At 59.8% G+C, this 57,304-nt stretch carries 50 protein-coding genes (1 of these 50 cut by a window edge); 27 read left to right on the top strand and 23 right to left on the bottom strand.

Annotation, left to right across the window (positions count from 1 at the left end; genetic code table 11):
- On the top strand, positions 1-1,362 hold the 3' portion of the coding sequence (locus AB1Z34_RS01560) for an aromatic acid exporter family protein (protein ID WP_367157794.1). Its footprint begins 42 nt before the window's first position; the window shows 1,362 of its 1,404 coding nt (coding positions 43-1,404); its start codon lies beyond the left edge, outside the window; the stop codon is at positions 1,360-1,362.
- 101 nt (positions 1,363-1,463) lie between these two features.
- On the opposite strand, the gene AB1Z34_RS01555 is transcribed toward AB1Z34_RS01560, so the two are convergent.
- Entirely contained in the window at positions 1,464-2,156 is a 693-nt protein-coding gene (locus tag AB1Z34_RS01555) for a DUF1707 domain-containing protein (RefSeq protein ID WP_224433542.1), read from the bottom strand.
- Between the two features lie 133 nt (positions 2,157-2,289).
- Positions 2,290-3,234 (bottom strand): hypothetical protein, encoded by a 945-nt coding sequence (locus AB1Z34_RS01550; protein WP_255465793.1) that lies wholly within the window; start codon positions 3,232-3,234, stop codon positions 2,290-2,292.
- Positions 3,235-3,285: 51 nt separating this feature from the next.
- On the opposite strand from AB1Z34_RS01550, the gene AB1Z34_RS01545 reads away from it, so the two are divergent.
- The 6 genes from AB1Z34_RS01545 to purT all read left to right on the top strand — a co-directional run bounded on the left by AB1Z34_RS01545 (position 3,286) and on the right by purT (position 10,149).
- Positions 3,286-4,575, top strand: coding sequence for an adenylosuccinate synthase (locus tag AB1Z34_RS01545; protein WP_016421542.1), 1,290 nt, complete (start codon positions 3,286-3,288; stop codon positions 4,573-4,575).
- Between the two features lie 273 nt (positions 4,576-4,848).
- Positions 4,849-5,433, top strand: a complete 585-nt coding sequence (locus AB1Z34_RS01540) for an LppP/LprE family lipoprotein (protein WP_016421541.1) — start codon at positions 4,849-4,851, stop codon at positions 5,431-5,433.
- A gap of 162 nt (positions 5,434-5,595) precedes the next feature.
- Positions 5,596-6,234, top strand: coding sequence for an LppP/LprE family lipoprotein (locus tag AB1Z34_RS01535; protein WP_070595459.1), 639 nt, complete (start codon positions 5,596-5,598; stop codon positions 6,232-6,234).
- 193 nt (positions 6,235-6,427) lie between these two features.
- On the top strand, positions 6,428-7,684 hold the full coding sequence (locus tag AB1Z34_RS01530) for a glycerophosphodiester phosphodiesterase family protein (RefSeq protein ID WP_049169869.1): 1,257 nt from the start codon (positions 6,428-6,430) through the stop codon (positions 7,682-7,684).
- Positions 7,685-7,780: 96 nt separating this feature from the next.
- Positions 7,781-8,812 (top strand): nucleoside hydrolase, encoded by a 1,032-nt coding sequence (locus AB1Z34_RS01525; protein WP_049189472.1) that lies wholly within the window; start codon positions 7,781-7,783, stop codon positions 8,810-8,812.
- Positions 8,813-8,928: 116 nt separating this feature from the next.
- Positions 8,929-10,149: a formate-dependent phosphoribosylglycinamide formyltransferase gene (gene purT, locus AB1Z34_RS01520; protein WP_048734516.1), complete on the top strand. Its 1,221-nt coding sequence runs from the start codon at positions 8,929-8,931 to the stop codon at positions 10,147-10,149.
- A gap of 91 nt (positions 10,150-10,240) precedes the next feature.
- Here purT and AB1Z34_RS01515 read toward each other — a convergent pair whose 3' ends face one another.
- Both AB1Z34_RS01515 and AB1Z34_RS01510 read right to left on the bottom strand, forming a co-directional pair.
- Positions 10,241-10,744, bottom strand: a complete 504-nt coding sequence (locus tag AB1Z34_RS01515) for a phosphoribosyltransferase (RefSeq protein ID WP_016421536.1) — start codon at positions 10,742-10,744, stop codon at positions 10,241-10,243.
- Positions 10,745-10,808: 64 nt separating this feature from the next.
- Positions 10,809-12,314 (bottom strand): FAD-dependent oxidoreductase, encoded by a 1,506-nt coding sequence (locus tag AB1Z34_RS01510; protein WP_367157793.1) that lies wholly within the window; start codon positions 12,312-12,314, stop codon positions 10,809-10,811.
- Between the two features lie 253 nt (positions 12,315-12,567).
- On the opposite strand from AB1Z34_RS01510, the gene AB1Z34_RS01505 reads away from it, so the two are divergent.
- The 6 genes from AB1Z34_RS01505 to AB1Z34_RS01480 all read left to right on the top strand — a co-directional run bounded on the left by AB1Z34_RS01505 (position 12,568) and on the right by AB1Z34_RS01480 (position 19,629).
- On the top strand, positions 12,568-13,593 hold the full coding sequence (locus tag AB1Z34_RS01505) for a sulfite exporter TauE/SafE family protein (protein WP_076772356.1): 1,026 nt from the start codon (positions 12,568-12,570) through the stop codon (positions 13,591-13,593).
- 143 nt (positions 13,594-13,736) lie between these two features.
- Positions 13,737-15,443 carry a nitrite/sulfite reductase gene (locus AB1Z34_RS01500; RefSeq protein ID WP_016421533.1) on the top strand — a complete coding sequence of 569 codons (1,707 nt, stop codon included), beginning with the start codon at positions 13,737-13,739 and terminating at the stop codon, positions 15,441-15,443.
- Positions 15,444-15,693: 250 nt separating this feature from the next.
- Positions 15,694-16,458, top strand: a complete 765-nt coding sequence (locus tag AB1Z34_RS01495; protein ID WP_048734528.1) for a phosphoadenylyl-sulfate reductase — start codon at positions 15,694-15,696, stop codon at positions 16,456-16,458.
- Positions 16,459-16,575: 117 nt separating this feature from the next.
- Positions 16,576-17,502, top strand: coding sequence for a sulfate adenylyltransferase subunit CysD (cysD, locus tag AB1Z34_RS01490; protein ID WP_076772354.1), 927 nt, complete (start codon positions 16,576-16,578; stop codon positions 17,500-17,502).
- The gene (locus AB1Z34_RS01485) at positions 17,502-18,803 is read left to right on the top strand and encodes a GTP-binding protein (protein WP_076772353.1); all 1,302 of its coding nucleotides are present in this window, start codon (positions 17,502-17,504) and stop codon (positions 18,801-18,803) included. The genes cysD and AB1Z34_RS01485 overlap by 1 nt, the downstream gene beginning before the upstream one ends.
- Positions 18,804-18,858: 55 nt before the next feature.
- A complete protein-coding gene (locus AB1Z34_RS01480; RefSeq protein WP_076772351.1) occupies positions 18,859-19,629 on the top strand; it encodes a sirohydrochlorin chelatase in 771 nt (256 codons plus the stop codon).
- A 33-nt stretch (positions 19,630-19,662) separates the two neighbouring features.
- On the opposite strand, the gene AB1Z34_RS01475 is transcribed toward AB1Z34_RS01480, so the two are convergent.
- Positions 19,663-21,051 (bottom strand): FAD-dependent oxidoreductase, encoded by a 1,389-nt coding sequence (locus AB1Z34_RS01475; RefSeq protein ID WP_076772350.1) that lies wholly within the window; start codon positions 21,049-21,051, stop codon positions 19,663-19,665.
- A gap of 742 nt (positions 21,052-21,793) precedes the next feature.
- On the opposite strand from AB1Z34_RS01475, the gene pta reads away from it, so the two are divergent.
- Together pta and AB1Z34_RS01465 are read left to right on the top strand one after the other, a co-directional pair.
- Positions 21,794-23,119 (top strand): phosphate acetyltransferase, encoded by a 1,326-nt coding sequence (gene pta, locus AB1Z34_RS01470; protein ID WP_272715183.1) that lies wholly within the window; start codon positions 21,794-21,796, stop codon positions 23,117-23,119.
- A 5-nt stretch (positions 23,120-23,124) separates the two neighbouring features.
- Positions 23,125-24,321, top strand: coding sequence for an acetate kinase (locus AB1Z34_RS01465; RefSeq protein WP_069358955.1), 1,197 nt, complete (start codon positions 23,125-23,127; stop codon positions 24,319-24,321).
- A gap of 241 nt (positions 24,322-24,562) precedes the next feature.
- On the opposite strand, the gene AB1Z34_RS01460 is transcribed toward AB1Z34_RS01465, so the two are convergent.
- The 4 genes from AB1Z34_RS01460 to AB1Z34_RS01445 form a co-directional block, all read right to left on the bottom strand.
- On the bottom strand, positions 24,563-25,414 hold the full coding sequence (locus AB1Z34_RS01460; RefSeq protein WP_256881478.1) for a L,D-transpeptidase: 852 nt from the start codon (positions 25,412-25,414) through the stop codon (positions 24,563-24,565).
- Positions 25,415-25,527: 113 nt separating this feature from the next.
- Positions 25,528-27,984, bottom strand: coding sequence for a tetratricopeptide repeat protein (locus AB1Z34_RS01455; protein ID WP_367157792.1), 2,457 nt, complete (start codon positions 27,982-27,984; stop codon positions 25,528-25,530).
- Entirely contained in the window at positions 27,981-29,060 is a 1,080-nt protein-coding gene (locus AB1Z34_RS01450) for a glutamate ABC transporter substrate-binding protein (RefSeq protein ID WP_070595450.1), read from the bottom strand. Before AB1Z34_RS01450 ends, AB1Z34_RS01455 begins: the two co-directional genes overlap by 4 nt.
- The gene (locus AB1Z34_RS01445; protein WP_284839871.1) at positions 29,057-30,715 is read right to left on the bottom strand and encodes a hypothetical protein; all 1,659 of its coding nucleotides are present in this window, start codon (positions 30,713-30,715) and stop codon (positions 29,057-29,059) included. The genes AB1Z34_RS01450 and AB1Z34_RS01445 overlap by 4 nt, the downstream gene beginning before the upstream one ends.
- Positions 30,716-30,850: 135 nt before the next feature.
- On the opposite strand from AB1Z34_RS01445, the gene AB1Z34_RS01440 reads away from it, so the two are divergent.
- Positions 30,851-31,354 (top strand): NUDIX domain-containing protein, encoded by a 504-nt coding sequence (locus AB1Z34_RS01440; RefSeq protein ID WP_367157791.1) that lies wholly within the window; start codon positions 30,851-30,853, stop codon positions 31,352-31,354.
- A 37-nt stretch (positions 31,355-31,391) separates the two neighbouring features.
- Here AB1Z34_RS01440 and AB1Z34_RS01435 read toward each other — a convergent pair whose 3' ends face one another.
- From AB1Z34_RS01435 to AB1Z34_RS01425, 3 genes are all read right to left on the bottom strand, one after another.
- Positions 31,392-31,709, bottom strand: a complete 318-nt coding sequence (locus tag AB1Z34_RS01435) for a hypothetical protein (protein ID WP_172620224.1) — start codon at positions 31,707-31,709, stop codon at positions 31,392-31,394.
- Positions 31,710-31,751: 42 nt separating this feature from the next.
- The gene (locus AB1Z34_RS01430; protein WP_016421518.1) at positions 31,752-32,315 is read right to left on the bottom strand and encodes a MarR family winged helix-turn-helix transcriptional regulator; all 564 of its coding nucleotides are present in this window, start codon (positions 32,313-32,315) and stop codon (positions 31,752-31,754) included.
- Between the two features lie 243 nt (positions 32,316-32,558).
- Positions 32,559-33,356: an exodeoxyribonuclease III gene (locus AB1Z34_RS01425; protein WP_049189484.1), complete on the bottom strand. Its 798-nt coding sequence runs from the start codon at positions 33,354-33,356 to the stop codon at positions 32,559-32,561.
- Between the two features lie 134 nt (positions 33,357-33,490).
- Between AB1Z34_RS01425 and AB1Z34_RS01420 the strand changes: the two genes are divergently transcribed.
- Complete coding sequence (locus AB1Z34_RS01420) at positions 33,491-34,318, top strand: RDD family protein (protein WP_262712998.1); 828 nt, start codon at positions 33,491-33,493, stop codon at positions 34,316-34,318.
- 47 nt (positions 34,319-34,365) lie between these two features.
- Here AB1Z34_RS01420 and AB1Z34_RS01415 read toward each other — a convergent pair whose 3' ends face one another.
- Positions 34,366-35,484, bottom strand: coding sequence for a GNAT family N-acetyltransferase (locus tag AB1Z34_RS01415; protein WP_016421515.1), 1,119 nt, complete (start codon positions 35,482-35,484; stop codon positions 34,366-34,368).
- Positions 35,485-35,487: 3 nt separating this feature from the next.
- Positions 35,488-36,069, bottom strand: a complete 582-nt coding sequence (locus AB1Z34_RS01410) for a peptide deformylase (RefSeq protein ID WP_070429378.1) — start codon at positions 36,067-36,069, stop codon at positions 35,488-35,490.
- Between the two features lie 195 nt (positions 36,070-36,264).
- Here AB1Z34_RS01410 and AB1Z34_RS01405 point away from each other — a divergent pair, with 195 nt between their 5' ends.
- The 4 genes from AB1Z34_RS01405 (at position 36,265) to AB1Z34_RS01390 (ending at position 39,601) form a co-directional block, all read left to right on the top strand.
- Complete coding sequence (locus AB1Z34_RS01405) at positions 36,265-36,612, top strand: DUF3263 domain-containing protein (protein ID WP_224783754.1); 348 nt, start codon at positions 36,265-36,267, stop codon at positions 36,610-36,612.
- Positions 36,613-36,663: 51 nt separating this feature from the next.
- Positions 36,664-37,581, top strand: coding sequence for a LytR C-terminal domain-containing protein (locus AB1Z34_RS01400; RefSeq protein ID WP_367157790.1), 918 nt, complete (start codon positions 36,664-36,666; stop codon positions 37,579-37,581).
- Positions 37,582-37,802: 221 nt separating this feature from the next.
- The gene (locus tag AB1Z34_RS01395) at positions 37,803-38,360 is read left to right on the top strand and encodes a hypothetical protein (protein WP_070603899.1); all 558 of its coding nucleotides are present in this window, start codon (positions 37,803-37,805) and stop codon (positions 38,358-38,360) included.
- 17 nt (positions 38,361-38,377) lie between these two features.
- Complete coding sequence (locus tag AB1Z34_RS01390) at positions 38,378-39,601, top strand: glutamate--cysteine ligase (RefSeq protein ID WP_367157789.1); 1,224 nt, start codon at positions 38,378-38,380, stop codon at positions 39,599-39,601.
- Positions 39,602-39,622: 21 nt separating this feature from the next.
- On the opposite strand, the gene AB1Z34_RS01385 is transcribed toward AB1Z34_RS01390, so the two are convergent.
- Genes AB1Z34_RS01385 through AB1Z34_RS01360 form a run of 6 tightly spaced genes read right to left on the bottom strand, consistent with a single transcriptional unit; the run spans position 39,623 to position 46,327 of the window.
- Positions 39,623-39,982: a monovalent cation/H(+) antiporter subunit G gene (locus AB1Z34_RS01385; protein ID WP_367157788.1), complete on the bottom strand. Its 360-nt coding sequence runs from the start codon at positions 39,980-39,982 to the stop codon at positions 39,623-39,625.
- Positions 39,979-40,389 carry a monovalent cation/H+ antiporter complex subunit F gene (locus AB1Z34_RS01380; RefSeq protein ID WP_049189490.1) on the bottom strand — a complete coding sequence of 137 codons (411 nt, stop codon included), beginning with the start codon at positions 40,387-40,389 and terminating at the stop codon, positions 39,979-39,981. Before AB1Z34_RS01380 ends, AB1Z34_RS01385 begins: the two co-directional genes overlap by 4 nt.
- A complete protein-coding gene (locus AB1Z34_RS01375) occupies positions 40,386-41,003 on the bottom strand; it encodes a Na+/H+ antiporter subunit E (RefSeq protein WP_070603901.1) in 618 nt (205 codons plus the stop codon). The genes AB1Z34_RS01380 and AB1Z34_RS01375 overlap by 4 nt, the downstream gene beginning before the upstream one ends.
- A complete protein-coding gene (locus tag AB1Z34_RS01370) occupies positions 41,000-42,706 on the bottom strand; it encodes a Na+/H+ antiporter subunit D (protein WP_367157787.1) in 1,707 nt (568 codons plus the stop codon). Before AB1Z34_RS01370 ends, AB1Z34_RS01375 begins: the two co-directional genes overlap by 4 nt.
- Positions 42,696-43,211: a Na(+)/H(+) antiporter subunit C gene (locus tag AB1Z34_RS01365; RefSeq protein ID WP_367157786.1), complete on the bottom strand. Its 516-nt coding sequence runs from the start codon at positions 43,209-43,211 to the stop codon at positions 42,696-42,698. The genes AB1Z34_RS01370 and AB1Z34_RS01365 overlap by 11 nt, the downstream gene beginning before the upstream one ends.
- Positions 43,208-46,327 (bottom strand): Na+/H+ antiporter subunit A, encoded by a 3,120-nt coding sequence (locus AB1Z34_RS01360; protein ID WP_367157785.1) that lies wholly within the window; start codon positions 46,325-46,327, stop codon positions 43,208-43,210. The genes AB1Z34_RS01365 and AB1Z34_RS01360 overlap by 4 nt, the downstream gene beginning before the upstream one ends.
- A 290-nt stretch (positions 46,328-46,617) precedes the next feature.
- Between AB1Z34_RS01360 and AB1Z34_RS01355 the strand changes: the two genes are divergently transcribed.
- The 3 genes from AB1Z34_RS01355 to AB1Z34_RS01345 all read left to right on the top strand — a co-directional run bounded on the left by AB1Z34_RS01355 (position 46,618) and on the right by AB1Z34_RS01345 (position 50,695).
- The gene (locus AB1Z34_RS01355) at positions 46,618-47,427 is read left to right on the top strand and encodes a metal ABC transporter ATP-binding protein (RefSeq protein WP_035006260.1); all 810 of its coding nucleotides are present in this window, start codon (positions 46,618-46,620) and stop codon (positions 47,425-47,427) included.
- Positions 47,424-49,190, top strand: coding sequence for an iron chelate uptake ABC transporter family permease subunit (locus tag AB1Z34_RS01350; protein ID WP_222865187.1), 1,767 nt, complete (start codon positions 47,424-47,426; stop codon positions 49,188-49,190). Before AB1Z34_RS01355 ends, AB1Z34_RS01350 begins: the two co-directional genes overlap by 4 nt.
- Before the next feature lie 293 nt (positions 49,191-49,483).
- Positions 49,484-50,695 carry an IS110 family transposase gene (locus tag AB1Z34_RS01345; protein WP_011273191.1) on the top strand — a complete coding sequence of 404 codons (1,212 nt, stop codon included), beginning with the start codon at positions 49,484-49,486 and terminating at the stop codon, positions 50,693-50,695.
- A gap of 151 nt (positions 50,696-50,846) precedes the next feature.
- Here the strand turns inward: AB1Z34_RS01345 and AB1Z34_RS01340 are convergent, their stop codons facing one another.
- Positions 50,847-51,401, bottom strand: coding sequence for a hypothetical protein (locus tag AB1Z34_RS01340; RefSeq protein WP_048731724.1), 555 nt, complete (start codon positions 51,399-51,401; stop codon positions 50,847-50,849).
- A gap of 239 nt (positions 51,402-51,640) precedes the next feature.
- The gene (locus AB1Z34_RS01335; RefSeq protein WP_367157784.1) at positions 51,641-53,026 is read right to left on the bottom strand and encodes a dipeptidase; all 1,386 of its coding nucleotides are present in this window, start codon (positions 53,024-53,026) and stop codon (positions 51,641-51,643) included.
- 372 nt (positions 53,027-53,398) lie between these two features.
- Here AB1Z34_RS01335 and groL point away from each other — a divergent pair, with 372 nt between their 5' ends.
- Complete coding sequence (gene groL / locus AB1Z34_RS01330; protein WP_038626677.1) at positions 53,399-55,024, top strand: chaperonin GroEL; 1,626 nt, start codon at positions 53,399-53,401, stop codon at positions 55,022-55,024.
- Positions 55,025-55,368: 344 nt separating this feature from the next.
- On the opposite strand, the gene AB1Z34_RS01325 is transcribed toward groL, so the two are convergent.
- Complete coding sequence (locus AB1Z34_RS01325; RefSeq protein ID WP_049190643.1) at positions 55,369-55,845, bottom strand: DIP1984 family protein; 477 nt, start codon at positions 55,843-55,845, stop codon at positions 55,369-55,371.
- Positions 55,846-55,999: 154 nt separating this feature from the next.
- On the opposite strand from AB1Z34_RS01325, the gene ppk2 reads away from it, so the two are divergent.
- Positions 56,000-56,899, top strand: coding sequence for a polyphosphate kinase 2 (gene ppk2 / locus AB1Z34_RS01320; protein WP_005510168.1), 900 nt, complete (start codon positions 56,000-56,002; stop codon positions 56,897-56,899).
- Between the two features lie 198 nt (positions 56,900-57,097).
- A partial coding sequence (locus AB1Z34_RS01315) for a helix-turn-helix domain-containing protein (protein ID WP_367157783.1) occupies positions 57,098-57,304 on the top strand: 207 nt, incomplete at its 3' end.

The following is a 57,304-nucleotide window of genomic DNA, read 5'->3' as shown; positions in this document are numbered from 1 at the left end:
GCCAGGAATCTAGAGGACCTTGCTCCCGCGCATGTCGACGACCTCGTCGAAGCTAAGGAAACGCAATTCGTCGAGGATAATCCGCGCCCGGATTTCCAAGATTTTCGCAATACGTACCTACATCCGGCCTCCCGCGCAGCAAACAAGCTGCGTCAGAAAGTGAGGCCCCGCACGCGTTTCCTCCATGCGATTGACCGTGTGCGCTCCCGTTGGATGCTCATTGTCCAAGCCACGTTAGCCGCTGGGTTGGCCTACTGGTTCGCACTTGAGGTACTGGGGCACCCCAACCCGTTCTTCGCGCCGATGGCCGCTTTCATCAGCCTCAACGTGATGACCGCAGGTCCTCGCTTAAAGCACTCTGTGGAGTTGGTGCTCGGTGCCTCGTTGGGAGTCGGCATTGGTGATGTGATTATCTCCATCCTCGGCTCGGGTATCTGGCAGCTGACCGTCGGTGTGTTTGTCGCCATGGTCATCGGTGTGTTTGTCGGTCGAGGACCGCTTGTGGTCAACCAAGCGGCATCTTCAGCCGTGCTCATCGCCACCATTATTCCGCCGGGCACCGCTGGTTCTTATTACCGAATGATCGATGCTCTCGTCGGTGGTGTGGTGGGCATTATTGTGCTCATGATATTGCCGCGAAGCCCGCTGGCGGGTGCTCGCCGCAAGGTGGCCAAGGTCCTCGACATGGGTGCAGATGTACTTTATGACATCGGCATCGGCATGAAAGAGGGCGACACCGATCGCATCCGCACCGCACTGAGCGTGGTGCGCTCCATGCAGGCGCAAGTCTCGCTGATGGACCGCACTGTCGCCGACGCGGGCGAGCAGGTCCGTATCTCGCCGTTGCTCTGGCGCTCCCGGGATCGAATCCACTCGCTGTCACGTATGGTTCATCCCGTCGACAACGCCATGCGCAACATCCGTGTGCTCGCGCGTCGCGCTATCACAGCACGTGAGGACCACATCGACTTCTCGTCCGAACTGTGCGCACTTGTTCTCGGCGTGTCTGAAGGTACGCGTCTGGTCAGTCATGTGCTTGACGACGAAGCCGCCGTGCGCCGAATCCCAGAGTGGGGCGAGTTGCCTTTCGAGTCCGGCGACATCGCTATCGCTCAGCTTTCCGAGGGATCCGGAGAGGTCAAGCTTGAAGACGTGGTTCGGTACTTGCGTCGTCTAGCGGCGAAAATGCACCCACGCGTGATCGAGGACGCAACGCTGTCGGAACAGGTTGTGTTTGCGCAGTCCCGCTCATTGGTGGTGGACCTGTTGCAGGTGTGTGGCCTGTCCAGGCGTTCAGCTGTGGCAACGCTGCCGCCGACGACCCCGTTCCCAGCAATGCCGCCGGAGGTATGGGACGAGTAGCCGGTGAGGAGTGGGTGAGTAGCGGCTCGCTAGGCGCCCGTCGGTTACTGCCCACGTGCTCCGGCGCACATGCTACTGCCCACGTGCTACTGCAGCATGCTCTAGTGCGGTACGCGCTTGACCTCGACGCCGCCGAAAGCGACGAAGCCGCGCACAATAATCTTCGGAGCCTGTCCTGCGCCAGGAGCAGGAAGGTTGCGTCCCGGCTTTCCAGTAACATCCGTGCCTCCGAAGATGGGCAGCACGTCGACATCAACTTGGTAGTGGTCGGGGACAATGACGTCGACTCCACCGAAGGCGCAGCCAATGTTGACGACAGTGGTTTCCGCGGTAAGGATGGCCTCGCGGAAATCCAAGCCAGTCCCGCCGAAGGCCGCCACCGTGGTGTGCGTGGGAGCGCACGTCCAAGGGCCTCTCTTGTCGGTGCCGCCGAAGATGCCGATGGAGAGCTTCGAACCAGTTGCCGCGGCGGAGCTATCAATCCGAGCTGGTTGATGATTGTTGGCTGCATTCGGTGCCACCGAATGGTGCTCGTCCGGGACGCTGTGTAGGTTCGGGCGCAGGTTAGGGTTTGGGTGCGCATGTGGAGTCGGCTCGGCCAGGTTCGCGGGCAGCGACAAGTCCTGTGTCAATGCGGGCAACTCATCGATGTACGTCGCCTTTTGGGCTTTCTCGGTGCGCTCCTGCAGTTCCGCAAAGTCAATCTGGCCATCGCGGAATGCCCATTCCAAGCGTTCCAGCGCAGTGTGGCGGGCTTGGTCGCCAGCGCGTAGCCGTGGGGTGTTGTCGGTCATGATGCTGTCCTATCGAGGCAGTGGCGGGCAGTGGCTTTAACACCCAAATGTTATCTGTACTCGAACTTTCGCGCAGGCCGCTTTCGAGCAAGCCACTTTCTCATGGGCAGACCGTGGCTATTGCCCGCCGCAGTTAGTGCACAATCTGCAAGTCGCGAAGGTGTCGGTACAGAGTTGTCTTCTCTCTCGGCTTTCGAGACTCGACTCCATCGCGCACATATCGGAAGCCCAGGCCACCAACTTGAACTGCCCGACCCGTCATCGGACGGTGTAGCTCGCGGGCCGGGGCTTCTTTCGCTTTACGACGGCCACCGCGCCCCAATCCGAGTCGGCTCAGCAGGCCTTTGTCGCCCTCACCCTCGTTACCGATTTCCGCTTCCGGAGCCGGAACTTCGGCCGCAACGATGCCCGGGGCATCGGGGGTAGGTCGAATCTGTAGGCCGGTGGATGTGCCGGAGAACATCTGATGCTCGTCGACATAGACCTCGCCAGTAAACCCGTTTGCTGAGGACACTCCGGTAATTCCCGGCTCTGTCAGTAGGGCGTAACCAACAATTGCGTGGCCGGTGTCATCGCGAATCAGCGGCACTGGCGTCGTCGGGCGTGTGAGCGCGGTCGCCGCATCGAGCCCTTCTCCTCCTTCGATGCCCCAGTTTTTGGCCGCGGTCGAGGGCGCGGTGGGGACATGTGCCACTTCAATCCACAGGAGGTTCTTGCGCATCAGGTAGGTTGCCACGGCAGCCAGTGCCGCGTCGGTGCCAACGACCACAATTCGTAACGGCTCGCTCGGCTTTTGCGGAGCGGGTTGCGGAGCGCCTAAGTGGTCGACCTTTTTCTGCTTGGAGATTTCCTCCGGTGTCGGTGCTGTATCGACAGGCAGTACGTCCTTGGCCAGGTCGTCGATGAAAGCTAGCTCCTTGCGGGTGGGGATCATCGCGACGTCGTGAAGCGCATAGGCGGGCGGTGCCGGAGTAGCTGGTGCTGATGGTGCGGACGGTGCTGATGTAGACCATGATTGGCGGAGCAATTGGGAAAACGCGGGTACATCGGGGCCACACTGCAGCACAACAATACGCATAGGACTACACTCTAATGCGTCGTCTGCAATCCCAGGAGTTGAAGTAGGACTATGGCCGCAATCATTATCGTCGGTGCCCAGTGGGGCGACGAGGGCAAGGGCAAAGCAACCGATATTCTCGGTGGCCGCGTCGACTACGTCGTCAAGCCCAACGGTGGCAATAACGCCGGCCACACCGTTGTCGTTGGCGGTGAGAAGTACGAGCTGAAGCTGCTTCCGGCGGGTGTGCTGTCGGAAAACGCTGTGCCGATTATCGGTAACGGCTGTGTGGTCAACCTCGAGGCGCTTTTCGACGAGATTGATGGCCTCGAAGCTCGCGGTGCAAAGGCCTCCCGCCTGCGCGTTTCCGGCAATGCCCACATGGTTGCTCCGTACCACCAGACGCTGGATCGCGTGACCGAGCGCTTCCTGGGTAAGCGCGCTATCGGCACCACTGGCCGCGGTATCGGCCCGACGTATGCCGACAAGGTCGGCCGTACGGGCTTGCGTGTCCAGGACATTCTGGATGAGTCGATTCTGCGCCAGAAGATTGAGTCTTCGCTGGCTCAGAAGAACCAGATTCTGGTCAAGCTGTACAACCGCCGCGCCATCGATCCGGATGAGGTCTTTGATTACTTCATGGGCTTCGCCGATCGTCTGCGCCCGATGATTATCGACTCGGAGTTTGAGCTCAATCAGGCTTTGGACGCCGGCAAGCACGTCCTCATGGAGGGCGGCCAGGCCACCATGCTCGATGTCGACCACGGCACCTACCCGTTCGTGACCTCCTCGAACCCAACCGCTGGTGGTGCCTGCGTAGGCACCGGCATCGGCCCGACGAAGATCACTTCGGTGCTGGGCATCATGAAGGCCTACACCACCCGCGTCGGTGCTGGCCCGTTCCCGACGGAGCTGTTCGACAAGTGGGGCGAGTACCTGCAGACCACCGGCGGTGAGGTCGGAGTCAACACCGGCCGTAAGCGCCGCTGTGGTTGGTACGACTCGGTGCTGGCTCGCTACGCCGCGCGCGTCAACGGTTTCACGGATCTGTTCATCACCAAGCTGGATGTCCTGACTGGTATCGGCGAGATTCCGATTTGTGTCGCTTACGACGTTGATGGCGTGCGTCACGACGAAATGCCACTCACCCAGTCGGAGTTCCACCACGCTGTCCCGATTTACGAGACCATGCCTGCATGGGACGAAGACATCACTGGCTGCCGCACCTTCGATGAGCTGCCGGACAAGGCCAAGGATTACCTGAACCGCCTGGAGGAGCTCTCCGGCGCTCGCATTTCCTACATCGGTGTTGGCCCGGGTCGTGACCAGACCATCGTTGTCCACGATGTGCTGGACAACTAGCGCTGGGCAACTAGCGCTGGGTACTTAGCCTGGGGGGGCAGTGGCGAACTAGCCGGAAAATAGTCCGGCTTTCGACCCGGCTTTATCGAACTGTTAGATAAAAAATCTTCGGTGTCGAAACTGCTGGCTGCTGTAAAAAAGAACATTTGCTAACCACGAGAAGGCTCTGGGAATTGTCAGTTGACACTGGCATCCCAGAGTCATTTTTGTATCGTAGGCCTCACCGCGTGGTCCAACGACAGAAGTCCAAACGACAGAAGGCGTGTGGTTTTCATGCAAAACACAGGACACCGAGTACAACGACTGGCAAGTTCCGCCGTACTTTCCGGCGCGATGGTTTTCTCCGCAGTAGGTGGAGCCGTTGCAGCTCCCGCGGCCCAGGCGGAACCGGCCCCAGTGCCGGCACCGGCTCCGGCGAAGGCAGATAGCTGTACCCCGAACCCGGCAGCACCTGAAATCCAGGAGGCCCTGGATAAGGTCAACAGGGAGCGTCCGAACAACCATGATGGGTGGAAGTACACTGGCACCTCCAACTTCAGCCCGTGTAGCGATTTGAGCTTTGCTCTCGCAGATCAGGCCAAGCAGGGCAACGCTCAGTCCTCCACTGTGCTGTTGATGTTCCACAAGGGTGAGTTCATTGGTACGGACTCTGACCGGCCTCAGCACATCAACAAGGTGACGCCGACCCCTGATGGTAAGAACATCTCGGTCATCTACCACGACTGGGAGGCCCAGGAGGCCGCAGGTGCGCCGAACGCTGATGCGGCCAAGTTCACCTCTAATGTTCACTTCTTCTGGAACGGCGATCACGTCGTCCACGAGGGCAAGATTCCCGGCGGGGCGAAGCCCGCTTCCTAAGGACTCCCGAGAATTTTCGAGAGCTTTCGAGAATTCTTGGACACTCCCGGGGTCTCTTGAATTTTCCCAAGTAAACTCAATTCAGAGTCGGACATGAGAAAGTAATGCTCCGTCGTAGCTCAGTGCTTGAGAAAACTTGAGAGAACAGAAGAGGTTCCAGCCATGAGTGGTCATTCAGTTCGTCGCGGGTCGATGCTGGTTAGCGCGGCGGTCGCAGGTGTAGTGGCTTTGTCCGGTTGCTCCACTGATGAGACCGCAGCACCGACCTCTGCTTCTCAGGTAGATCAAGAAACGACGACCATCACTACGACCACCACTGTCGAGGATGACAGTGAAAGTGCAGATACCCCCAATCCGGATGTCGATGACAACGACCCCGATGGGGGTTCTTCTGCGCCAACCCAGGAAGAGGCTTTCGAAGAAGCGGTTGCCGACCTGAACTCAATGGAAGGTGGCAATGGCAGCGGTTGGACAGTCACGGACGATACGAACTGGGATACCACCAGCGAGTTGACCTTTGCCTCAGCAGTACAGAATGAAATTACGCATTCAACTACCGCTGGTGCAGTGCTGCTGTTTCATAAGGGCGAGTACGTGGGTACCGCCGGTGGTCCGCAGACAATCAACTCGGTCGAGGGCGATGGCAAAACTGTGACCGTCAATTTCTTCGATGTCAATAAAATGATCGAAGACGGCGGTGCCTTCGCCTTTAAAGACCAGTACAACGCTCCCGTTACGTACTCCTGGGATGGGTCAGAGGTCGCTCAAGAAGGCGAGATTCCAAAAGCAGAGGGAAATTAAACGCTCACCCCGCACTCTCTCCAGATGCGAGTGCTGTCAGGCCGTTTTAAAGTAGTGGCGCGCCACACAGTTTTCATCTAGATTTCTGTGTTCCGTAAACCTCCGACGGTAGTTTGTCGACACTGTGTTGTCGGTACTGCGCCGTCGCTATGAAGTCGCTAATACTACGCCCAAAGAGGAAAAATCACCGGCCATGTCTTCTCGCAACTCATCTGACTCCATGTTTGACGAACGGACCAAGCAGAGCGAGCAGCCTCAGAATTCACGCGTCCACGGCACGCGTCGCGCAATCGCAGCCATCGCTATGGGCGCGTTTGCTATTTCTCCTATTGCAGCATGCAGCAATGATGCGGACAACGACGCGGCATCGTCGTCAAGCAGTGCAAGCGCGGTTAGCACTACGTCGAGCGAAGAGAAGACCTTTGAAAAGCAGCAGGTCGCTGAGCTGAATGCGGCCGCGAATGTGCGGCCGGCTGCGATGGCTAAGCTGCCGGAGGGTTTTGATCTGCAGTCACACCGTGGTGGTCGCGGTGAGTGGACGGAGGAGTCCAAGCAGGCGATGATCAACTCGTTGGAGCTGGGCGTTACGACGTTGGAGCTGGACATCGTCCTGACGAAGGATGGCGTGCCTATGGTCTGGCACGATCCGGAAATCCAAGACGACAAGTGCTCGGACACCGAGCCAGTGACGGAGGGGGACCCGCAGTACCCGTACGTCGGCAAGCTCGTACATGATCTCACCTATGAGCAGGTACAAACCCTGGTCTGTGACAAGAAGCTCGAGGACTTCCCGGATGCGGAGCCAATCAAGGGCAATAGGATGATGACCCTGCCGGAGCTGTTCGAGCTGACTAAGGATAACCAGGACATCCACTTCAACATTGAGACCAAGATCGAGGGCGAAAAGCGCGCTGACTCGGCAGAACCGCAGGAGTTCGTCGATGTGATTCTCGACGAGATTGACCGCGCGGGTGTGGCTGATCGTGTGATGATTCAATCCTTCGATTGGCGCTCGTTGCCGCTGGTCGCGGAACGGAACCCGGAGATTCCGCTGGTCATGCTGTGGGACGAAACCACCTGGAAGAAGGATTCTCCTTGGATTGGCGATGTCAATTACGACGAGGTCAATGGCGACATCATCGAGGCCGCCAAGCAGCTCGGCGTGCAGGTGCTCTCGCCGACGCACAGCATTCCTTACGGCAAGACACCGTCGGATGCTGACTACCACCCGGTCGCCACGCCGGAGCTAATCTCCCGTGCGCATGAGGCCGGCATGAAGGTGGTGCCATGGACGGTGAACGAAAAGGAGACCATGCGCGAGCAGATTGCCGCTGGTGTCGACGGCATCATCACCGACTACCCGACGCGACTGCGCGAGGTCTTGGCCGAGCTGAATATGCCGCTGCCGGAGCCTGCTCCGGTGGGTGATGCAGCGATGTCGACGAACTAGTAAACCCGGCCAGCACCAGCGGAAACTCGTCTGTATCCCTGTTTTGCCCATGTTTAGCTCTGCGGGCCGAGCGTGTTTCGTGTCACACTTGACCTTATGACGCGTTTGAAAGTGCTTGCCGACGTTGACACGGGTATCGATGACAGTCTTGCTCTCGTCTACCTCGCGGGGTTGCATACCGCAGGCGAGATCGAGCTGGTGGGTGTGACCTGCGCAGGTGGTAACACCACTGCGGCATGGTCTGCCCGTAATACCAAGTACATGCTGAATCTTTGTGGTTGTCCGGAGGTTCCGGTCGTCAGCGGTTTCGAGGGGCCCGCTGACCGTGAGCTGACCACCACGCCTGAGACTCATGGCCCGTACGGGCTGGGCTACAACCTGGCGCCACCGGCCGTCATCTACGAACCGGGGCGCGCAGGAGCGGCGGATCCGCTGGCGCTGTGGCGCCAGGTCATCGAGCAGGCACGGTCGACGGGGGAGAAGGTGCACCTGCTGGTCACTGGCCCTATGACCACCTACGTGGCCGCTTTGAAGAAGTACCCGGAACTCATGCGGGAGCTCGACGGCGTGACCATTATGGGTGGTGCTGTGGAGTACCACGGTAACGTTACCGAGTTTGCGGAATGGAACTTCTGGGTTGACCCCACCGCGGTCATCGAGGTCTTCGGCACCGCGGGCGCTGTGGCCGTCGAGCGCCCGGAGGATGCCGTGCGCAGCATCGCCACCGCCGCAGGCGCGCCGGTGCCGACGCTGGTTCCGCTCAATGTCACCGAGACCATCACCATTAGTGATACTGAGATTGAATCCTGGCGAGATGCCGGTATGAACCCGGAGCTACTGCGTGTTCTGCGTCGCTCACTGAAGTTCTACTTTGAGTTCCACCAGGGAGTTGGAGTCGGTTACAAGGCGCAGGTTCATGACCTCTTTGCCGCGATGGTGGCCGTCGGTGCGGTGACCGGGGAAGTGGAGAAGATGCGTCTCGTGGGCGTCGATAAGCGAACCTTTGCAGATGAGCCAGCACGCCGCGGCCAGGTGGTGGAGGATTCAGCCGGAGCGGTGGCGAATGTTGTCCTGGCCGCTGACCGTGAGGTGGCGCTGGCTGAGTTCCAGCGGGTGTTCCCGCGCTAGGTTCCCGCCCGTGCCCGCCGCGGTGAATCAGCTCGCTGTCGTATGCTGGAGGCAATCAATTTAACAGCTGCTGGTTGCGCAGCGTATGTGCCGTAGACGAAAGCGAATTTATCTCGATGTTCACCCCTGAAGTCACCGGAACCCCGTACCAGCCGGGAGCAACGCGAGTTCTGCTGCTCGGCTCTGGCGAGCTCGGCAAGGAGGTGACCATTGCTTTCCAGCGTCTTGGCGTTGAGGTGCACGCTGCCGATCGCTACGAGCATGCACCGGCACACCAGGTAGCTCACCACGCCTACGTGTTGAATATGTCGGACCCTAGCGCACTGCGGGACCTGATTCTCCAGGTCAAGCCACACTTCATCGTCCCTGAGATTGAGGCTCTGGCAACCGAGGTGCTGGCAGAGGTTGAGGAAGACGAGACGCTGGACGTCACCGTTATTCCAACCGCACGGGCGACTCAGCTGACCATGAACCGAGAGGGTATTCGCCGTCTGGCTGCGGAAGAGGTTGGGCTGCCGACTTCCCGCTATCACTTCGCCTCCAGCTTTGATGAATTCACCGCAGCTGTCGATGAGATTGGCTTCCCGTGTGTGGTCAAGCCGGTCATGAGTTCCTCGGGCAAGGGGCAGTCCACGCTGCGTTCGCCGGAGGATGTCCAGGCCGCGTGGGATTATGCCATGAGTGGCGGCCGCGTCGAGTCCGGCCGCGTCATTGTGGAGGGCTTCGTCGATTTCGACTACGAGATCACGCTGCTGACCGTGCGCTCCGTTGATCCGGAGACCGGCGAGGGGGCAACGTGGTTCTGTGAGCCCATTGGGCACCGTCAGCAGGACGGCGACTACGTTGAGTCATGGCAGCCGGCTGCCATGAGTGAAAACGCCCTGGACAATGCGCGCTCTGTCGCCGCGCGCATCACCAACGCGCTGGGCGGTCGCGGTATCTTCGGCGTCGAGCTGTTTGTCCGCGGCGATGAGGTGTGGTTCTCCGAGGTCAGCCCGCGTCCGCACGACACCGGCATGGTCACCATGGGCACCCAGCGTTTCTCTGAGTTCGAGCTGCACGCGCGTGCAGTGTTGGGTCTGCCTATCGACGTCACGCTGGTGTCCCCGGGAGCCTCCGCTGTGGTCTACGGCGGTGCTGACATCGAGCAGCCGGGTTACACCGGGCTGACGGAGGCCATGGCTATTCCGGAGACTGATATTCGTATCTTTGGTAAGCCGGTCGCTGGCCCGCGTCGCCGCATGGGCGTTGCTGTTTCAACCGCGGATTCTGTCGATGCTGCTCGTGAGCGTGCATCGGAGGCGGCATCAAAGATTAAGGTCGTCGAACTGGGCTAGTTCGACGACCTAGTGTGCGCTGCGGTACGGCCATAACCGGCCCCGCAGCGCACTTTTTTGTTTGCCCGCTATGGTGCGTAAGCTACTTGATCTACTTGGACTTCTGTACCGGTGGCTCGGCCGACCAGGGGAAGACGATCCAGTCATCGGTGTGCTTCCAGACATAGTCCGGTGCAATCTCCGAGCGGGACTTGCCGTAGAGCACAGCGGAGCGTACTTCCGCACCGTGGGTCTTAAGCAGATCGAGCACCAGGTGCAGCGTGCGACCGGAGTCTGCGACATCGTCAACGACCAGCAGACGGCGGTCGGAAATCGACTCGATGTCCAGCAGCGGTTCCAACAAAACCGGATCCGGTAGGGTCTCCGCCACGTCGGTGTAGAACTCGACGTTAATGGCGTCAGAGAGCTTGACGCCCATGGTGTAGCTGAGTGCACCTGCAGGTAGAAGACCACCGCGGGCCACGGCGATAATGATCTCCGGCTCGTAGCCCGAATCGACAATCTGCTGTGCCAGTTCACGGGAGGCGACGCCGAAGCCTTCCCAGGTCAGAACTTCCTTGACGTCCAGGTTGGATGAGTCTGCATGATAAGCCATGTATTAACTCTAATCCGAAGACCGACTGACGTGCACAATCAACTGCCCGGTTAGACCCGACGCGCTAGCTGGCGACAGTCTCCACAACCGCTTCGTGTACAGCTTCGGCCACGTCATCGGCATCTGGCTGCTTTGCGACGACCGTGGAGGCCGCAACCATGTCGGCCCACTCGACCAGCTTCTTGCGCTCGCGGCCTTCGGCTTCGCCCGCTGCACGTTCGGCGGCGTCGAGTGCGTGCCAGCCCTCCCAGGTGGTGACCTGGAGGCCCTTGTTGGCCAGGAACTCGTCGACGTCGTTATGCGTGGGCTTTGCAGGTGCGACCAGGCGGCCTGCCTCCCAGTCGGCGATGAGGTTGCCGACAGTTTCGTTGGCGTCGCCCTTGGTGTTACCGATTAGCCCGACCGGGCCACGGCGAATCCAGCCGGTGGTGTACAGACCCTGGATGTGGTTGCCGTCGACGTCGTCAAGCACGCGTCCGCCGGCATCTGGGATGGTGTGCGTGCCGGTGTCGAACGGTACGCCGGTGACTGCGTCGGAGCGGTAGCCGACTGCGCGGTAGACCGCACCGACCGGCCATTCGGTGAACTTGCCGGTGCCGCGGACGCCACCCTCGCCGTCGAGTTCGGTGCGTTCGGTGCGGATAGCGCTGACGTGCTGTACTCCATCTTCACCGGTCTCGCCGATGATTTCGACCGGGGACTCGAAGAAGTGGATGAAGAGCTTGTGCGGGGCGCCCTTTGGCTCGCGGATGGCGTAGTTTTCCAGAATCGTACAGACCTGATCGGTGATCTTGGACTCGCGACGGGACGTTTCGGAGGCGGCATCGTACTGGATGTCCTCCGGATTCACGACAACCTCAATGGTGTCAGAGTGGTCCAGTTCCTTCAGCTCCAGTGGAGTGAACTTTGCCTGAGCCGGACCGCGACGGCCAAAGACATGGACTTCGCGGGCGGCATTCTTTGCCAGGCCGTCGTAGACGTTGTCGGCGATTTCGGTGACGTGCAGCTCATCGGCAGTCTTGGCGAGAATACGGGCGACGTCGAGGCCCACGTTACCGACGCCGATCACAGCGACCGACCCAGCAGAGAGGTCCCATTCGCGAGCAAACTCCGGGTGGGAGTCGTAGAAACCTACGAACTCACCGGCGCCGTAGTGCTCCGGCAGGTCCGAGCCCGGGATGTTCAGATCACGGTCGCCGGTCGCGCCAGTGGCGAAGATGATGGCGTCGTAGAACTGGCGCAGTTCATCAACGCTGACCTGCTTGCCGACGTCCACGTTGCCCAGTAGTCGAACCTGCGGCTTGTCCAGCACTCGGTGGAGGGACTTAATGATGCCCTTGATGCGCGGGTGGTCTGGCGCAACACCGTAGCGGATGAGGCCGAACGGCACTGGAAGGCGCTCGTAGAGGTCGATGGCGACATCGCGGCCGGACTTCATCAGCGCGTCGGAGGCGTAGATACCGGCCGGACCCGAGCCAACCACGGCTACACGCAGCGGCGTGGTGGAGTTGGCGAGATCGGGCAGTGAGGAAGCGGCCGTGTTCTGGGCTGCAGTCTGGTCGTTGGTCATTGGGTGGAATCCTTTTTCTACGTTTTCTTTGTCGCGATTGCTTATCGTAGACCAATCGGTCTATGCTTGCTGAAACAGAATATAGACAAACTGGTCTACAAAAAGCAAACACAAAACACCGCAAGAATCACTGCTTTGGCTTGAGAGGGTTTTGCTGCGCATCGCTTCTGCTGAATGAGCCCTGAAAGGGGCTCGGCGTGCGGGCATCGTGGCAACGGCAGGCTCTGGTTGGGTAAGCGGGGAAGGGCTTGTCATGGAAAAACTCATAGTCTTCGTGCTAATCGGCCTTGGCGCGCAATTAGTCGACGGCACTCTGGGGATGGCTTTCGGTGTCACCGCTACTTCGCTGTTTATTGTCGCTGGTAGTAGTGCTGCCACTGCGTCGGCGGTGGTTCACGTAGCAGAGGTGGGTACGACACTGGCCTCCGGTATTTCACACTGGCGATTCGGCAATGTCGACTGGCGACGCGCGCTGAGTCTTGGCGTGCCGGGTGCTATCGGTGCCTTTATTGGTGCGACCTTTTTGGCGAATCTCGACGGTGATGCTGCGACGCCTGTGACCTCGACAATCTTGCTTTTCCTCGGTCTGTGGGTGATTATCCGCTTCGCCTTTTTGGCCAGTGTTAAGCGCAAGAAGAAGGCCTGGGGGGCGAAGAAGCTCGCTCCGCTGGGGCTCTTTGGTGGCCTGCTTGATTCCACGGGAGGTGGTGGTTGGGGGCCTGTTACCACCTCAACTTTGCTCGGCGCTGAGGCTGACCAGCCGCGCAAGATTATCGGTACTGTCTCTGCGGCGGAATTTCTCGTTGCCTCGGCGGCTGTACTGGGCTTTTTGCCCAAGCTGCGGGAGGAATTCACCCAGCATGCCGCACCGGTAATTGGTTTGTTGTGCGGTGGTGTGATTGCGGCACCCTTGGCTGCGTACCTGGTGGGGCGCATTAATCCGCGGCTGCTTGGAATTGCGATCGGCGGCGTGTTGGTGGGGCTGAATATTCGCACTCTGTTTTCGTCGCTGGTTTCTGGTGGCGTGCTGGCAACGGTGCTGCTCGTGTGGGCTTTTGTTGTCGTCGCGCTGGTGTTGTGGGCGCGTTCGCACGACACTCTTCCGGGTTTGCGTCAGCGGATCCAGCTTGAGCCGACTTCTCAGTCTTCCTCGGCTGATGTGCCTAGTTCTGGATCTCCATCACCCGCTTCGGTTGATGCCGGGGCCGAGGATGCTTCTGAAGGTGTCAAAGTGGGTGCGAAAAACGGTGTCCGCGTGGGCGAAGCGGGGGTCCGCTAGGTATCCGAGCGTGTCCCGGCTTGCACTAGCCAGACTGGTCGGTCTAATGTTGCCTGCAATGCAACGTAGACCAAACGGTCTATAAAGATTAGAAACTAATTCGGTCAACGAGAACAAAACGAAAGTGATTCGGTAGATTCCCCATGAGCTCTCCTACGAAAACCGCCGAGCGTCCAGCTTCCGCAGCGGCTACCCGACGTAAGAAGCGCGCACCGAAGCCACAGGGGCAGTGGCTTATCGACGGCCGCGAGCCACTTAACGACGACGAGCGCATTAAGAAAGAAGATGCTGGCATCGCCGTTAAGCAGCGTGTTATCGACATCTACTCCAAGCAGGGGTTTGACTCCATCCCCGCGGAGGACCTAGCGCCTCGCTTTAAGTGGATTGGCCTCTACACCCAGCGCAAGCAGGGGCTTAGCGGTGAGCACACCGGCGTGAAGACCAACGCCGAGCTGCAGGACAAGTACTTTATGCTCCGCGTCCGCCTCGACGGTGGCCAGACCACCACCGAGGGCATTCGCACCATCGGCGAGATTTCCCGCGACTTCGCCCGCGACACTGCGGACTTCTCCGACCGCCAGAACGTCCAGCTGCACTGGATTCGCGTCGAAGATATGCCGGAGATCTGGGACCGCCTTGAGCGAGTTGGTCTCGACACCAACTTTGGCTGCGGCGACGTTCCCCGCGTTATTCTAGGCAGCCCGGTTGCCGGTGTTGCGGCCGATGAAATTGTCGACGGCACCAACGCCATCCGCCGCATCAAGGAGGAGTACCTCTCCGGCGACGAGTTCTCCAACCTACCGCGTAAGTTTAAGTCGGCAGTTTCCGGTTCCCCGCGTCTCGATGTCACCCACGAGGTCCAGGACGTTGCCTTCGTCGGTGTCAATCATCCAGAGCACGGCCCCGGTTTCGACGTTTGGGTCGGTGGTGGTCTCTCCACCAACCCGATGCTCGCCCAGCGTCTCGGCGCCTGGATCCCAGAGGACGAGGTTCCCGAGGTATGGGCGGGCGTGTGCCGCATCTTCCGGGACTACGGCTACCGTCGCCTGCGCAATCGTGCGCGTCTGAAGTTCCTCGTTGCCGAATGGGGCGCGGAGAAGTTCCGCCAGGTACTCGAAGACGACTACCTCAACCGCAAGCTTATCGACGGCCCCGCACCCGAACCTTTCGAGGGCGACCGGGACCACATCGGCGTGCACAAGCAGGCCGACGGTCTCAACTACGTCGGTGTTAAGCCCGCTGTTGGCCGTGTTCCGGGCTCTGACCTGGTCAAGCTCGCCGACATCGCCGAGCGCCACGGTGTTTCCCGCGTCCGCACCACCGTGATGAAGGAGCTCATTCTCCTCGACGTCGCCGACGACCAGGTCGACTCCCTGCTCGCAGAACTCGACGAAATTGGCCTGTCTGCCAAGCCCTCAGCTTTCCGACGGGGCATCCTGGCCTGCACCGGCCTAGAGTTCTGCAAGCTCGCACTTGTCACCACGCGCCAGCGCGCAATTGATTTGGTGGGCGACTTGGAGGAACGCCTCGGTGACCTCGACGTCCCAATCACCATTGCGCTCAATGGCTGCCCGAATGCCTGCGCCCGCACGCAGATTGCCGACATCGGACTCAAGGGGCAGATTGTCACCGACGACGAGGGCAACCGTGTCGAGGGTTTCCAGGTTCACCTCGGTGGTTCGCTGGGGCTCGATGCCAACTTCGGCCGCAAGGTTCGCGGACACAAGGTCACCTCGGCAGAACTGGGTGACTACATCGAGCGCGTCGTCAATCACTTCAAGGAGCAGCGCCACGAGGGTGAACAGTTCCGCGAGTGGATTGTCCGCGCTGATGAGGAGGACCTGAAGTGAGTGAATCTCCCAATGGGGTTCGGTCGCAGGGGCCGTCGTCAAGCGAAAAAGACGAGACGCCAGCGCGACTGGGGATCGGTGGCCGAAGCGCACACCCCAATCCGAACCGGGGTGCGGTGATGCATTGCCCTTACTGCGGCGGTGATGATCTGTGGCCCGACCTGGAAACCGATTACGCCTGGCAATGCCGCGAATGCTGCCGGGTATTCACAGTGAAACTGCACGGACATATCGATAGAAAGGTGGCGTCATGAGCACGGGACTGAAAACCGCTGAGGTCATTAAGACTCAGGAGGCGCTCGCGCGTGAAGACGCGCTGGACAACCCGGAAACTGCTCGCCGTCTGATTGAGCTCGCACTGGAGTGGGGCTCCAAGCTGGAGACTGCCACTGCTGGGGAAGTACTGGAATGGGGTGCGGAGCACCTGCACACGCCACTGGCCGTGACCCTGTCGATGCAGGACACAGTGTTGGCGGAACTGGCTGCTCGGCACGCGCCGGAGGCAGATCTGATTTTCCTGGATACCGGTTACCACTTCCCGGAGACCCTCGACGTGGCAGAGCAGGTCGCACAGCGTTACGACAACCGACTGCTGTCGATTGAGCCGAAGCGCACCCGCGCCGAGCAGGACGCCGAAGAGGGCGTCGATCTGTACAAGACCGACCCGACGCGATGCTGCGCATTGCGGAAGGTCGAGCCGCTGTCTGCCGTGAAGCGCCCCTACGAGGGCTGGGTCACAGGTCTGAAGCGCGTCGACGCGCCGACCCGCGCACACACGCCGGTACTGGAGATCGACAAGACTGGTCGCATCAAGCTCAACCCGTTGGCCACCTGGACAGATGAGGATGTTGCCCAGTACATCGAGGACAACGACCTCATTGTGCATCCGCTGACGCAACAGGGGTTCCCGTCGATTGGCTGCGCGACATGCACCGCGCGAGTGGCAGAGGGTGCGGATCCGCGCTCGGGTCGCTGGGCGGGCTCCGAGAAGACTGAGTGCGGATTGCACCTCTAGTTCGAGCGGCTAGCAGACAGCTACTTGCCGCCAGCCACTAGCCGCCCGCCGATAACCGATATCAGCTAAAACAGCGCAGTTACAACAGCCAACACAGCCCCAACAGAAAGAACCCCCATGACTAGCTCAACCACCGTTTCCGTACAAAACCGCCTCGATCCGCGGCTTGCCGAACTGGAAGCCGAGGCCATCGACATTATTCGCCAGACCGCCGGGCAGTTTGACCGTCCGGCACTACTTTTCTCCGGTGGAAAGGACTCCGTCGTCGTGCTCGAGCTGGCCAAGCGCGCCTTCGCACCGGCGGGTATCCCGCTGGAGCTGCTCCACGTCGACACCGGCCACAACTTCCCCGAAGTTATTGAATTCCGCGACAAGATTGCCGCTCAGCCGGGCATCAAGCTGCACGTAGCCAAGGTCCAAGACTGGATTGACAGCGGTGTGCTCACCGAGCGTGCAGACGGCACCCGCAACCCTTTGCAGACCGTGCCGCTGGTGGAGACCATTGCCAACCGTGGTTACGATGCCGTTCTCGGTGGAGCCCGCCGCGATGAGGAGAAGGCCCGCGCAAAGGAGCGCGTGTTCTCCGTCCGCGACTCCTTCGGCGGTTGGGATCCACGCCGTCAGCGCCCCGAGCTGTGGGGTCTCTACAACGGTCGGCACGCCGCCGGAGAGAACGTTCGCGTTTTCCCAATTTCGAACTGGACTGAGGCTGATGTTTGGGCCTACATCGAGGCCCGTGACATCGAACTGCCTCCCATCTACTTCGCCCACGAGCGTGAGGTGTTCAACCGCGGCGGCATGTGGTTGGCACCGGGCGAGTGGGGTGGCCCCCGCGACGGCGAGACCCTGGAGGTTCGCACTGTCCGCTACCGCACTGTCGGTGACATGAGCTGCACCGGCGCTGTCGAATCGAATGCCACCACTATTGCGGAGGTCATGGAGGAACTTCGCACATCCAAGCTCACCGAGCGCGGCGCTACCCGCGCAGATGACAAGTTGTCCGAATCCTCCATGGAAGACCGCAAGAAGGAAGGTTACTTCTGATGAGCCAGCCAAATTCCCCAGCTACTCTGATTACCGCTGACCGCGCCACTCGCGCTCGTCGCACTCTTCGCCTGTGCACCGCTGGCTCCGTCGACGACGGTAAGTCCACCTTCGTCGGTCGCCTGCTGCACGATACGAAGAACATCCTCGCTGACCAGTACGAGGCTGTCGTCGCCTCCTCACAGGCGCGCGGTCAGGAAAACCCTGACCTGTCGCTGCTGGTCGACGGTCTGCGTGCCGAGCGTGAGCAGGGCATCACCATCGACGTTGCCTACCGCTACTTCGCCACCGATGTTCGCTCGTTCATCCTCGCTGACTGCCCTGGTCACGAGCAGTACACCCGAAACACGATTACCGGTATGTCCACTGCCGAGGCCGTCGTTTTGCTTATCGACGCGCGCAACGGCGTCGTGACGCAGACCAAGCGTCACGCAACGGTGGCTGGTCTGCTGGGCGTTCGCCACGTAATCTTTGCCGTCAACAAGATCGACCTGCTGGACTACAACGAAGAGGCCTTCCGCAAGATTGAGTCGGATGTAGCAGCGCTAGCAGAGCGCCTGGGTCTGCAGAACACCTTCGTTGTTCCAGTGTCGGCTTTGGTCGGCGACAATATTGTCGATTCTTCTGAGCACACCCCGTGGTACGAGGGGCCGACCGTGCTGCAGCTGCTGGAAAACCTCAACATCGGTGCCGACCTGGAAACCGATGCCGAGGCTGACCTGCGCCTGCCCATCGACTACGTCATTCGCGATCACGCCACTGAATACCGTGGTTATGCCGGCCGTATCGCCGCAGGTAGCGTGCGTGTGGGCGACACTGTTTCCGTAGACGCCAACCGTCAGGCTACGGTCACGAAAATCACCGTGGCAGCTGAGGACGTCACTGAAGCCGTGGCCGGTCAGTCGGTTGCCGTCAGCCTGGATGCCGAGTTCGACCTCGCCCGGGGTGACCTCATCAGTGGCACCCGACCGGAAGACGTTCGCCGTTTCTCCGCTGTGGCTGTCCACCTTGCGGACAAGCCGTTGGCAGTCGGCCGCGTTGTAGAGGTGCGCTACGGTGCCGCGCTGGTGCGTGGTCGTATCGCTTCCGTCGATGCACTCATTGACATTGAAACCGGTGAGCCCACCGGTGTGGCTGATCAGCTTGCAGTCAACGACGTCGCTGAGATCACCGTCGAGGTCGCACAGCCGCTGCCGGTCGATGCCTACCGCGTCGGTGGTCGTGTCGGTGCGTTCCTGCTCATCGAACCGGGCACCGGTGACACCCTCACCGCAGGCCTCGTGCGTGGCGCTGCCCAGTAGAGCTGCTAGGTAGAGAAACCAGAAAGCACAGCTAGCGAGCCTGAGGAGACCATCGATGACCGCACTGATTCTGCTTGCGCACGGTTCGCGGCACCCCGGGACCAAACCGGTGCTCGAAGACGTGGTCGCGCTCGTGCGCGAGAAGATGCCGCTCACCCGCCTGGACGCGCCCTCTCAGATTCGCCTCGCCTGGCTGGACCTCGACGAGCCCTCGCTGGATGCCGTATGTGCTGAGCTCGCCGCTGCCGGCGAGACTCGGGCGCTGGCCGTACCGCTGCTGTTCACCGATGCGTTCCACTCGCGAGTCGATGTTCCCGAGCAGGTTCGACTCTGTGATCGTCATGGTGTTGACATCACAGTGGCTGAAGGACTCGGGCTTGGCGACGGCACGAAGCGCGCCGTCGTGAAGCGAATCATCGAAGCGGCAGAGAATGCATCTTTTTCCTGGCCGGTCGATGCGCTGGTGATGGGGGTCGGCTCCTCTGATGAGGATGCCAATGCAGCGGTGCACCAGTTTGCGGCATATCTCGACGGGATGCTGCCGGGACATGTGAGTGCGGCATTCGTGGTCGGTCCTGAGAAAATCAAGGGAGCCGATGCTGTGGCCGCGGCACAGGAGCGCGCGGCCAAGCGCGGTCGCGGACTCGTAGTGGTGCCGCTGTTTACCGCGCCGGGCCTACTGTGGGATCGAGTCATCGATGCTGGCGCTGCCGCCGGTGCCGGCCAGGTGGCTTTTGGTGAGCCATTGGCCGAGCTGTTGGCGCCGATTGTGTGCTGCCGCTGGGACTCGCGCGCCGCGTACATGGACGTGCAGGTAGTGGCGTAGTCGGCGCTTTTTATCCGCCCTAGTTACTGGCCGTTACTGGCCCTTGGAGTGGGTGACCATCTCATCCCACTCGACGTACTTCTTGCGTTCGCGGCCCTCGGCCTCGCCGGCGGCGCGTTCGGCAGCATCGAGCTTGTGCCAGCCGTCCCAGTCCAGGTAGTCGATACCCTTGGACTCCAGCAGTTCGTTGACAGCGGACAACTCCGGCTTCGACGGGGTGAATTTCTTTCCCTCTGCGGTATCGGCCAGCAGATTGGCTACGGCCTCGTTGGCATCGCCCTTGGTATTACCAATCAGGCCGACCGGTCCGCGGCGAACCCAACCGGTGGTGTAGAGGCCAGCGATGGCCTCGGCTGCTTCATCCTCGGTGTTGTCGGATTCGATGACTCGACCACCGACGTTGGAAATGACATTCTTCACGTTGTCGAACGGGATACCCGGCAGCGCATCAGAGCGGTAGCCCACGGCGGAGTAGACAGCGCCGACCTTCCAGTCGGTGGTCTCGCCGGTCGGACGCAGCCCGCCAGCGCCGTCGTATTCCATGCGTTGAGTGCGCAAGCCGGTCACATGCTGCTCGCCGTCGGCCCCCTTCTCGCTGAGGATTTCCACTGGCGACTCGAAGAAGTGAATGTAGAGCTTGTGCGGTGCGTTCTTCGGCTCACGGATGGCGTAGTTCTCCAGGATGGTGCAGACCTGGTCAGTGATCTTGGACTCGCGACGCATAATTTCAGATGAGGAGTCGTAGTCAATATCGCGCGGATCGACAACGACTTCGACGTTCGGTGAGTAGTCGAGTTCCTTGAGCTCCAGCGGGGTGAACTTGGCCTGTGCCGGGCCGCGGCGGCCGAAGACGTGGACTTCCTTGGCCTTATTTGTCTTCAGAACCTCGTAGACATTGTCCGGGATTTCTGTGACGTGCAGTTCCTCACCGGTCTTCGCCAGGATTCGGGAGACATCCAGCGCGACGTTGCCGACTCCGACGACGGCCACGGACTCCGCCGAGAGATCCCAGGTGCGCTCAAAGAGTGGATTGCCGTCGTAGAAGCCCACGAATTCGCCTGCGCCGAAGTGCTCCGGCAGGTCCGCTCCCGGCGTTGGCAGTGCGCGGTCGCCGACGGCACCGGTGGCGAAGATGACGGCGTCGTAATGCTCCTTTAATTCGTCGAGTGTGATGTCCTTGCCGAACTCAACGTTGGAAAATAGGCGCAGCTCCGGCTTTTCCATCACGCGGTGCAAGGCCATGATGATGCCCTTGATGCGTGGGTGGTCAGGGGCGACACCGTAGCGGATTAGACCGAATGGAGCCGGCATCTTTTCAAACAGATCGACTTCCACGTCAGTACTGGATTTCATCAGTGCATCGGAAGCATAAACACCGGCCGGGCCAGAGCCAATTACGGCAACGCGGAGCGGGCGATTCATGAAGTGTGTCCTTCTTTCTCTAATGCTTTACGACGGCCACGAGTCCGCGGCGTAAGCAGCTGCCGGCGGTGACCTCGTGGGGAAAAGGTGTTATTGGTGAGCTATCGGTTTATTCGACATTCCCAATGGTAGCGCCCCCAATCGTAGCGATAACTTACGAAAAATCGAGAGGTGAGCATCACATCATCGACGAGATGCTTTCGAAGGAATACAAAACTAAATGTGACCTTAGTCACGTCCAATGTGGGAATTTGGGCTAGTTCACTAGAAAAACCGCATAAAACCCGAGATGATGCAGAAAAACTGTTGGAATCTGTGGGGAAAAGTGTGGCTACCAGGGGTAACCAAAGAGGTTTGAGTCCGCCGTGAGATGTAAGGTGACTCACAATAAGATGAAAATAATGATTTGGGACTCAGCGGGATTAGATTCAGCAGGATTAGAAGCTCAGCATGATCTTGAGCCTCCGGCAGTCCAACGGCTCGAGCCAAGTCAACGTTTAAATAAGTCAACGATTAAGCGCAGTGCGAGAAAGGAACGTCGGTGAGCGATAAGAACGCCCAAGCGTCCACCAACAACTCCGCAGTCCTGATTACTTCAGTGGACCGCGCAGACAATCTGCAAGATGTCATTACGGCATTGTCTGAGGCACTGGGTGGGGCACGTTGCCTCCACACTGTCGGTGGGGCGCACGGCGCCACCGTGGATCAGGTTGTTGTGGATCCGGAATCCGCGCTTGACACCATCGTCAGTGCTGTTGAAGCTGATCGCGCTGCCAACGAGGGGGCGGCTGTTCTGACCGGCTCCGGCAACCTCGATTTTGACTTCCGCATTGCCACCGTCGCCGGCGCCGGTGTCATCGTTGTCGCTGGTGGCGAGGGCTGCCACACAGAGGCCGCAAAGGCTCGCGTTCGTTTGGCTCTCAGCAGTGCAGCTCAGCGTCACAGCGAGGTACTCGCAGTTGTCCTTACAGGGGAGGAGGCAGCTAAGGCTGCTAAGACTCTCGAGCTCGACGTTCCCGTTGTTGCCGTTGACGATGCTGAGGGGCTGCGCAAGGTCGTAAGCCGCGAGGTCACCGCAGTGATGACTCCACAGCGTTTCCAGTGGTGGCTATTGCAGCGCGCCAAGGCTGATAAGCGTCACATTGTGCTGCCAGAGGGGGACGATGACCGCATTCTTGAGGCCGCTGATTACCTCCTGCGCGAGGACATCTGTGAGCTCACTATCCTCGGCGACCCGGATGCGATGAAGGCGCGCGCCGCCGAACTGGGTTTTGACATCGACGCCGCTCATCTTTGGAACCCGCAGACCTCCGAATATGTTGAGCAGTTCGCGGAGCAGTTCGCAGAGATGCGCAAGGCCAAGGGGGTCACGCTGGAGCAGGCCCGTGAGACGATGCAGGACATCTCCTACTTCGCGACGATGATGATTCACAACGGGCTTGTCGACGGCATGGTGTCCGGTGCAGCCCACACAACTGCGCACACCATTCGTCCGTCCTTGCAAATCATTAAGACCAAGCCGTCGGCTTCCACGGTGTCGTCACTGTTCCTCATGGTTATGGACAACTCGCTGTGGGGTTTTGCGGACTGTGCGGTGCTGCCGAAGCCTGCTCCGGAACAGCTGGGTGAAATCGCGGTAGTATCCGCCGAGACTGCAGCTTCCTTCGGCATCGATGCCCGCGTCGCCATGCTGAGCTACTCCACTGGAGCATCCGGCACAGGTGAGGATGTGGACCGTGTGAAGGCGGGTCTGGCCAAGGCCAAGGAGCTGGCTCCGGAGCTCGCTGTCGATGGTCCGCTGCAGTTCGATGCTGCTATTGACCCGTCTGTGGCTGCGAAGAAGATGCCGGATTCCTCCGTTGCGGGTAAGGCAACTGTTTTCGTGTTCCCGGATCTGGACGCCGGTAACATCGGTTACAAGATTGCCCAGCGCTGTGGTGGTGCATTGGCAATCGGCCCGATTCTGCAGGGCTTGAACAAGCCGGTCAACGACCTTTCCCGTGGCGCCACGGTGCCGGACATCATCAACACGGTTGCAATTACCGCTATTCAGGCTGGAGGAAACTAATTATTATGTCCCGTCACGTACTTGTTTTGAACTCCGGTTCCTCCTCTATCAAGTTTCAGCTGGTAGATCCGGAGAAGGACTCAACGCAGCCGCCGTATGTCTCCGGTCTGGTGGAGCGCATTGGTGAAGAAGACGGCATTATTAATCTGAAGTTCTCCGGACAGAAGATTGAAATCACTGAGCCGATCGCTGACCACGCCAGTGGTCTTGACCGCGCGTTCGAGCTGATGGATGAGCACGGTGTTGGTCCGGAGTCGGTGGATATTGCGGCCGTCGGTCACCGCGTCGTTCACGGTGGTCGCCTGTTCTCTGGACCGGAGCTGATTACCGACGAAATCGTCGGCATGATCCGCGACCTTATTCCGCTGGCGCCGCTGCACAACCCGGCCAATATCGTAGGCATCGAAGAGTCTCGCAAGCTGCTTCCGGACGTGCCTCACGTCGCCGTCTTCGACACTGGTTTCTTCCACACCATGCCGCCAGCTGCTGCTCTGTACCCGCTCAACGCAGAGGTCGCATCGAAGTTTGATATCCGTCGTTACGGCTTCCACGGCACCTCGCATGAGTTTGTTTCCAAGCAGGTGCCGGACCTTCTGAATAAGCCGGCAGAGGAAATCAACCAGATTACGCTGCACCTGGGTAATGGTGCGTCGTGTGCGGCTATCCGAGGTGGCCAGGCGGTGGATACCTCGATGGGGCTGACCCCGCTGGCTGGTCTGATGATGGGCACCCGTACCGGTGACATTGACCCGGGCGTCATCTTCCACCTCTACCGCAACGGCATGAGCATCGACGAGATCGACAATCTGTGCAACCGCCAGTCCGGTCTGAAGGGTGTCTCTGGTGTCAATGACTTCCGAGTCCTGCAAGAGCGCATGGATGACCACGACCCGGATGCTTGGGCTGCGTACCAGATGTATGTCCACCAGCTGCGCCGCTACATCGGCTCTTACATGCTGATTCTCGGCCGCCTCGATGCCATCACCTTCACCGCAGGTGTCGGTGAGAACCATGTCGGTATCCGCCGTGATTCTATGGCTGAGCTTGAGAACTTCGGTATCAAGATTGATGATGAGCTCAACTCCCAGCCGAATGACGGCCCGCGTCTGATTTCGGCGGAGGACTCGAAGGTCAAGGTCTTCGTGGTACCGACCAACGAGGAACTGGCCATTGCCCGTTACGCAATGAGCTTCGTGGAGTAGTTTTTGGACAGGGGCACTGACGAGTAGGCAGGACCCCTGTAACCCTCCGTAATCGACGGCTTCTAGATGCCCCATCTGTTGAATCCGCAGCTGTGACCCAACAAAAACGAGCTCGCTCCCACTGCCTTCCAAACTGGAAGAATCTAGTGGGGCGAGCTCATTTTCGCCGCTGGGGAAACTGCGCCTATGCCTCAACAGGCTCAGTCACCCGGTCATCGTTTCAACGCATCAGCGCAGCTAACTACCAGATGTAGACGCCGTCGCCGACCTGCAGGGTATCGAAGTACTTCACAGCATCATCGTGGTTCAGGTGGATGCAGCCGTGGGACATCTGATTAACAGAGCCCTCGTGGAAAGCCTCACCGTCGTTGGTGAAGTACACCGAGAACGGCATCGGACCGTTGTAAGGACGGGACCACTCATCGCGGACCTTGCGGGTAACGCTCAGGTGGCCGCGGGTGGTTTCGTAACCCGGCATACCGGAGGACATTGGCACCGGACCGTAGGTGATGTTGCCATTTTCCTGCAGCCAGGTCTTCTGGTTAGCCAGGTCAACGCATGCGCGGGCGCTCGGCGGGCACGGGTTGCTCGGCTCTGGGCGTGGTTCAGGGCGTGGCTTCTGCTCTGGCTGTGGAGCAGGGGCAGGCGCCGGCTCAGGCTGCGACGGCTCGTCCTGGCCCCCCAGCAAACCGAAAATCTCGTTGACGACGCGGGTGGCTTCGGCCTTCTGTGCGGCTGGCAACGGCAGGCTGTCGATTGCGTTCAGCAGCTGAGTTTTGACCTTGTCCGCCACCTGCTTGTTGTTTTCAGCGAACTTGAAGTTTTCATTAATCAGAGCGACGACCGAATCCGGCAGCTTCACCGAAGAGGAATCCAGTACCTCAGAGAGCTCAGGGGCAAGGTCGCCCGAATTCAGAGTCGAGATCTCCGGCAGCTTGAGGTCCCGAACGCTCTGGCTAAGCGACTGCAGGTCTGGAGAAACCGGCAGGGCAACGGCAGTGCCGGCCCCAATACCAAAGGCAGTGGTGAGGGCTGCAGCGCTGATAATGACACGCTTAGCGCTGCGGAGAGAGGATTTCGAAGAGGCAAACATAGAGGATATCTTAAACCACGAAAGGCAATTCTCTCTTTATTCACCAATTCTGGGGTGGCGCTCACGCCCACAACAGCATGTTTGACCAGGTTCGGTAAGGAGCTGTTAGAGAGCTAACGCCAAGTCCGTGGCCGGATGAGATTTGCGATATCCACCAAGTTGTAGCGGTGTCGCGGAAACTGCGAAGAGCGTGCCAGCATCCGTAAGTCTTTTTCCAATCCTTCACGCAGGCCGGCCACGGTGAAGGGCGCATCGAAAAGACCATTGGAGCTAGCTGCATGGTCGAGGTTCGAGCTGCGCAACCAGTTCAGCGCGGACGCCATCACGGCGATGCGCAGCTGTGGCATGCGCGGTTCATTCGTCGGCAGCTCCACCAGACGACGCGCAGCACGGCGAATTCTCGATTCAGTTAACTCGGAGGGCATCCCGGAGGTGAGCATCAGAATCGTCGTCAAACGTGCCATGCGATGGTGACGGGAGTTACCGGGTACGCGGTCAAGCTGGGAGATAGCCATTTCGTGTTGGCGCTCAGAGGCCAGCTGACGAGCTAGCCCGAAGGCGGAGGATACCGTCGTCGGGTTGGCCGCCCACACGACGGCGTAGAGACGCAGGGTGTTGAAACGAATCGTCTGAGGAGACAGGGACTCGCTGGCCCAGGCGGGGGAGAAGATCTCGGGCGTATCGGCAGCGACATTATCCAGCGCGCTGCTCAAATTCGCGGCGGCGCGGGCGACAGCGGGCTCGAGGAGAGATGCGTTGGCGATGCCCAAGCGCTGTTGAATCAACTCGAGAGTCGCTGCCAGCGCCAACTTCGGGGCGGGCTCGCCGGGCAGCATCGTCAGCACGTGGTGGAACGAGGCGAGGGCATCGTTGAATTGGTCGAGAAGCAAATAAGTCACGCCCTCGTACCAGTGATAACGCCAATCGCGCTGCAAACGTTCAGAGACATCGCAGAGGCTGTCGCGGGCCTCATCAATTAATCCGAGGTCCAGTTTCGCACGCACGATGCCCAGTGGAATTTCCACCGAAGAGCCATACTCGGGTTCGGACAGCGCATTGGTCAGTGCCTCGATAAGTTCGTTGGGCTCCGTAAATGACGAGGCACTCAAGATGCGCGCACCCGGATCTGTCGGGTTAATCAGTGGTACAGGCAGCGCGAAGGTCACTTCTTGCGGAGTGATTTCCACGCCGCGGGTGATGCCGTCGACAAGCTGATCGGTGCGGAACACCAGGTGCTTGGTGCCGTACGTGGAACGCTGCGGCGAGAAATTCGACACCGCCTGCGGGAATTGCACGCCGTCGCGCACCGCCAGAATCTCGCGCAATACGCCGATGAGCTGCACACTCATCTCTTCGGCAGAACCGAAGCGAGCCTCCGGGTTCTCGTGGCAAGCGCGTAGTAGGAAGCGGTAGAGCGAGTAAAAACGGCGGAATAGAGGCTCTTCGACAGGTGAGGGTAGCCCCGGGTCGTAGACGCCGTTGGTCGCCGGCAACTTCAGAATCAGCGAGGCCAGCGTGCGGCCGACTGTGTAGATATCGCTGGCAATCGTCGGTCCCGTCGTGGCAATCTCCGGCGCCTGGAAACCGGGCGTGCCGTAGATATGGCCGTAGGCGCCGATGCCGGTGACCGCGCCAACGTCGATAAGCGTGACGTGGTCTTCGCTGAGCAGCACGTTGTCCGGCTTCAAATCGTTGTAGACAACGCCGCGCGAGTGCAGGTAATCCAGCGCGGGGAGCAGCTCCAGGATGTAGCCAATCGCTAGGTCACAGGGCATGACGCCGTCTGGGTAGCTCCGTCGCTGCTTGCGTAACGACGGGCCGCCGACGTACTCCATCACAATGAAGCCGGTGGCGCTGTTGGCGTCCGTCTCATCGATGAAGTTGATGATCTTCACAATTCCCGGATGCGAGATTTCCGCGAGGAACTCGCGTTCCGCCTGGACTACGGCGAAATCCTTCTCGTTTTTCGCTGCCATCATGCCCTTGAGCACGACCCAACGATCCGAGACATTGTGGTCAATCGCCAGATAAATCCAGCCGAGACCGCCGTGGGCAATCGGGCCCACGATCTCGTACTGATCCGCCACGATATCGCCGGCTTTCAGGCTCGGCGCCGGCTTATTCGTCGCTCGAATCTTCTCATCACTCATTACTGCATCGCGCGGATCCTGCGTTGTGATGTACGGCAGGTGCACCATGCCGTCGGCGACAGTGCGTCCGCGGTGTGCATTCGATCGCCTGCGGCGGAAGTCCTCCAACGCTTTCCGGTGCGAGGCCATCGACGGATCTGGAGTCTGGGCGCCGGGTTGGGGCGTCGCGCTTGACGACGAGCTCCCGCGCCCCAACAATTCGGCGATATCGAACTCTTCGTCATCGTCATCATCGTCCGCAAAAGGGTCGAAGGCGACAGCGGCAGTGCCGGGCTCTTGTTCGTCGTCTTCATCGGCGAATGGGTCGAAGGCGACGGCCTGAGTGGCAGCTGCCTCTGCCTCTGCGTGAGCATCCTCCTGGGGCTCCGGCGTGTACTGGGGATGCTGGGCTTGCTCGGAGTACTGGTTTTCGTCGCTCATCGGTTTTCCACCTCGCCTTCTGGAGCAGCTTCCGGTGTGGGGGAGATTCCAAGTATGTCTTCGTCGTCGCCGTACTGTGGCGATGGCTGTGTACCGCTTGGCAGGAAGGGGCCGAACCAAGTGTCGTAGAGGGACTGCCAGGTGCCGTCGCTCGCCATACGCTCCAGGGTCGCGTTGATTTGGCGAACTAGGCCTGGGTTCCCCTTGGATACACCGGCCGCGTAGCTTTCCTCGTTCAAGCCCCGCTGGACAATGGCGGTGGCCGGATCTTGGTCGTTGATACCAGCGAGAATGGTGTCATCGGCAACGACAATCTCTGCCTGGCTGTTTTGAAGTGAAATGAGGCAATCCGACCAGTTACCGACCAACAGCAGCGTATTGTTCGGCGAGAGCCGTCGAATCAAATCCTCGGTAGTGGATCCCCGGGAAACGCAGATGCGACCGTCCTCGACGTCCTCGGGGGAAGCATCGCCACCCGGCGAAGAGACTAGAACTCCAGCTCGTGCTGTCAAATACGGTGCGGAGAACAGCACCCTTTCGCGCCGGGCATCGGTGACCGTCATAGTGCGCAAAACGACATCGACAGTGCCGTCTTCGAGTGCGGCAGTGCGTTCGTTGCTGTCGACGAACCGAAACTCGACAGCATCGGGATTGTCAAAGATGTCCCGGGCAATCTCTTGTGCCAGGGATACTTCAAACCCCGAGAGCTCTCCAGTGCTGAAGTCGCGGAAGCTGAGCAGGTTCAATGATTGGTCAACACCAACGATGATGCGGCCGCGCTGGTAAATCTCCGGGATTCGCTCTTCCGGTGTTTGGTCATCGGGGGCGAGTGTGGACAGATCTGGGGCGTTGGCTTCTGCCGCAGGCTTCCTCGAGGAGGCTTTGTCGTAGAACGCGCCCGGTGGCAGGGGGAAGTCACCGGTGGCCTCCAGGATTGTGCGCGAGTAGGGATCGTCGGCAAGCGAATCGGTCGCGCAGGCACTGACGGTGAGCCCGGCGATGGCGAGTGCACCAAGGACGGCCCTGCGCCGCCAACCGGCGAGACTGTGGAGCGACGGGGAGAACGAAACGATCATAGGTACTCCAGAAGCCGGTGTCGGAAGCCGAAAACAACCAGAACTGCCGCGATGACGGTCAGCGTAACCGTGGCGAGGGACAGTGCCGCGATAGCGCGACGGGATTGGTCGAGGTTCTCACGGGCGGTCAGGCGGGACTCGGCGATGGAATTCTGTAGCGACTCATCGACCTGGTTGAACGCAGTCGCCGACGAGCTGGCATTATCCACATCGGTCGCGATGCGAACCGCACCGGCGTAGTCTCCTGAACTCAAGTGCCCCATCATCAGGTTGTGGCCGGACTCCCAGCTGTAGATACCGTGGATGGCGGCTCTGACATCGTCGTCCGGCGCGTTGGCGTCCACTCTTTCCAGCTCGCCGACCAGGGTGCGCACCGACTGCGAGAAGGACTCCGCATCCGCGGGCTGACGGCGCACTAAGCCGAGGGTTTCGCTGGCGCGTAGCTGCTGGGCATCAATGCGTACTTGGGTTAGGGCATGAACGTCCGGGCGCTGCTCTCCGAAGAGGGAGTTAGACTGCCACGGCTGAGTGGTGGCGATTCCCACACCGACAAGTGCGATGGCCATCAGCATGGTTGCACCAAACAGGCCGACGTTGAATAGTCGACCGGTGCGGCGAGTCAGCCACCACTGTGTGATTAGCAGCATCAAAATTGCCGCTGCCAGGCCTGACATCGGGAAAAGAGGTGGTTTCGATAGTTCGCGCTGCTCCTCATTAGTGGTGGTACTGGTGCGTTCGTAGAGCGATTTTGCAGCTGGCAGAATCTGGACCTGCATCAAGTTTGAGGCAGAGGCGAGGTACGCGACACTGACGGGGTTGCCCTGGCGCGCATTCGCGCGAGCTGTCTCGACCATGCCGGTGTAGACCGGCAACAGTCGCTGTACAGTCGCGACATCCTTCATCTCTGGATCATCGACGTTTTCAATGCCCGTAGCTGCGCGGGTAGCGGACATGGATGCTTGTGCGATGACATCGTCGAAGTTGCTGACCAAGTCCTGGCTGCTGTTGAGCGTGCCGCGGGAAAAAGCGGTGTTGGCCGACGCATCGGCAATCGTCAGCGAGGCATAGAGATTCTGCGAGGCATTGGCCATCGGCTCGCTCAGTTGTGAAATTCGGGTGAGCTGCTGCTGGCGTTGCGAGGTTGTTTGCCACATGGATAGGCCGGCTGCCAGGATAGCGACGATGAGGATGAGGGCGACTATGGTCAATCGGCCCGGTGACGTTATCAAAAATGACGCTGACCGGCGCACATACGTGGCCGACGGGCCGAGTTTGTCGTAGAGGCGCTCACCGAGAAAACGTGTCAATCTCCGGTTGCGCGGGCCAATCTCCAGGGCATCCACGCGCAAGTCTGTATCGCGCGGAGAGTCTGCCAGGGCTGTTGGGGTTGCGGCCGTTGCTGGGGCATTAGCCGAGGACTCTGTAGTGTCCAGAGCAGTTGATGGTGCTGCACTCTCGGGAGTCGGGGTGGAGACGGGAGTATCTTTCGATTCCTTTGCCGCCTGAGCCGCAGTGTGTGTGTCTAAGCTTTCGCCACCGGGAGTGGTGCGACCGCTGAAACGAGTTCGGCGTGGAGCGCGATTCTTGCGGTGGAATGGGTTTCGGCTTTTGTCGTGGGCGCGGGAATGAGGCGCACTTGAAGTGGTTTCACCCATGTGCACGTGTCCTTCCGACGTGACCGAAGTCGCCTGCGACAATCTCTCCGCCCAGAGCAACGTTAGTTCCTTGCAAATCTTAGTCGCTCGGGCTTGTGACGGAAAACACAAGGGTATCTGGCGTAGGGTGGAGACATGCTTCAGGATGGAAATGGTTGGGCGGCCGGCCCCAACGGTACGCGCTGCTGGGGACGCTTCGGAGCTGCAGGGCTGCTGATTGTGAGCCCTCAGCGCACTGTGCTTATGCAGTATCGAGCTGACTGGACATCGTTCCCCCTAACGTGGGGTGTTCCTGGAGGGGCTTGTGATTCTCATGAGACTCCTGAGGCGACCGCGCTGCGTGAAACGGCTGAGGAAACTGGGCTGCTGGAGCATCAGCTTCGCATCCTCGACACGCAGGTCACCACTGGCCCCTTCCCGGCCGATCCGGACCGCCCCGAGCTCGCCGGCGGCTGGAAGTACCACACGGTTTACGCACTAGCTGCCGAAGAGCTGGAGACGCATCCGAACGAAGAGTCCCTGGAGCTGCGCTGGATTCCGCTTGACGACGTCGACAGCCTCAATCTGCTGCCGCCTTTCGTGGAATCGTGGCCCCGGGTGCGCGCGCACCTCGAGAAATTGCTGGAGGCCCTTGACTAGGTGTCGGCTTCGCACCTACCGGCGCCCCCTGCGTCGACTACTTGGAGTCGGCAACTGCTGCTGCGCCAGCAGCCAGCGCGGTGACGGTCAGGACGGACGGCCATGCGCCAATCTTCTTAGCTAGCGGGTGTGAGAGGCCGAAAGCGCCGAGGTAGGCGGCCACCAGACCAGTGGCTCCCAGGGCGCCGGTCTTTGCGTTCCAGGTGCGTGCTGCGTATGCGCCGGCGGCGCCCAAGATGACGCCACCGAGCGGGCGAATGCCTGTTTCGCGAGCGGTGAGCCAGCCGCCGATGAGGCCGGTGGCCACCAATGGAGCGGTCTTTACGTCTTTTGCCTTCTTCAAAGTAATAGCCATGAGCATCATCGTACCTAGTAAGAAGGGTTGAGCGGCGCGCTTTTAGAACGGCTCCTGGCGGCGCTGGTGCTCCTCAACATAGCTTTCCGAGTGCTCCGCCAGCTTCAGCAGCGAAGGCAGTGCCTTAATTAGCGCACGCACGTCCTTTTGCGACATCGTCCGCACAATTTCGTACACCAGCGCACCCCAGTGGTCGATAAGCTGCTCCAGCAGGGTCTCGCCATCGCTGGAGACATAGAGGTTCTGCGCACGGCGATCCTTTGCATTGTTCTCGCGTTCAATCAGCCCGTTGTCGAGTAGACGGCGGACTGTTGCCGAAACGTTGGACGGGCGCAGGAAACGCAGGCGTGCAATGTCGGATACGCCGCAGCCCGGGTGGGTCGAAATAAAGTGCAGTACTTCCATTTCCGACTGGGAAATGTCCATCCTGGCATTCGGGCGCTCACCGAGGCGGCGAGTCGACGCAAGGAAGTCATACAGGCCGATGGAGATCTTCTGCACGCTTTCGCGCAGGGATTCATCGGACTCAGTTGAGTCATCCGCGGTGGGGAAGCCGCTCGCTGGCTCCGGGGTGGTGGTGCGCTGAGGGGAGCGTGCAGAAGTCATGATCTTCCTTCCCGACGTAATGAATTGATGTTCTGAATAAACACCTTATATCGTCGAAATAACTTTCTGTGGTGAAAATTTGTAGATTGAACAAAAAGTTAGGCTCATAAGTCTTGTGCGGGTGCTTTATCGCACATTTCTGCCCCTGATTTTAGGGGCTGACAGCAAGGACTCCGCTTTACGACGACCCCAGCGACACCCCCTAGTAGGAACTAGGCCTACGCGCTTTTCCGCCGCGTTTATCTACACTTCGTAATCCACAATCACCGGAGCATGGTCGGATGCGCCTTTGCCCTGACGCTCTTCGATGTCGATGAATCCGGCGGACGCCTTTGCCGCGAGGGCGGGGGAGGCGAGCTGGAAGTCGATGCGCATGCCCTCATCCTTGAAAAAGCGGCCAGCCTTGTAATCCCAGTAGGTCCACTGGTTTGGAGTGAATTGGCGAGTTACTTCCTTCATACCCGCCTGCTCCAGCGCATAGAAAGCTGCGCGTTCAGGTGGTGTGACATGTGTTTTCCCCGCGAAGGCTGCCATTGACCAGACATCGCCGTCGGTCGGGGCGATGTTGAAGTCGCCGCCCATCATGAAGGTGGCCTCCGGGTCGTCGTCAAGCGTGGCGATGATGTGCTGACGGAGCCGCTCCAAAAATTCGAGCTTGTACTCGAAGTGCGGGTCGGTGATGTCGCGGCCGTTCGGGATGTAGAGGCTGTTGATGCGCACGCCACCGCAGGTAGCAGCGATATGGCGGGCCTCCAATGCGGGAGTTGCGTCGGGGTCCTTGTTGAAACCGGGCTGACCGGGGAACCCTGCCTGGATGTCCTCAAGGCCGACGCGGGAGATGATGGCAACGCCATTCCACTGATTCAGGCCGTGGTGGGCGACTTGGTATCCCAGCTCTTCAAAAGCAGCGGTGGGAAATTGGTCGTCCCTGCACTTGGTTTCCTGGACGGCCAGGACATCAATGTCATTCCGGCGCAGCATTTCCACCATTCGGTCGAGGCGGGTTCGAGCCGAATTGACGTTCCAGACACAGATTCGCATATCAACGATTGTAAAAGGGGATTGTAAAAGGGGAACGAAACGGCGGCCTCATGCGTTGAATAAAGCAGTGACAAAATAGGCGGACAAAAGCGGACTAGGTGGGCGGAAGCCCGGTAGGAAAGGGAGTTTCGAGGTTGGCTAACTGGGACGATCGCCGTTACGGCGGCGAGTACAGTCCGGCGGATTACCTGAGTAGTAGCGGCAGGAATGCTTATCGGGAGCACGACGCATATGCGGCGTACGGTGCGGCAATGCCGTATCAGGAAGTGCCATATCCGGTAGCAAACATTCCGGTCGGCTATGAAAGCGGGTACCCCGCTAGCTACGGGGTGTCTTCCTTCGGTGAGCTCAGCACTAACCCCAAAGTTGCACCGCTGACCGCTCAAATGGCAGTACACCTGGGCTTCGACCCCAATCTGGCCAATGCCCCTGTGGTGCGTCGTGGTGGTGCGCTGCTGGTGGATTCTGTCATCTACACTGCGTTGATTGCCTCTATTGCAGTTCTCGCTAGCATCGCGGGGACATCCGACAGCGGCGTAATGGTGATGCTGATCAGCCTCTTCCTCGGTCCCGGTGGTTTTTACCTCTACCGCGTGGCGGGAGACTCCATCTTCGACGGTTCTCCGGGTAAGCACGCCATGGGCATGAAAATTGAAGGTGCACACGGGATGCCAGTTTCAGCCCGCGATGGTTTTGTGCGCAATGCCTGGATTCTGCCGTCGATGATTCCGGTCGCCGGTTGGTTTGTCTCTGCGGGCCTGGCTGGCTGGATTGCGATGGCTGCCTCACGCGATCCGCTGGGGAGAGGTCGTCATGAACTCTCGGTTCGCACTCGAGTGGTGGAAAAGCCGGAGACGCGCGAGCGGCAGCGCGGACAGCGCCGCATGGACAATCGCATGGGCAGCAAAGAGCAGCAGGGCAACCAGCTGAAGTGGACTAAACGGGTTAAGCGCGGGAAGTAGGGCGATTAGGGCGAGCAGGGCAGGGCCGAAACGTAAGCCCCCGGCCCCTAAGCCCCTGTCAACTCCGCATATCGGTGCCGGTGGTGCTCGGTAAAACCGAGCGTCCGGTACAGCGCAATGCCAGCCTCATTCGAGCCCAATACCTGCAGATATGCAGAATCTGCCCCGTGCTGCGCACCCCAGTGCATCATCTGAATTCCCAGTAGGGTGCCTAGCCCTCGGCGGCGCATATCGGCTGCGACTTCCACGGCAGAGAATCCGAGCCACACGCGGCCGTCCTCCGATTCGGTCAGCGTGCCGCGTGTAATAGCTACTGTGCGCATACCCTCAGACGCACTGTCATCAGGGACTTGGAGCCGGCCGAAACACATGCGGCCATCAATTTCATTGCGCAGGAACTGCAGCGCATGCTCGGGCAGCGTAGTGCCGCGGAAGTGGTAGAGCTCCAGCCAATCGTCGTCAGGCTGATCAGCGATGTCCACCTGCACGTCTGCCAGCTCGGCGCTGTTCGTTTCAGTTGCCAATTCAACGGGCGGCAAGTCCCCATCGAGGGAGCGCGTCATAACCACAATGTCCGGCCCGACCGTCCACTCTGACCCAGCGACCAGTGCCTGTGCAGGCTTGGCGATCCGATCCGGAACCGCAATCCGCACCGGCAAATCGTGGGAATCGTAAAACGACTTAATCTTCTCCAGCGGCACCGGCTGAGTGCTGGCTCCGGGCTCGAGCGGCAGCGCGGAGTTGGAACGCTCTGTAATACCATCGCCCGCACGCAGCAGCCAGCCCGACTCCACCACGTGCGCGATACCCGGGAAGGCCTTCGCTGTCGCAGTTTCCACGGCGCGAATGTCCGAATTGCGCACCGGATGATCCGGCAGGGCCTTCACAATCAAAATGTGCTTATCGCTAAAGTCCACCGCTGCCACGGACTCGTCGGCACGCACGCCAGCACGAACCTGTGGACGCACGACGAACGGATCCATGCTGAGCACATGCCCAATGACGTCCGTAGTCTTCTTGCCGCTGGCCAGCGCCTCTTCATCGGTTAGCGCGCGCCGCACAATGACACGACGTCCCACCGCTACCTCACCGACACCCCAACGGGAAATCGGTAGCTTCTGGGCTGCATTTTCGCTTGCCGACGACTCCAATTGCCTATCCGTCACGATTTAATCCTCGTGGCCGAACGGATCCGGATCCACGCCCGGCATCCAGGTCAGGCCGCCCTCGGTCCAACCGGCGCGCTTGATTTCCTTCTTGGCCATGCGCTTCCAACGGCCCGTGAGGCAGTCGGTGTAGAGGAACCCATCCAGGTGGCCGACTTCGTGCTGCATGCAGCGGGCGAAGAAACCGGTGGCCTCGATGCGGACCTCTTCGCCGTTTTCATCCAGGCCGGTGACAACAGCCTTCTCCGCACGGTTGGTGGGGAAGGACAGGCCGGGCACAGAGAGGCAACCTTCGTCATCGGAGCCGTCGTCGTTAGGCATAGTCTTCGGGATTTCACTGGTGGTCAGCACCGGATTGATGACGCAGCCGCGGTGCCAGACATCGTCGTCATCGGGGCAGTTGTAGACGAACAGACGCTTGCCGACACCCACCTGGTTGGCAGCCAGCCCCACACCGTGGGCGCGGTCCATGGTTTCGTACATGTCCTCGATGAGCTCACGCAGCTCGGAGGCATCCTCGGTCACCGGCTGGGTAGGAGTGTGGAGAACGGGGTCTCCGGCAATCACAATGGGACGGATAGTCATGCCGCTGATTCTACTCGGCGTCCATGTTTTCTAAATCGCCTGGTGATGCCTGAGTTGTGTCAGGGAGTTGTAGGTGGGGCGTAGGTGAGGCTGGGTGGCTAGATCTGACGATGTATCTTCACTAAGTATCTGCATAGACAGTGTCGTGCAGAATAGAGGATCAGGGCGAGCGAGAAGGAAAGCGGGGTGCGGAAAGTGGTGAACAAGAAGCCCATAGGTGGCAGCCACGAACCTGAGGCCGAGCGGCGGCTTGACTCATCCGAGCATCTCGGACTCGTGGGTGATACCAGCGGCATTGAACCCGTTTTGGCTCAGAAAATGCTGGATTTTGAGAAAGAATGGCTGAAAGTTGCCCGCCGTGGACCGCGTATGGCCGGTGCGCGGCAGGAGGCAATTCGGCGTCGCTTTGCCGAGGACTTTGGAAACAACACAATCCGCTACCACCAGGTACTTTCGCGACTTCTCGACTCTCCAGCAGCCGAAGCAGCCGAACCCGTGTTGGTTCATCGGCTGCGCGCCGTGCGGGACAACCACGACGCATAAGGTTCAAGTTTCACTTCACGGTTCGGCGGCAGAACATATAGGATGTGGGATGTGTCTGACCAACTAAACCCTCAGAATTCGCCGCGTCCGGGCCGTCATCGACTCGATGACGACTACGACGACTTCGATGAGTACAGCGATTACGCGGAGGCTCCCGCCGCTGGCGGCGCTCACGCGTACTCCGAGCCGTCGGATGCTCAACACGCAGCTCCCAGATCTGCGGCCCCGGCCGCTGGCGCAGCCGCTGCTGGTGCTACCGCTGCCGCCACTAGCGGTGCTGGCTCTCGGGCTGCTGCTAGCAATTCCGCAGCTGCTGATGGTGCTGATGACGGCGACATCGGCGACGGTGCCGGTGATGGCCGCTACATGCGCGTTCTCGCTATCGTGCTGCTCGCTATCGGCGTGTGCCTGGTCGCCTACGGTGCCTACGCACTCAGCACGCGTGGCGACGATGCTGAGAACACCGGCCAGAATGACACCTCGGCATCCGCTCCGGCTGACTCTGGTGCGCCTGCTGACTCGGCCAACGGCAGTGATCCGGCAAAGGATGGTGCTGCTGGAGATGGTGACGGCGAGGTCCTGCCACCGCCGGCAAACGAGCCAGGCAAACCGGTTCCTCCCGCGGAGAATCCGCCGGCACAGGATGAGGCCAACGAAGCGCCACAGATTGACCGCAAGACTGTCAAGGTCAGTGTCCTGAACAACTCTGAGGTCGTGGGCCTTGCCGATGACCTGTCCAAGCAGATGGGCGAGCAGGGCTGGGGTGTCGGCGAGACCGGCAACGCTCCTGAAGAGAAGATGGGTGTGTGGGAGAAGACCACCGTCTACTTCGACCCGAGGAACGAAGAGGAAAAGGCCGCCGCTGAGCAGATCGCGCACGACAACGGTTGGGAAGCCGCACCTCGCGATGACCGCCTCCGGGACGCTCCGGCGGGAATCGTCGTGGTCGCCACTGACCCGGCTCACTAGACTCCCGGCCCACCAGGCTTTGGTCTCTCACTAAGGTCTGCGGCCTAAGCGTCAAAACCTGCCGCCGTGGTGCGAAGCCCCATAGCTTTCCAAGTCCCGCGTAAGCCACACATTTGATGGCCTACGCGGGGCTTTTGCATATTTTGCAGTCTCAAACAGATCACGGCTGAAAAAAGGGTACTAGTATTCTGCTAGTAGCCAGTGAGGTCTGTGAGGTTTTTATGTTCGCCGTAATGCGTCGTCGCGTTGCTGTCGCCACCGCGTTGGGTTGTGCTGCAACACTGTTGGTTTCCTGCTCAGGGGTTGAATCCAGCAGTGACAAAGACGGGAACGCGGACGCGTCGTCAAGCACTGCGCCAGTGAGCGTAGATCCGGCTGCACCGAAGCTGACCGAGCGAGTCAGCGCCTATAACTTCATCCGCACAAACGACGACGGATCAATGAAAATGCTGGCAACTGTACAGGTCATGAGCGCCAAGGGATGGATGGGCCTTTCCGACGAAAAAGGTCAGTTCACTACCTTGGATAAGGGCAAGTACACAGTGCAGGCGCGCGGTGCATCTGGCTGCAGTGGCATCGGCAGCCCCGCAACCGAAGGGTTGGGTGTCATCGGCGAAGTGCACGTCGATGACAAACGGAATGCAGATGTCTGGAACGTTCCGTCCAAGGTGGATGAAGACAGTTTCACCACAGTTGCGCTTGTCGATTCCAACGGTGACCTTGCCTCCTGCGCAAAAACCGTCACCTGGACGGAGCCAACTGAGGAAAACGACTCCTAGTGTGAAAAAATAGCGGTATGACTGAGCAATTTTCCGGATCGGCGCAGCCATCTCTGGGAGTGGAATGGGAAGTGGCGTTCGTTGACCGACGAACGCGCGACACCGCCCCCGCTGCCGCCGAGGTGCTCGACATCATCGATGCGGAGCATCCCGGACATGGGCTCCAGCGAGAGTTCCTCGCCAACACCGTAGAGCTCGTCACCGGTGTGCACACGAACGTGCCCGGTGCCGTAGCGGAGCTCCAAAGCCAGCTGGACATGGTTCTCGAGGCCGCTGATCGCGTTGGGGTGGATGTGTGGTCATCGGGCTCGCATCCGTTCGCCCGCGGTACTGCTCAGCAGGTCAGCGCTAAGGGGCACTACTCCGAAATTATCAACCGCACTCAGTGGTGGGGGAACCAGATGATTATCTGGGGAGTCCACGTCCACGTAGGCATTAAAGACTCCGAACGCGTTTGGCCGATCATTCAGGCTCTGGCAACGAAGCTGCCGCACATGTTGGCGCTGTCTGCCTCCTCACCGGCCTGGAACGGTGAGGACATGGGTTACGCTTCCAACCGAAGCCTGCTCTACCAGCAGCTTCCCACCGCTGGTCAGCCGCCGGCGATTTACACGTGGCCCGAGTGGGAGTCCTACATGCACGACCAGTCCCGCTCCGGCGTCATCAACCACACCGGCTCGATGCACTTGGACATCCGCCCGGCATCAAAGTACGGCACCATTGAGATTCGTGTCGCTGACGCTACCTCTAACCTGCAGGAACTCGCCGCTATCGTGGCATTGACGCACTGCCTGGCGGTTTACTACGACCGCATGTGGGAGGCTGGCGAGGAACTACCGTCACTGCAGTCCTGGCACATCGCCGAAAACAAGTGGCGCGCCGCTCGCTACGGGATGGACGCGTTGGTCATCGTCAATCGCGATACCGACGAGCGGTGGGTTCGCGATGAACTCCGTGAGCTTGTGGTTCAGCTCGCCCCGCTTGCCGACGAACTGGGCTGCCGAGCCGAACTGGAATTCGTCAACAACATCGTGGAAATGGGCGCGGCATACGAGCGTCAGCGCACTGTGGCGGATGCGGCCGGGGCGCTGCCTTCCATGGCTACCGAGGACGACGTACGAGCGAACGAAGAGCGCATTGGCCACACCCCGTGGCGGGCCGCTGTGGATCTTGCAGTGCAGGAACTGCGCGCCGGGCATCCGATAGCGCCTGCAGATTTCCACGAGCAGGTGAGCGACTAGCCGTCGTTAAGCGGTGTGTGCCTAGACCCGCGGTTCCCGGCTGTCATCGCGGGCCACGCTGTCCTCGTCGACGAGCCTCTCCTTGAACGCCTCGTGGCCAACGCGGTTACTAACAATCGGCGATGTACCCAGAGCAAACAGGATAATCAGGGTCAATAGAGCCAAGTCACTGCTAGTAGTTGTGTGAGCTGACGCGTGCGTGGCGACGTGTACAAGCGAGCCCGACAGCGTCAAAATTAGCCCCAGTGTTTGTGGCTTGGAGGATGCGTGCATCCGACTGATGGTGTCGCGGAAGCGTATCAATCCCACGGACGCTGCAACGCACAGTAGCATTCCGGTGAGAATGAGTGTGATGGCGATAATGTCTGCCACGAGAATCATTTGGACTCTCCCTTCGCTGTTTTCGGAGCCGTTGTCGGTGTTGCCTTAGGCGCCGCTTTCTGTGCGGTTTTCTTTGTGGCGACCTTTCCGGCTGCTTTCGTCGCACCCTTCCGGGAGCTCTTTGCGGGCTGCTTTCCGTCATCCGGAACACGGAACTTGGCGACCGCCAGCGAAGACAGGAAACCGAGCAGCGCAATGATGAGCATTGGGTAGACCACCGAAGTGTCCAAGCTCCAGGCCATGAACGCAGCGAGCATGCCCTGCAGCATTGCAGTCGTCGACTCCAGCGCCACCAGGCGGTCCAGCGAGTTTGGACCGGCAATCATGTGCCCGAGGGTAATCATCACCGCAATGAAATAGCCTGCGGCAGCCACTCCGAGCAGAGTGTTAAAAACTTCCGGGTTCATCGGCTACTCCTTTCGCTGCTCTTCTCGCTGCTCTTGTCGCTGCTCACCTGGTTGTCACTTGGCACCGACTTGGTCGGTTGCTCGTTGACATCGCGGTTTTCAAACGCCCGAATAACCCGACGCTCGATTCGAGTCAGCTGGTTGATTTGCTCGGCTACCTTGCTCGTCGACGACGCGTCGAGAATGTGCATGGTCAGCGTCTTTTCCCGCTTGTCGATGTCCACGATGATTCCGCCCGGCTGCAAGTTAATCAGTGCCATTGCAGTCGTGAGCGAAATATCGTCATTGGTGCGCATAGGGACCTTGATGATGGCCGTCGGTGGTGGATCAGCTCGTCGGATGGCCAGCCAGGAGACACTGATTGAGGCCTTCACAAAGTCGATTGTCCAGGAACCGAACAGTCGCACCATGCCACCGAAGTTGATGTCCAGCGCGCTGTTTGGCGGGATAGGCATGGCGAGGTTGAGCAACGTGGCTACCAGGATTCCCGAAAGCACATTGGCAAATGTCACTTCGCCCCACAGCATGACCCAAATAATCAGCGTGAACAGGAACAACAGGATTGAAATACGCGGTGGTCGTTTTGCGGCCACCCTGGCGCGAGCTTTACTCATGAGCTTTCACCTGCTCCTTCCAACGTGCTGGTGGCATGTTCGGTCACCGGGTCCGACTCCCACGGGCTCTTGGTGCGGCCTGGGTTCTTCAGCTGCTCCAGTCCCTTGTCATCAGCCGATTCGATACCGAGAACTGCCGCGCGGTAGTCATCAACATTCGCGACGTTGCTCGCCGCTTCGGTAGCCACATTAGACAGCGGTCCGGCCAGAAGAGTCACGCCCACAGAGGCAATCACCAGTAGGGCCGTCGGCATCACCATGCCGAGTGGCATCCGGCCGACGTCATCACGATCTGCGATAGCGACCATCTGCGTCCTTTCCCGGAGTGCGGCTGGCTGCGCCAGCACGGTGTCGCCCTCAGGGGCATCGGAACGATCGCGCCAAAAGGACTTCGACCAGACGAGAATCATGGTGTAGAGGGTCAGCAGGCTGGTGATAATCGAACCCGCAACCAGAATCCACGCGGTGGCGGAGCCGTCTTGGGCACCCGCCTCAATCAGCATGACCTTGCCCAGGAAGCCCGAGAACGGTGGGATACCACCGAGGTTGAGCGCGGGCACGAGGTATAGCAGCGCCAGCAGCGGCGAGGATTTGGCCAGGCCACCGAGACTGCGCAGGGAGGAGGAGCCCGCCTGGCGTTCGATAAGTCCGACCACCAGGAACAACGCCGTCTGCACCAGAATGTGGTGGACGATGTAGAAGATTGCGCCGCCGAGCCCCAGCGTATTGCCGACGGCAATACCGAAAATCATGTATCCGATGTGGGACACCAGCGTAAATGACAAGAGACGTTTGATGTCATTTTGGGCCATGGCGCCGAGAATGCCCATGAGCATTGTCGCTAGGCCGGCCCACATCAGGACGTCGTCAAGCCTGCCGTCGGGGAAGACGACACTGCGCGTGCGGATGATCGCGTAGACACCCACCTTCGTCAGCAGACCCGCGAAGACCGCGGTGACCATCGACGGTGCGGTGGGGTAGGAGTCTGGCAACCACGCCGACAGCGGGAACACCGCTGCCTTCACCGCGAAGGCAACGAGCAACACTGCGAAGATCGCGGTGCGGGTGCCATCGGGAATGTCCTCCATACGCAGGGAAATATGCGCGAAGTTCACCGTGCCGACCGCTTGATAAACCAGGCCAATCGCCAGCAGGAACACCATCGAGGACAGCATGTTGACCATCACATACGACACGCCTGCGCGAGTGCGTGACGACGAGGCCCCCAGCGTGAGCAGCACGTAGGAGGCTACGAGCAGAACCTCGAAACCGACATACATGTTGAACAGGTCGCCAGCCAGGAAGGCCATCGAGACACCCATGTTGAGCAACATGTACGTCGGAACGAAGACGGAGCTCGGCTCATCTTCGTCACCATCGCTAATACCCTGGCCGATGCCGAACCACATCACGGCAAAGAGGACCAGCTGAGAGACGGTAATCATCAGCACGGCGAGGTTGTCGGCCACGAGCGTGATGCCGATTGGTGCGTCCCAGCCGCCCACCTGGACCGTGTGGATGCCGTGCGCGTAGATGAGATACACCAGTGCGCTGGCGACTCCCAGCAGGCTGCCGAGTGAAAACAGCGCGATCGCCTGCTGTGCTTTGGGAAAACGTGCCAGCAGCAGAGCAATTGCGGCCGTGGCGGCGGGGACGATGATAGGCAGCGGAATTAGTGCCAGAATTATTTGCTCAGTCGTCATCGTCGTCACCTCCTGGGGAGTTTGATGGCGGGGTCACGGGCTTTTCGAAACTGGCCGGACCGAAGCTATCGCCGGCCTCTGTGGGACGACCGGTGGTGGGATCGTCGGACTTGTCGTGGTCCGGAGCAGCTGATGGGTCGCTGGCCCGACGCATTGCCAGGCTGCGGTCCTCGTGGTCATCTTGCACGTGATCGCCGATGCGGTAGCGGTGCTGGCGATAGAGCAGAGCCAACAGGAATGCGGTCATGCCCATGGAAATAACAATTGCGGTGAGGATAAAGGCCTGGGGCAGTGAGTCTGCCTGAGCATCGCTGACCAGCGATTCCCTATCCCAAATTGGTGGCCGTCCCGGTGCACCAGAGCCAAGCAGGATGAGCAGGTTGATACCGTTGCCCATCAGCAACAGCCCCATGAGCATCCTGGTCAACGAACGATCGAGGAACAGGTACACCCCTGTGGCGATCAGCGTGCCGACAGTAGCTAGCAGAACAAAATTGAGAATCACTGGTGAGTGTCCTTTCCTTCGGTCCTAGCTGGGGCTGTTGGTTCTGAGGCCTCCGAGGTGGCTGTGTTGGCAGTGCCTGCGGGTTTAGTGCCGGCAGGTTTAACGCCTGCGGACTTAACACCTGCGGGCTTAGCCGCCGCCAACTTGCTACGCAGCTGGCGGGACTGGCCGAGTGCGGCTCGATTCACACGACGTGAACGATCACGCTCAGCGCGAAGGTTTATCTGAGCATCGATGCCGCCGCCCAAACTGCGCAGGATGTAGACAATCGTGCCAACGACAATCATGTACACACCCAGGTCAAAGAGCATAGGGGAGACAACGGTGACGTCGCCGAGCAGCGGAATTTCCCGCGAGCCGTACCAGGAAGTCAGCGGAGCCCAACCCACGAACAGTGGCCATACGGCGCTAAGAGCCGACACCAGCAGACCGCCGCCGAGAAGTACCTCGGTAGGAATTGGCAGAGTTGCTGCCAGTTCACGATGCCCACCGATGAGATAACGCATGGTCAGTGCCAGCGCAGCCACGAGGCCACCTGCGAAGCCACCACCGACATCGTTGTGGCCGGCGAAGAAGAGGTAGATGGAAACCACCATCATGGCGGGGAAGAGCGCGCGCGATGCCACCAGAACCATGATTGGGTAGCGCAACCGCTCGGCTTCACCGGACTCATCGATGGTGTTCAACCAGCGGGTGTTGCGGCGAGCACGATTCCGCTGTGGCTTAATCTTTGAGCGCATGTGCATCGTGTGCGTGCGGAATACCAGCGAGGTAATCCCCAGCGCCACCATCACCAGCACGGTGATTTCACCGAAGGTATCCCAGGCGCGGATATCGACAAGAAGTACGTTGACCGCATTCTGGCCGTGCCCAATGTCGTGAGCCAGCGGCGGAATGTCGCCGGAGATTGGCTCAGTACGACGGGAGCCCATAGCGTAGGCGGCCAACACTGGGACAGTGACACCGACTGCGATGGCCAGCCATGCACGGTGTCGTATCCACCTCGGATTTGATGCCGGTGCCCGCGGCGAGAGCGTGCGCAGCACCAACACGAAAACAATCATTGAGACCGTCTCAACCAGCAGCTGCGTCAGAGCCAAATCAGGTGCACCGTACATGGCGAAGATAATGGCCAAGCCGTAGCCGGTCACACCTACCAGGATGACACCGGAGAGCCTGTTTTTCTGTTGGGTGGCGGCCAAAGCCGCGATGATCATAATCAACGCGACCGCGCCCTGCGGTGCAGAGTCCCACAGTTCCATCCGGAGCTCATCGCGCTCGCCGAGCAACAACGCACCGATGGACAGCACGATGAGGGTCAGCAAAATGACCGCTTCATTCAACGGGAGGGAACCACGCTGGGTCGCAGCAGTGACACGGAGAGAAAGACGGCGGGCCAAGTCCAGGATTCCGTCGTAAAGCGCATCGGCACTACCGAGAGCCGGCTGATCAAACTGCAGCTGACGCACCAGATTACGCTGCCAATGCATGATGGCACCCACGAGTAGAATTGTGGCCGTCAGTGCCAGCGGAAGGGTGAATCCGTGCCAGAGCGCCAGGTGCGTTTCTGCTTCCGTATTCGGGAATGCGCTGGTGAGGTAGGGCGAGATAATCGAGTCGAGGACGCGGGGAACCAGGCCGAAAACCAAACCTGCCAGCGCCAACAGCCAAGCCGGGCCAATCTGATCCCACGTCGGGGAATCCATCTCTGCCACGGCAGGGGAAGTGCCACCGCCGCTGGCGTGGGTGCTGGACTTGGTCGCAAACGCGGCGCGCAGCAGGTACAGCGAGTACGCTACGGTCAGAATCGAACCCACGACGAGGCCAATGGTGGTAAACACCGACGGCATCCCATGCAGCGGATCAGCATTGAGCGTGGCCTCCAGCGCAGCTTCCTTGGCGACGAAGCCGAAGAACGGCGGCACACCCATCATCGATGCAGCGGCGAGAATCGAAATCACCAGCAACTGCGGCGACTTTCTACCGAGCCCAGAGAGCTCACGGATATCGCGCGTACCAGTCAGCCTGTCAATTGTGCCCGCGACCATAAACAGCGCGGCCTTGAACATGGCATGGCCGAGCGTCAGTGCCAGGGCTGCCAGCATCGTCGCACGCGTGCCTATCGACGCGACTGTGATGATGAATCCCAACTGGCTGACAGTGCCATACGCCATAATCAGCTTGAGATCCTTCTGGCGCAGGGCCATCCAGCCGGCCATGATCATGGTCAAGAGGCCGAGCGGGATGATGATTGGCTGCCACGCGTTGGTGTCATTGAAGGTCGGCGCGAGCCGGGCAACCAGGAACACACCGGCTTTGACCATCGCTGCCGAATGCAGGAAGGAAGAAACCGGGGTAGGGGCGGCCATTGCACCGGGTAGCCAGAAGTGGAAGGGCGCGATAGCGGACTTCGACAGCGCACCAACGACCAGCAGGATTGCGGCCGTGGATACTGCCGTGGAGTCCAGCTGTGCCGCTGTCAGAGCGCCAGGCGCGGTGAGTTCGGAGAAGTTCCAGAAACCGGTGGTCACTCCCATCAGAACGATACCGACCAGCATGATGAGGCCACCCAGCGTCGTGACCAGGAGCGCCTGGCCTGCTGCGCGACGGGAGGAGGCGCGCTCGGCGTAGTAGCCCACCAGGAGGAAGGACAGAACCGAGGTAATTTCCCAGAAGACGAACATCAGCATGATGCTGTCGCTGATGACCAGGCCGTACATCGCCGCAGCGAAGGCGATCATTTGGGCTGCGAAGGAACCTACGCGGCGACGTTTGCCGAGTGGCGGGTTGATGAAGTAACCGGAGCAGTACACCAGTACGAGAAAGCCGATGGTCAAAACCAGCGTGCCGAAGAGCGATTCAATAGGACCTAATCGCAGGTTTACATCCAAGTGGATAATGGGCATCCACGAAAAATGCGTGACGGCGGGTTGCGTGAGTGCGGAAGTTTCCCCGTTGCCATTGTCTAGAGCTAAGCGAACGAGATGGGTGCCGGTGTAGATGGCACCGCCTGCCAGCGGGAGGCTGAGTACGAGGAACCCGCGGGTTCCGAGCCACTTAATCGTCCATGGTGCAAGCGCTGCCGTAACGAACAGGATGCACAGGAGAGAAGTCACTATTCCATAATGATTGGAACACGCCAGTTCATGCAACCCCGTTTTAGGGACTTAAGCATTTGAAGCGGTGTTAACCGAGTGTGTGAAAACGGTCAATTGTTTCTGGGAAAGTGAAAATTTGGGGGTGAGTTGTGGGGGGGGGCGGAAGTTGGGCATTTTTTGGGGCTTGAGCGGCTGACTGCTCAAGCCCCAAATCAGTGCCATTACTGCCCCCCCCAACACCACCCCACCCCAAAGGTCAATACATTGAACTTGGTGATTCATTGAACTGACCACTATTCTTGGCTGCCATGAGTATTAGCGTCCAGAACTTGAGCGTGAGCTACGGCGCGAACACCGCGATTCGGAACATCAGCTTCACCCTCGACTCCCCCGGCATGCACGGCATCATCGGCCCCAACGGCTCAGGCAAATCCACCCTCATGAAGGCGATGCTCCAGATCCTGGACAAACACAACGTCCACGGCACAGGCCCCACCGGCGCCCCTGCCGGCTACCCCGTCACCCTCGACGGCAAGGCCCCCGCCGAGCAGCGCCGCGCAATCGCTTATATCGAGCAGCGCTCTGACCTCGACCGCAACTTCCCCACCAGCGTCTTCGACACCGTCCTGATGGGCACTTACCCGCGCCTGGGTCTTTTCCACCGCCCCGGCAAGGCCGAACGCGAAGCAGCCACCCAGGCTCTCAAGGACGTCGACATGTGGGACTTTCGCCACCGCCACATCAGCGAACTCTCGGGCGGACAGTTCCAGCGCGTCCTCTTTGCCCGCGCCATCGTCCAGGACGCGGAGTACATCTTCCTGGACGAGCCCTTCGTCGGCATCGACGTCCCCAGCGAGAAGACGATCGTGACCCTGCTGCGGCAGATGGCGGACGCGGGCAAGCACGTCGTCGTCGTGCACCACGACATGAACACGGTGCGCGGCTACTACAACGACCTCATCGTCCTCAACGGCGAGCTCGTCGCGGCGGGTCCCACCGAGGAGGTCTTCGTCCCCGACGTGCTGCAGAAGGCCTTCGGCGCGCTCGTCATCCGCGAGCCGTCAGCACCAGCCCACCCCACGCCACGGCAGGCAGCCCTCCAGGAGGAGACAGCATGATCGCGGAGTTCCTCGACTCACTACTCAGCCACGGCTACCTGCAAAAAGCGCTGATCACCTCGGTGATCGTGGGCGTGGCCTGCGGCATCGTCGGCAGCTTCATCGTGCTGCGCGGCATGGCCCTGATCGGCGACGCCATCTCGCACGCCGTACTACCGGGGGTCGCGGCCTCCTACCTGCTCGGCACGAACCTCTTCCTCGGGGCGGTGGTCGCGGGTCTACTCGCCACACTGGCGATCGGGCTGATCAGCGAACGCTCCACTGTGAAGAACGATTCGGCGATCGGCATCGTCTTTTCCACCTTCTTCGCGATCGGCGTGCTGCTCATGGCGAAAGCGCAGACGGCGACGGATCTGACGGAGATCCTCTTCGGCAACGTCCTGACCGTTCAGGACGCCGACCGCAACCTCTCGATCGGTATTGCCGCTGCCGTGCTGATTCTCACGCTGGTCTTTTACAAGGAGCTCAAGCTCAGCACCTTCGACCCCGTCATGGCGCAGTCGGCTGGCGTGCCCGTGCGGGCAATCCACTACGGGCTGATGGTGGTGCTCACGCTGGTGACGGTCATTTCCCTGCAGACGGTGGGCGTGATCCTGGTGGTCTCCCTGCTGATCACTCCGGCGTCGGCGGCGTACCTGCTGACGAACCGGCTGGGAGTGATGATCGGGCTTTCAGTGGCGATCTCGGCGCTCAGCTCCGTAGTGGGGCTGTTCCTGAGCTATAGCTACAACGTGTCCTCCGGCGTGACGATCGTGCTGACCGCCAGCGCGCTGTTCCTGCTGGCTTTCCTCTTCGCGCCAGGCAAGGGACTGATTGCTCGCTCGCTGGGCAATAAGCCACTGGCCGCGCTGTTGGCCCTCCTGGTGGGCGGTGCCCTCGTGTTCGGGGCCGTGACCTTCTCGACGGAGGAGAAGGCAGACGGTGAGCAGCTGAACGTCGTCACCACCTTCACGCTGCTGGCGGACCTGGTGGAGGAGATCGGCGGCGAGGCGGTGGACGTCCATAACCTCGTGCCGACCGGCACGGACCCGCACGACTACGACCCCCTGCCCGCGGACCTGGATGCGACGAGCGACGCCGACCTGCTGTTCTACAACGGGCTGAACCTCGAGGGCGGTGAGCACGGCTGGCTCGCGAAACTGAAAAACACCGCGGGCCTGGACGATTCCCAGATGGTCGAGGCCACCAAGGGCGTGGAACCGAAGTACCTCAAGGACGAAAAGGGCAATCAGGAGATCAACCCGCACGCCTTCCTGGACCCGACCGTCGGCATCGCGATGGCCGAGAACGTGACCGCGGCGCTGGCCGAGGCCCTGCCCGAGCGTGCCGAGCACATCGAGGAGAAGGGGGCGGAGTACAAGGCCATGCTGGAGAGCATCGACGCCGACTACCGCGAGCAGATCGGTGCGCTGCCGAAGGAGGATCGTGTGCTCGTGGCCAGTGAACATGCCTTCCAATACATGGTCGACACCTACGGCATGGAGCAGCTGTATATCTGGCAGATCGACACGGATGAAAACGGCTCCCCCGCGCAGATCGGACACCTCGTGCGCCAGCTGAAGGACAAGCGCCCGAAGCACCTGTTCGTGGAGTCGAACGTGGATACGCGCCCCATGAAGACCGTCTCGAAGGAGGCCGGGATTCCGATCTTCGACGAGCCACTGCACTCCGATGAGCTCGGCAAGCCGGGCACGGTCGCGGGAACCTACGAGGATTTCCTGCGCAGCAACTTGAAGACCATGATCGCGGGGCTGAAGCGCTAAAACGCGAATGCTCGAGGCCCACATGCGTTGGGCTTCCCCGGTCGCATTCCCGTTACCTTGTGAGTGTCCCCGATAATGGGGATAGTCGCTGGTCCCGGTATGGCTTACCTGCCCTGTAGTTTCCATAATCCGGGGGGGGTGTTGCCGCCGGGTGCCAGGACTTTCGATGACAGCTGATAGGGACACGGCCAGTTTTAAACTAGGTCTCTTTGTAACGTGGGTGCTTGCAACGAAGGTCATGACACCAGCGACTGGAACAACGCCATACCCATCTCGTTTTCTAGGAGCTCATCATGTCTCCGGAGCATTCCATCGACATATTCCTTGGTCTAGACGTCGGCAAATCTGAACACCACGCCTGCGCCTTAGACCGTGATGGCAACAAGGTCTTCGACAAACCGTTGCCTCAACTCGAATCCGAACTAGCAGGCGTTTTTCACCAGCTTCAGAAGCTTGGCACCGTGCTCGTGATCGTCGACCAACCCAACACCATCGGCGCACTACCGATTGCTGTAGCCCGGGACTGCGGTTGCGAAGTCGGATACCTGCCAGGTCTTGCGATGCGCAAAGCTGCAGATCTCTATCCGGGACGTGCAAAAACAGACAAACGCGACGCATTCATCATCGCCGACACCGCCCGCACAATGCCCCACACGCTACGTGCCGTCGACCGCAATGATGAGGTACTCTCCGCCCTAAAGATGCTGTCCGGCTTCGATGATGACATCGCCCGCGATTGCACTCGCACTGTCAATCGGCTTCGCAGTGTCCTCACCCAGATCTACCCCAGCCTGGAACGAGTTTTTGCTGGTAGCACCCTGACTCGCACGCCGATCCTGGAATTATTGATCCATTACAAGGGACCGCAGGGGCTAAAAAGAGCCGGATACCAACGAGTGTTGAACTGGATGATCAAGCGCACACGTAAAGACCCCACCCCGCTGGTAGACGACATTTTTACAGCGCTGAAAGCTCAAACAGTCACCGTGCCTGGAAGCGATGCCGCCGAGTTAGTAATTCCTCAACTGGCTGCAAACATCCAGGCCCTCAAAGAGCAACGAAACACCATTGCTGAGCAGGTTGAAGAGATGCTCGCTGATTTCCCTCTTTGTGAGGTCTTGATGAGTATGCCCGGAGTCGGCATCAAGACCGCAGCGCAGATCCTTCTTGCGATCGGTGATGGCTCCGACTTCGCTAGTGCTGGCCACTTAGCTGCTTATGCTGGAATAGCACCCGTGACTAGACGATCCGGTTCGTCGATCAGAGGTGAATTCCCGGCACGGTCAGGCAATAAACGACTGAAAAACGCCTTGTTCTACTCCGCATTCGCAGTTATCCGCAGCCACGAACCGTCACGGCGGTATTACGAACGCAAACGCGCTGAAGGAAAACGCCACAACGCAGCAGTCATCTGCCTGGCACGACGCCGATGCAATGTCATCTACGCGATGCTGAAAAACAAGGAGTTCTTCCGCGAAATCCCGCCACGCCCCGTCGCCGCATAAAGCCCCAAAGACGAAGCCGACCAGCACACGCTGGCCGGCTCCTAGGCACGCCTAAGAAACTACTCCCAAGACTGTGCTCGTCAACATCGGTCTGGCACTTGACAAAAACATAGGGACACCCCCCGTTTACTAAACGAGCAGCATCCGCGTCCTACCCATGCAGGCGGTTAGCAGCGCAGACCAAAGCGGAGAGCACGGAAGCCTCCGGAGTCTGGCCGAAGCCCATGGTCCACACATGGTCATTGTTGTGACCTGCATAGACAAAGGTAGCGGTAGCTTCGAAGATTTCGAACTGGTGGAATTCCACGATTTCCACGCGGTAACCTGCATCAGCCAGCAGATTAGTGCAAGCCGACACCGGCCCCATAGCGGTAATCTCCTGGGTGAAGGTGTGGGTGTGGTCGTCCTTGTCGGTCAGTGTTAAGTCAGCGTTGAAATTCCAGCGCCCCAGGGTGCCGCGGGTTGCCTCGAAATTCTTGATCTGAACCGGGCCGCTCGTGGGGGAGTAGGTGTCCTTGAACTTCTGCCAGTTCATGCCACGAGCTTCTTGCCTTAAGCCTCGAGGCAGGCGATGTCCGAATCGAGCCCTAAATGGATCGTCGGAATAAGTTCGCACATTGCCGTCGTCCTGGTGCTCCAACGAAGGGCGCTTGCCCGTGAACGTCGTCGAAGTGGACATGTTCTTCTGGGTGCGAGTGGGAAACATTCTTTTCTGGTCCTTTGCTTAGTTGCTTTTGCTGTGAGTGGCGGACCAACCAAGTGCTTTGAGAAGTTGCGGCCAGAGACCCCGTGTGGAGGGGTCAGTCCTGTCGGCCTCCACCGGGGTTCGTAGCCTTCGCTACTCGAATAAGAATGTTCTGCTGCATGGGTGGAACCTTACTACAGGTAAAAGATGTGACACAAGTCATTCAATCAATATCTTTGGTGGATTCTTTGCTGTCCCCGTTAAATCCCGTTGACAGAGGCCAGGAAAACCGCCTCGCCAATAGCGATGTCGCGAATCTCGTTCGGGTCGACCGATTCATCAGCCGAGTGGATGCGAGCCTGTGGCTCCTCCACGCCGTAAAGCGCGATGTCAGCACCTGGTACGGCGTCCAGCAGGGTGGCGCACAGCGGAATTGAGGCGCCCTCGCCCATGCTTGCGGTCTCCTTGCCATAGGCGGCCGACAGGCTGTCGGCAACCAGCTGCACAACCTTGCCCTCAACATTGGCCCGGAATGGGTTCGCTAGCTCGTCGCGTTCGACCGTCACCTTCACGCCCCACGGAGCATGCGCGCGCAGGTGATTCTCCAGTGCCTCCTGTGCTTCGGCCGGGTCGACGCCGCCTGGGATACGGAAGTTGATGTGCGCCATAGCAGTCGATGAAATTGCGTTGACAGCATTGGTCGCTGGTGGGCAGTCGATTCCGGTCACAATCACAGACGGGCGAGCCCAGGTCAGGTCAGAGACGGAAGCGTCCTCGTTGCTAATTAGGTCCACGCCGTCGAGTACACCTGCGTCGGTGCGGAAAGTCTCTGGCGCGTAGTCCAGCCCCTCCCAGCGCTGCGAGCAGTCCAGGCCGTCAATAGAGGTAAAGCCATTTTCATCGCGCAGGCTGTCGAGCATACGAATCAACGCCGCCAGTGCATCCGGAGCTGCGCCGCCGAACATGCCCGAGTGCACCGGCTGCTCCAGCGCATCGACGCGAACTTCCACATCGGCGGTGCCGCGCAGGGTGGTCACGAGTGTCGGCTGGCCAACCTCGGCATTGCCGACATCCGCAATGAGGATGACGTCGGCGTCGAAAAGCTCCGGCTGCGTGGCGATGAGGTTGTTCAGGCCCGCCGATCCGCGCTCCTCGGAACCTTCCACGATGAGCTTGATGTTTGGCATGTCGACGTGGCCCGCAAGAGCGTCGTCGCGCAGCGCGCGCAGCGCAGCCAGGTGCATGACCACGTTGCCCTTGCAGTCGGCAGTACCGCGTCCGTACCAGCGACCGTCGCGCTCATCGAGCGTCCACGGATCCGCGGTCCAAGCGGATTCGTCGCCCGCCGGCTGGACGTCGTAATGGGAGTAGAGCAGTACGGTCTTCGCGCTTTCCGACGACCCGGGGATGAAACCCGACAGTGCAATCGAACCGTCGATGGTGTGATGCGCCTCTAGCTCGATACCCAGCTCTGCGTACATGTCAGTAACCGCCTGGGCTGCGTCGATGCAGGCCTGCTTGGTTTCTTCGGTGCCGTGTACGGATGGGAAAGCGACCAGCTCGGTCAGCTGAGTGCGGATGGTCTCGCGTTGGCTGGAGATGTGGTCTCGCAGGGTGCCCGTGAGTTCCTTATTAATAATGCTCATGTGCGACAGTGTAGGCGCACAACCATGATGGCGTTGGAAGTGGCATAAGGAGTGACGCCAGGAGTGACAATGCTTAACCTTGCACTCGATGGGGTTGAGTGCTAAAAAAGTGAATTAGCACTTGCTCTAATTGAGTGCTAATAAAAACAACTTCACACCTTGTGTATGTGTGCGTTGTATGCGAGTTGCAGCAAACTGCAGCACATACTGCAGCGCAGGCTGAAACAAGTGTTGCAAAGTCGTTAAAAAGTACAGTGTTGACTCCGGTGATGGAGAGGGCGGCGCTTCCCTCGAATCACATGCCGTCGCGGGCGCCTGGGTCAACTTCCAATGTAAGTGCCACATAAATAGACGGAGGATTCTTCAAACCTCATGGCTAAGATGATTGCATTTGACGAGGAGGCCCGCCGCGGTCTCGAAACGGGTCTGAACACCCTGGCAGACGCTGTCAAGGTTACGCTGGGCCCGAAGGGTCGCAACGTAGTCCTCGAGCGCAAGTGGGGCGCACCGCTGATCACCAACGACGGTGTCTCCATTGCACGTGAAATCGAACTTGAGGATCCTTACGAGAAGATCGGCGCTGAGCTGGTCAAGGAAGTTGCCAAGAAGACCGACGACGTCGCTGGTGACGGTACTACTACCGCTACCGTTCTGGCTCAGGCTCTGGTTTCCGAGGGTCTGCGCAACGTTGCTGCTGGCTCCAACCCGATGGGCATCAAGCGCGGCATCGAGAAGGCTGTCACGGCTGTTACCGAGAAGCTCCTGGAGTCCGCTAAGGACATTGAGACCAAGGAGCAGATTGCTGCTACCGCTGGTATCTCCGCTGCTGACCCGGCTATCGGTGAGCTGATTGCCACCGCTATGGACAAGGTCGGCAAGGAAGGCGTCATTACCGTGGAAGAGGCCAACACCTTTGGTCTCGACCTGGAGCTGACCGAGGGTATGCGCTTCGACAAGGGCTACATCTCCGGTTACTTCGCCACTGACATGGAGCGCCAGGAGGCCGTTCTGGAGGATCCGTACATCCTCCTGGTTTCCGGCAAGATTTCCAACATCAAGGACCTGCTGCCGCTGCTGGAGAAGGTCATGCAGTCCGGCAAGCCGCTGCTGATCATTGCTGAGGACGTCGAGGGCGAGGCTCTGTCCACCCTGGTCGTCAACAAGATCCGCGGTACCTTCAAGTCTGTCGCTGTCAAGGCTCCGGGCTTCGGCGACCGTCGTAAGGCAATGCTGCAGGACATGGCTATCCTGACCGATGGCCAGGTCATCTCCGAGGAGGTCGGCCTGTCGCTCGAGACCGCTGACCTGCCGCTGCTGGGTCGCGCTCGCAAGGTGGTCGTCACCAAGGACGAGACCACTATCGTCGAGGGCGCTGGCGAGCAGTCCGCTATCGAGGGCCGCGTCAACCAGATCCGCGCTGAGATCGAGAACTCCGACTCCGACTACGACAAGGAGAAGCTGCAGGAGCGCCTGGCTAAGCTCGCCGGCGGTGTTGCAGTTATCAAGGCTGGCGCCGCAACTGAGGTCGAGCTCAAGGAGCGCAAGCACCGCATTGAGGATGCCGTCCGTAACGCAAAGGCTGCTGTGGAAGAGGGCATCGTCGCAGGTGGCGGTTCCGCACTGCTGCAGGTCTCGCACGTGCTTGACGACGAGCTGGGTCTGACCGGCGACGAGGCAACCGGTGTCCGCATCGTGCGTGCGGCTCTCGCAGCTCCGCTGCGCCAGATTGCTCTGAACGCTGGTTTCGAGGCCGGCGTCGTTACCGAGAAGGTTGCTTCCCTGCCGCAGGGTGAAGGCCTGAACGCTGCTACCGGCGAGTACATCGACCTGATGGAAGCTGGCATCAACGACCCGGTGAAGGTTACCCGCTCCGCACTGCAGAATGCCGCTTCCATTGCGGCTCTGTTCCTGACCACCGAGGCTGTTGTCGCTGACAAGCCGGAACCGGCTATGCCGGCAATGCCGGGTGGCGACGAGATGGGCGGCATGGGCTTCTAAAAGAGGTCCCGACTGCTTGAGTTAGCCTAAAAAGCGCCGCTGAGGGAAATCCTCAGCGGCGCTTTTTGCTGTGTAACTTGAGAAAGTTTTAAGTCCCCGAACCCACCCTCGTTGCATCAGACGCCTCAGCGCTTGGTAGTGAAAAATAACCGATGATCTGTACCCATGTACGCAATGACGAGGACTGTCTGTTATTAATCCTGCTGCCTCAGTACAGGTGAGATCTTTAGGTGTCCCTTTAAGGCCAGAGACAGGCCGTCGCGCTCGCCGACAATCTGGATGCAACTACCGACTTATCAAAATGTGAAATTCTTCTGGTTTCGCTACCGAACCCTGCCACTTTGCTATTCGGCCGGCTTATTCGCGGCCTCGATAAGCTCGGTTGACCAGTTCGCCTGCTGAATACGGGTATCCAAGTCCCGGTATTCCTTCGCCGCCTTGTCGGCTTTCTGGCGCAGCGACCGGATATCCACAGTGGCGACATAGCGAATCTCCGAAGCTGAGTATCGATCCCGCCGACCCGAGCCCTGATCGGCTGCGGAGGTGTAGAACCGCCGCCGTGTTAGCAGGTGGTCGCGCTTCGCAAGTGCGTCGCTAAGCGTTCCGTCCTCGAAGGCAGTAGCGGAATTCGTGGCATTAATCGAGCGCACCAGCCATTCGAAGCGCGCCATCAGACGCTCGGCTTCGGCAATAAGCGCTTGCGGATCTTCATCAGGCGTATCGCCTTCCTGCACCTGCGCCACCAGCGCGAGACGGCGATTAATCTCAGCCAGCCGGTCGGAAACTTCGGATCGTGCGGCAAGAGCCTCGGATAACAACATGGCATTTATTGTACGCGCAGTGCTTATCGACGGTCGCTGCGTGCAGTCCCACCCCCTCAATTTCGGTAAGACGGAACGTTAACTGCTGGGAAATTGCAGGTAAGGGCACCCGCATGGGGGACGTGTGGTAGAGAAATTCAGTAGGATAAGGGGTATGGCTGACAAGAATGAAGAGGAATTCCACATCGTCGATTTGGCGAAGACCGAAGGTTACGTCGTCGATGATTCTGATGAGGACGATCCGGTACTGGTCACTCCAGACGGTGAGCGGGTTGATACCTGGCGCGATGGCTACCCGTACGAGGAGCGCATGACGCGCAAGGAATACGAGTCTATTAAGAGGAAGCTGCAGATTGAGCTTCTGAAGTGGCAGAACTGGACCAAGGAAACTGGTCAGAAGCACATCATCCTCTTCGAAGGCCGTGACGCCGCTGGTAAGGGCGGTACCATTAAGCGCTTTAACGAGCACCTGAATCCGCGTGGTGCTCGAACTGTGGCTCTGGAAAAGCCGTCGCCGCGTGAGTCCACCTCGTGGTACTTCCAGCGCTATATTGAGCATTTTCCGTGCGCTGGCGAAATCGTCTTCTTCGACCGTTCTTGGTACAACCGTTCGGGCGTTGAGCGCGTGATGGGTTTCTGTACTGAGTCTCAGCATGCAGAGTTCCTGCGTGAGGTTCCGATGCTGGAGAACATGATTCTGGGCTCCGGTATTTCGCTGACCAAGCTGTGGTTCTCGGTGACCCAGAAGGAGCAGCGCACTCGCTTCGCTATTCGCCAGGTCGACCCGGTACGTCAGTGGAAGCTCTCTCCGATGGACCTCGCATCGCTGGACCGTTGGGGTGACTACACCCGCGCGAAGGAAGAGCAGTTCCGTTACACGGATACCGATGAGTCCCCGTGGATTACCATTAAGTCCAACGACAAGAAGCGTGCCCGCATCAACGCGATGCGTTACGTGCTGAGCAAGTTTGAGTACACGGAGAAGGACCACGAGCTGGTTGGTACTCCGGACCCGAAGATTGTTAAGCGTGGCCGTGACCAGATTGGTGACTAGCTCGGTGGTCCGTGACTGACAAAGTTCTTGTCTAGAAGAAACGCCCGTAGGAGTGCTCAGGCACTCGGCGGGCGTTTTCTTATGGCTGGCGGCGGCGGGGCGATGCCCTTACGGCTGACGACGGCGGGCCAGTGCAAGTTAGTGACTGAGTTTATGTCAAAAACGGCCAGAAAATTGGCCGGTAGGTTCAGGCGGTGAATGCATCACCACTTTCGACCAGGAGAAGTAGTGAAGCAAACCCGCCGAACGAAATACAGTGCCATCAAACCGATTGCGCTTCAACACATCGCCAACGGGGCATCAGCAAGCACAGTTGGACGTGAGTTAGGGATACCCTCACCAACAGTCAGGCGGTGGGCGCGACAAGCCGGAATTGAGATCCAGCACCAATCGCACTACCCGAAG

The organism is Corynebacterium sp. 045007 (assembly GCF_040743205.1).
GTDB lineage: Bacteria > Actinomycetota > Actinomycetes > Mycobacteriales > Mycobacteriaceae > Corynebacterium > Corynebacterium jeikeium_D.
Note: the sequence above shows the minus strand (reverse complement) of the source record. Positions and strands in the feature narration are given on the sequence as shown.

What these genes read in the sequence shown, in the direction of transcription:
- AB1Z34_RS01555 (WP_224433542.1), bottom strand. Translation starts at nt 2,156, where the DNA reads ATGACCGACAACACCCCACGGCTACGCGCTGGCGACCAAGCCCGCCAC.
- AB1Z34_RS01550 (WP_255465793.1), bottom strand. Translation starts at nt 3,234, where the DNA reads ATGCGTATTGTTGTGCTGCAGTGTGGCCCCGATGTACCCGCGTTTTCC.
- AB1Z34_RS01545 (WP_016421542.1), top strand. Translation starts at nt 3,286, where the DNA reads ATGGCCGCAATCATTATCGTCGGTGCCCAGTGGGGCGACGAGGGCAAG.
- AB1Z34_RS01540 (WP_016421541.1), top strand. Translation starts at nt 4,849, where the DNA reads ATGCAAAACACAGGACACCGAGTACAACGACTGGCAAGTTCCGCCGTA.
- AB1Z34_RS01535 (WP_070595459.1), top strand. Translation starts at nt 5,596, where the DNA reads ATGAGTGGTCATTCAGTTCGTCGCGGGTCGATGCTGGTTAGCGCGGCG.
- AB1Z34_RS01530 (WP_049169869.1), top strand. Translation starts at nt 6,428, where the DNA reads ATGTCTTCTCGCAACTCATCTGACTCCATGTTTGACGAACGGACCAAG.
- AB1Z34_RS01525 (WP_049189472.1), top strand. Translation starts at nt 7,781, where the DNA reads ATGACGCGTTTGAAAGTGCTTGCCGACGTTGACACGGGTATCGATGAC.
- purT (WP_048734516.1), top strand. Translation starts at nt 8,929, where the DNA reads ATGTTCACCCCTGAAGTCACCGGAACCCCGTACCAGCCGGGAGCAACG.
- AB1Z34_RS01515 (WP_016421536.1), bottom strand. Translation starts at nt 10,744, where the DNA reads ATGGCTTATCATGCAGACTCATCCAACCTGGACGTCAAGGAAGTTCTG.
- AB1Z34_RS01510 (WP_367157793.1), bottom strand. Translation starts at nt 12,314, where the DNA reads ATGACCAACGACCAGACTGCAGCCCAGAACACGGCCGCTTCCTCACTG.
- AB1Z34_RS01505 (WP_076772356.1), top strand. Translation starts at nt 12,568, where the DNA reads ATGGAAAAACTCATAGTCTTCGTGCTAATCGGCCTTGGCGCGCAATTA.
- AB1Z34_RS01500 (WP_016421533.1), top strand. Translation starts at nt 13,737, where the DNA reads ATGAGCTCTCCTACGAAAACCGCCGAGCGTCCAGCTTCCGCAGCGGCT.
- AB1Z34_RS01495 (WP_048734528.1), top strand. Translation starts at nt 15,694, where the DNA reads ATGAGCACGGGACTGAAAACCGCTGAGGTCATTAAGACTCAGGAGGCG.
- cysD (WP_076772354.1), top strand. Translation starts at nt 16,576, where the DNA reads ATGACTAGCTCAACCACCGTTTCCGTACAAAACCGCCTCGATCCGCGG.
- AB1Z34_RS01485 (WP_076772353.1), top strand. Translation starts at nt 17,502, where the DNA reads ATGAGCCAGCCAAATTCCCCAGCTACTCTGATTACCGCTGACCGCGCC.
- AB1Z34_RS01480 (WP_076772351.1), top strand. Translation starts at nt 18,859, where the DNA reads ATGACCGCACTGATTCTGCTTGCGCACGGTTCGCGGCACCCCGGGACC.
- AB1Z34_RS01475 (WP_076772350.1), bottom strand. Translation starts at nt 21,051, where the DNA reads ATGAATCGCCCGCTCCGCGTTGCCGTAATTGGCTCTGGCCCGGCCGGT.
- AB1Z34_RS01465 (WP_069358955.1), top strand. Translation starts at nt 23,125, where the DNA reads ATGTCCCGTCACGTACTTGTTTTGAACTCCGGTTCCTCCTCTATCAAG.
- AB1Z34_RS01460 (WP_256881478.1), bottom strand. Translation starts at nt 25,414, where the DNA reads ATGTTTGCCTCTTCGAAATCCTCTCTCCGCAGCGCTAAGCGTGTCATT.
- AB1Z34_RS01455 (WP_367157792.1), bottom strand. Translation starts at nt 27,984, where the DNA reads ATGAGCGACGAAAACCAGTACTCCGAGCAAGCCCAGCATCCCCAGTAC.
- AB1Z34_RS01450 (WP_070595450.1), bottom strand. Translation starts at nt 29,060, where the DNA reads ATGATCGTTTCGTTCTCCCCGTCGCTCCACAGTCTCGCCGGTTGGCGG.
- AB1Z34_RS01445 (WP_284839871.1), bottom strand. Translation starts at nt 30,715, where the DNA reads ATGGGTGAAACCACTTCAAGTGCGCCTCATTCCCGCGCCCACGACAAA.
- AB1Z34_RS01440 (WP_367157791.1), top strand. Translation starts at nt 30,851, where the DNA reads ATGCTTCAGGATGGAAATGGTTGGGCGGCCGGCCCCAACGGTACGCGC.
- AB1Z34_RS01435 (WP_172620224.1), bottom strand. Translation starts at nt 31,709, where the DNA reads ATGGCTATTACTTTGAAGAAGGCAAAAGACGTAAAGACCGCTCCATTG.
- AB1Z34_RS01430 (WP_016421518.1), bottom strand. Translation starts at nt 32,315, where the DNA reads ATGACTTCTGCACGCTCCCCTCAGCGCACCACCACCCCGGAGCCAGCG.
- AB1Z34_RS01425 (WP_049189484.1), bottom strand. Translation starts at nt 33,356, where the DNA reads ATGCGAATCTGTGTCTGGAACGTCAATTCGGCTCGAACCCGCCTCGAC.
- AB1Z34_RS01410 (WP_070429378.1), bottom strand. Translation starts at nt 36,069, where the DNA reads ATGACTATCCGTCCCATTGTGATTGCCGGAGACCCCGTTCTCCACACT.
- AB1Z34_RS01395 (WP_070603899.1), top strand. Translation starts at nt 37,803, where the DNA reads ATGTTCGCCGTAATGCGTCGTCGCGTTGCTGTCGCCACCGCGTTGGGT.
- AB1Z34_RS01390 (WP_367157789.1), top strand. Translation starts at nt 38,378, where the DNA reads ATGACTGAGCAATTTTCCGGATCGGCGCAGCCATCTCTGGGAGTGGAA.
- AB1Z34_RS01385 (WP_367157788.1), bottom strand. Translation starts at nt 39,982, where the DNA reads ATGATTCTCGTGGCAGACATTATCGCCATCACACTCATTCTCACCGGA.
- AB1Z34_RS01380 (WP_049189490.1), bottom strand. Translation starts at nt 40,389, where the DNA reads ATGAACCCGGAAGTTTTTAACACTCTGCTCGGAGTGGCTGCCGCAGGC.
- AB1Z34_RS01375 (WP_070603901.1), bottom strand. Translation starts at nt 41,003, where the DNA reads ATGAGTAAAGCTCGCGCCAGGGTGGCCGCAAAACGACCACCGCGTATT.
- AB1Z34_RS01370 (WP_367157787.1), bottom strand. Translation starts at nt 42,706, where the DNA reads ATGACGACTGAGCAAATAATTCTGGCACTAATTCCGCTGCCTATCATC.
- AB1Z34_RS01355 (WP_035006260.1), top strand. Translation starts at nt 46,618, where the DNA reads ATGAGTATTAGCGTCCAGAACTTGAGCGTGAGCTACGGCGCGAACACC.
- AB1Z34_RS01350 (WP_222865187.1), top strand. Translation starts at nt 47,424, where the DNA reads ATGATCGCGGAGTTCCTCGACTCACTACTCAGCCACGGCTACCTGCAA.
- AB1Z34_RS01345 (WP_011273191.1), top strand. Translation starts at nt 49,484, where the DNA reads ATGTCTCCGGAGCATTCCATCGACATATTCCTTGGTCTAGACGTCGGC.
- AB1Z34_RS01340 (WP_048731724.1), bottom strand. Translation starts at nt 51,401, where the DNA reads ATGTTTCCCACTCGCACCCAGAAGAACATGTCCACTTCGACGACGTTC.
- AB1Z34_RS01335 (WP_367157784.1), bottom strand. Translation starts at nt 53,026, where the DNA reads ATGAGCATTATTAATAAGGAACTCACGGGCACCCTGCGAGACCACATC.
- groL (WP_038626677.1), top strand. Translation starts at nt 53,399, where the DNA reads ATGGCTAAGATGATTGCATTTGACGAGGAGGCCCGCCGCGGTCTCGAA.
- AB1Z34_RS01325 (WP_049190643.1), bottom strand. Translation starts at nt 55,845, where the DNA reads ATGTTGTTATCCGAGGCTCTTGCCGCACGATCCGAAGTTTCCGACCGG.
- ppk2 (WP_005510168.1), top strand. Translation starts at nt 56,000, where the DNA reads ATGGCTGACAAGAATGAAGAGGAATTCCACATCGTCGATTTGGCGAAG.